The organism is Streptomyces sp. NPDC005262, assembly GCF_042872425.1.
Classification (GTDB): Bacteria; Actinomycetota; Actinomycetes; order Streptomycetales; family Streptomycetaceae; genus Streptomyces.
Window position 1 is genome coordinate 958,495 of record NZ_JBIAKK010000002.1, and the last position, 57,671, is coordinate 1,016,165.

A 57,671-nucleotide genomic window follows, 5' to 3' on the forward strand; every position below is an offset into this window, starting at 1 on the left:
TGGGGGTTCCCCCGCGGGGCCCCGGGGCCGCCCCCGGGCGGGGGGGTGTGGGGGCGGGGCCCCCCCCGCCCCCCGGGGGGGGCGGGGCCCCCCCCGGGGGGGGGGGGCGCCCCCCGCCCCCCCCGCCCCACTGCTCTGCCCGGCCCTCGCCCGGACACTGTCCGTCTGCCGGACAATGGATTGGACAAGGAAGCCGTGGACATACGCATCATGGAGCGGCAACCGTGCCAGTTCGTACGTTTGAAGGAGTCCCTGTGAAGGTCGGAATCGTCGGCGCCACCGGTCAGGTCGGCACAGTCATGCGCAGGATCCTGGCCGAGCGGAAATTCCCGACCGACCAGCTGCGGCTCTTCGCCTCCGCCCGCTCCGCAGGCTCCACCATCGAGTGGCAGGGCCAGGAGATCACCGTCGAGGACGCCTCCACCGCGGACTACACGGGTCTCGACATCGTGCTGTTCTCGGCCGGTGGCGCCACCTCGAAGGCGCTCGCCGAGAAGGTCGCCGCCCAGGGCGCCGTGGTGATCGACAACTCCTCCGCATGGCGCAAGGACCCCGAGGTCCCGCTCGTCGTCTCCGAGGTCAACGCGCACGCGATCCGGAACCGCCCCAAGGGCATCATCGCCAACCCGAACTGCACCACGATGGCCGCGATGCCCGTGCTGCGCCCGCTGCACGACGAGGCCGGTCTGGACGCGCTGGTCGTCACCAGCTACCAGGCGGTCTCCGGCTCCGGTCTGGCCGGCGTCTCCGAGCTGCACGGACAGGCGTCCAAGGTGGTCGCCGACGCCGACAAGCTCACCCACGACGGCGGCGCCGTCGAGTTCCCCGAGCCGGCCGTCTACAAGCGGCCCATCGCCTTCAACGTGCTGCCGCTGGCCGGCTCGATCGTGGACGACGGCTCCTTCGAGACCGACGAGGAGCAGAAGCTCCGCAACGAGTCCCGCAAGATCCTGGAGATCCCGGAGCTCAAGGTGTCCGGCACCTGTGTCCGGGTCCCGGTCTTCACCGGTCACTCGCTCCAGATCAACGCCCGCTTCGCCCGCCCGATCGCCGTGGAGCGCGCCTACGAGCTGCTCGAGGGGGCCGAGGGCGTCGAGCTCTCGGAGATCCCCACCCCGCTCCAGGCGGCCGGCCAGGACGTGTCGTACGTGGGCCGCATCCGGGCCGACGAGACCGTCGAGAACGGTCTGGCGCTCTTCGTCTCCGGTGACAACCTGCGCAAGGGCGCGGCGCTGAACGCCGTACAGATCGCGGAACTGGTCGCTGCCGAGCTGAACGGCTGACACCGGCAAAGCATGCGAAAGGGCGGCCACCGGTGCTCGGTGGCCGCCCTTTCGTATGCGCCGGGGAGCGTGTGCGGGCTCCCGCGTCCCCCTGCGTCAGAGGGCGAGGTGACGTCGCAGAGCGGCGTCGATCTCGGCCATGCGCGGGCGCGGGACAGTGCCGATCCGTTTCAGGACACGGTCCGGAGAGACTGCCCGGACCTGCTCGCACTGGACCTTCGAGTCCTTCAGCAGACGGCTCTCGTCAGCCCTGAGGAGGACCTGGAACGTGAGAACACGCGCGATGTTCGACGTCACCGGCACCACGGTGATCACACCTCGGCCGCTGAGCTCCGCCGACTGGTTGGCCGCGTTGTTGGACACGATCACGGCCGGCCTGACCTTGTTGGCCTCACTGCCCCTGGCCGGCTCCAGGTCGATCAGATGGATATCGCCTCTACGCATCGGCGATTCCGTCCCCCACCGTACGGTCCCAGAGCGCGGCGTCCTCGCTCGCGTCCCACTCCTCGAACGCCTCGGTGTACTCCGCCTCGAGTCCGGCGACACGCAGCAGCTCGATGGCGGCATGTATCACGGCGGACCGGGAGTCCGCGTCGGTTTTCATGGCGTACTCGTCGACGAAGGCGACATCCTCCTGCGGCAAGCTCACACTGATCTTCATACCACCAATGCTACCGCAGTAGGCAAACAGTGGCTACTCCGCTTCTCCCGGGGATCGACGTGGAAGGATGACCGGAAACGTCACCATCGAAGGAGATGACCGCGTGCCTGGCACGAATCTGACCCGCGAAGAGGCACAGGAGCGGGCGCGCCTGCTGACCGTGGACGCGTACGAGATCGATCTCGACCTCTCCGGAGCGCAGGAGGGCGGCACCTACCGGTCCGTGACCACTGTCCGCTTCGACTCCGCCGAAGCCGGTGCGGAGACCTTCATCGACCTGGTCGCCCCGGCCGTGCACGAGGTCGAACTCAACGGCAAAACCCTGGACGTCGCCGCCGTCTTCCGCGACTCGCGGATCGCGCTGCCGCACCTGCACGCGGGCTCCAACGTGCTGCGGGTGGTCGCTGACTGCGCCTACACCAACACCGGCGAGGGTCTGCACCGGTTCGTCGACCAGGTCGACCAGCAGGCGTACCTGTACACGCAGTTCGAGGTCCCGGACGCGCGCCGGGTCTTCGCGAGCTTCGAGCAGCCCGACCTGAAGGCGACCTTCCAGTTCACCGTGAAGGCGCCGGCGGGCTGGACGGTCATCTCGAACTCCCCCACGCCGGAGCCCAAGGACGACGTCTGGGTCTTCGAGCCGACGCCGCGCATCTCGACGTACATCACGGCCCTGATCGTCGGCCCGTACCACGCGGTGCACAGCAGCTACGAGAAGGACGGTCAGTCCGTTCCGCTCGGCATCTACTGCCGCCCGTCGCTCGCCGAGTTCCTCGACGCGGACGCGATCTTCGACGTCACACGGCAGGGCTTCGACTGGTTCCAGGAGAAGTTCGACTACGCGTACCCGTTCGCCAAGTACGACCAGCTGTTCGTCCCGGAGTTCAACGCGGGCGCGATGGAGAACGCGGGCGCGGTCACCATCCGCGACCAGTACGTGTTCCGCTCGAAGGTGACGGACGCGGCGTACGAGACGCGGGCCGAGACGATCCTGCACGAGCTGGCCCACATGTGGTTCGGCGACCTCGTCACCATGGAGTGGTGGAACGACCTGTGGCTGAACGAGTCGTTCGCCACGTACACGTCGATCGCCTGCCAGGCGTACGCGGAGGGCTCGAAGTGGCCGCACTCCTGGACGACGTTCGCCAACTCCATGAAGACGTGGGCGTACCGCCAGGACCAGCTGCCGTCGACTCACCCGATCATGGCGGACATCCGTGACCTGGACGATGTCCTGGTCAACTTCGACGGCATCACGTACGCCAAGGGCGCCTCGGTCCTCAAGCAGCTCGTGGCGTACGTCGGCATGGACGAGTTCTTCAAGGGCGTCCAGGCGTACTTCAAGGCGCACGCGTTCGGGAACACCCGCCTGTCCGACCTGCTGGGCGCGCTGGAGGAGACCTCCGGACGCGACCTGAAGACCTGGTCGAAGGCGTGGCTGGAGACGGCCGGCATCAACATCCTGCGCCCGGAGGTCACCACCGACGGGAACGGTCACGTCACCTCGTTCACCGTCCTCCAGGAGGCCCCCGCACTGCCCGCCGGCGCCAAGGGTGAGCCGACGCTGCGCCCGCACCGGATCGCGATCGGCTGCTACGACCTCGACGGCGACGGAAAGCTGGTCCGCACGAACCGGATCGAGCTGGATGTCGACGGCGAGCGCACCGAGGTCCCGTTCCCGGCGGGCACCGCCCGTCCGGCGGTCATCCTGCTCAACGACGACGACCTGTCGTACGCGAAGGTCCGGCTCGACGAGGAGTCGCTGCGGGTCGTCACCGAGCACCTCGGCGACTTCACCGAGTCGCTGCCGCGCGCCCTGTGCTGGGCCTCCGCCTGGGACATGACCCGCGACGGTGAACTCGCGACACGCGACTACCTCTCGCTCGTCCTGTCCGGCATCGGCAAGGAGTCGGACATCGGCGTCGTCCAGTCGCTGCACCGCCAGGTGAAGCTGGCCCTGGACCTGTACGCGGCGCCGGAGTTCCGCGAGGCGGGCCTGACCCAGTGGACGGAGGCGACGCTCGCGCACCTGCGCGCCGCGGAGCCGGCCGGTGACCACCAGCTGGCCTGGGCCCGCGCCTTCGCGGCGACGGCCCGCACCCCTGTCCAGCTGGACCTGCTCCGGGCGCTGCTGGACGGCGCGGAGACGGTCGAGGGCCTCGTCGTCGACACCGAGCTGCGCTGGGCGTTCGTGGAGCGGCTGGCCGCGGTCGGCCTGCTGGACGAGGACGAGATCGCCGCCGAGTACGAGCGCGACAAGACGGCCGCGGGCGAGCGTCACGCGGCGACGGCCCGCGCGGCACGCCCGTCGGCCGAGGCGAAGGCGGAGGCCTGGGCCTCCGTCGTCGAGTCCGACAAGCTCCCGAACTCCCTCCAGGAGGCGGTCATCGGCGGCTTCGTCCAGACCGACCAGCGCGAACTGCTGGCCCCGTACACCGAGAAGTTCTTCGGAGCGGTGAAGGACGTCTGGGACTCGCGGAGCCACGAGATGGCCCAGCAGATCGCCGTCGGCCTCTACCCGGCGCTCCAGGTCTCGCAGGAGACCCTGGACGCCACGGACGCCTGGCTGGACTCGGCGAAGCCGAGCGCGGCACTGCGCCGGCTGGTCTCCGAGTCGCGGGCAGGCGTGGAGCGCGCGCTGAAGGCCCAGGCGGCGGACGCGGCCGCGGCAACCGCGTAGCCGCTGCCCATGTGCAGAGGGGTGCCCCGGACCGTCCGCACGGTCCGGGGCACTCCTGTTCCACAGCCGTTCGCCGCTGGAGGCGACAGCGACTACACGCCCGACTCCGCATAGCGGGCCGCCAGTTCGGCGGCGCCCCGATCCGTGAGTGTGCCGTGCAGGCGCATACGGGCCACTCCGCCGTCGGGGAAGGCGTCGAGACGGACGTGGGTGACCACCGCCTGGGCGTGGAGCGGGAAGCGGTGGAGGGTGTCGGGCTGGAGCTTGGTGCGGGGAATGATCTCGAACCATTCGCCCGTCTCACCGTTGCGGCCCTGGAGGGCGATCCAGCCGGCCGCGTTGCCCTTGAGGCAGGCCGTGTCGATCTCGACCGCACGGACCGCCCCCTGGGCCACCAGGCGGAAGCGGACCCAGTCGTTCGTGTCTCGGACACGGCGGCGGCGGTTCTCCCAGCCGTCGTCCATCTTGCGGGAGGTGCCGGGCAGGATGATCTGGGTCGGTGAGGAGTAGAAGCGGTCCGAGGCGTCCTCGTAGGCGCCGCCGTTGAGGACCGCGATCAGGTCGATCGTGCCGAGGGCCGCCGGCCAGGCGGGGTCGGGGACCACCTCGCCGTGGACGCGGAGACGGGCGACGCCGCCGTCGGGGTGCTGGCAGAGGCGGACGTGGGTGTAGCGGCGGCCGCCGGTGATCTCGAAGCCGTTGGCGGCGTGGCCGCGTACGGCGGTCGGCGGGACGATCTCCTCCCACTTCACATCGTCGGCAAGGAGCTCCGAGGGGCTGGGTGAGCCCTCGACCGATGTCGCCTGCACCGAGACGCGCTGCGGATAGTTGCCACGGAAGTGAGCGGTGTCGACGACAATGCCGCGGATGATGCCGGGGGCACCGAGCCGGACGAGGGCCCAGTCGTGGTCCTCGGGGGCCGGGAAGGGGTGTGCGGCGTCGGCGCCGCGGCGGCGCCGGGTCTCCCAGCCGTCCATGATCTTGCCCTTGTGCCCGAACCGCTCGGGGTCGAACACCGCACGTTCGCGGTTCAGCAGGTTCTCGCGCTCGGCGAAGAACTCGTCGTTCGCGCCGACCACGCCCGCACCCAGGCGGCGGTCGGCGAGGTCCACCAGGCCGGTGAAGGGGAAGTCGCCGGCGCGGTAGTCGGCGTACGGGTCGCCGCCGCCGTACGGGGCCGCGTCATTGGCGTGGGGGTCGTTGTCCTTGGCGGGGTTCGCGTTCACGTCGGAGGTCATGTACGGAACTGTCGTACCGAATGACCCATCAGGTCCATCGAAAGTTTTCGTACGATTCTTTCAGTTCAGATGAATGGTTCGGCGCGGGCGGCACTGACCTGCTGAAGCGCGGCCAGGACCCGGGCCACCGCCGGCCCGCCCTCCGCACCCTGCCGTACGGCGGCGACCACATGGCGCCGGGGCAGGTCCGCCTCCAGAACACGCATCACCACACCCGTACGGCGTTCCGCCGACGCCATCCGCGGGATCAGCGCCACACCCATGCCCGCTTCGACCATGGCGAGGATCGCGGTCCACCCGGATGCGCTGTGCGCCTGCTCCGGCACGAACCCGGCGGCCTCGCACGCGGCCGTGGTGATCGCCGACCAGGGGCCCGAGCCGCCGAAGATCCACGGCTCGGCGGCGAGGTCGGCCAGCCGCAGCGCGGGGGCGCCCGCCAGCCGGTGTCCGGCGGGGAGGGCGACATCGAGCGGGTCGGCGAGCAGAGGGAGGAGGGTGAAGCGCGGGTCGTCGGCGGTCGGTGCGTGGGCGGCGAGGGAGAGCGCGAGATCGACGTCGCCGGCCGACAGGAGTTCGTACGCCTCGGCGGCCTCCGCCTCCCGCACCCGCACGGACGGTCCGGGCCGGTCGTCGGCGCGCAGGAGCCGGACCGCCGGTACGACGAGGGCGGGCACGGCCGTCGAGAACGCCCCGACCCGCACCTCCCCTGCCTCGCCCCGCAGATATCCTGTCAACTCCGCTTCGGCGCGTTCCAGTTGGGCGAAGACCGCCTCGGCGTGGCGAAGCACGAGGTGCGCAGCGTCGGTGAGCCGGACCCGTCGGCCCTGGGCCTCCAGCAGGGGTACGCCGAGCTGCTTGGCGAGGTTGGAAAGCTGCTGGGACACCGCCGAGGGGGTCATCAGCAGCGCCTCGGCCGTTGCCGTCACGGTCCCGCGCTCGCTCAGCACGCGCAGGATCCTGAGCTTCTTGATGTCCCACTCGGTCATGTCCGCACATTAGCCGCCGGGGCGGGACCGGCCCGTCCGGCGACGGAACGCGGAGCAGGGCGCCTCGAAGTGCTCACACACTTCGAGGCGCCCTGAAGAAAGCGCTGGTGGAACTACGCGGGCCCGGCGCCGCGCAGCGGGAGGGTCAGGCCTGCTTCTTGGACTTGTCCAGGAGCATGACCAGGCCCACGATGATCACGAACAGGGCGATCGGCGCCACGACGTAGAGGCCGATCGTGTCCATCGCGCTCAGGCCGGGGCCCGGGTCGTCACCGTCGTCACGGGTCAGCGCAAGCGCGGGGGACGACATGAGCAGCATCATCAGCGTCGTACCGGCCGCCACGGCGCCGGCGCGCATTGCGTTCTTCTTGTCCACGGTGCAAACGTAGCGAACGTCTAGGAGCGGCGCGCGCCCGGGGGTGCCGTACGGGGCTTCGACTGTTCTTTCGGGTGCCTGTCGACCGGCTTCAGTACCTCCATCAGATGGTGCAGACGCGGCGACGACGCCAGCTCCTCCAGAGTGACCGGGTGGCCTTCCGCATCCGCGACGGGCAGCCGCCAGTTGGGGTACTGGTCCCAGGTGCCGGGCAGATTCTGCGGACGGCGGTCGCCGACCGTGTCCGGGAGCCAGACGCCGACCATGCGGGCAGGGGTGCGCAGCAGGAAGCGGTGGACGGCGCGGACCGCCCCCTCCTCGTCACCTTCGCCCTCCGGCAGCATGCCGAGCCGGGCGAGCAGGGCGAGCCACGTGGCGGTGTCGGCGGCGTCCTCGGCCTTCTCCTGCTCCAGGGTGTGGGTGAGCAGTCCCAGGCGGTGGCGGAGTGTCACATGGTCGCCGGTCAGCCGGGCGGCGGTGGACGGCAGGTCGTGGGTGGTGGCGGTGGCGAGGCAGCCTTCCCGCCAGTGCTCCGGGGGCAGCGGGCGGCCGGTGCCCGCCCAGTCGCGCTCGAACCAGAGCACGGAGGTGCCGAGCACTCCGCGCCGGGCGAGCGACTCGCGCACGCCCGGTTCGACCGTGCCGAGGTCCTCCCCTATGACGACCGCACCGGCCCGGTGCGCCTCCAGGACGAGGACGGCGAGCATCGCCTCGGCGTCATGGCTGACATATGTGCCCTCGGTGGGCGGTCTTCCCGCGGGGACCCACCAGAGCCGGAACAGGCCCATGACGTGGTCGATGCGCAGGGCACCCGCGTGGGCGAGGAGGCCACGCAGCAGCCCACGGTACGGGGCGTAGCCGGACGCGGCGAGGACGTCGGGGCGCCACGGGGGCAGCCCCCAGTCCTGGCCGCGCGCGTTGAAGGCGTCCGGGGGCGCGCCGACAGACATGCCGTGCGCGAAGGCGTCCTGCTGGGCCCAGGCGTCGGCGCCGCCGGGGTGCACGCCGACGGCGAGGTCGTGGACGATGCCGACGGCCATCCCGGCGTCCCGCGCGACGCTCTGGGCGGCGGCGAGCTGGTTGTCGGTCAGCCAGGCGAGCCGGCAGTGGAAGTCCACCCGGTCGAGCAGCCCGGCACGCGCGCGGGCGACCTGCGGGGAGTGGGGGTCGCGCAGCGCGGACGGCCAGGCGTGCCAGTCGGAACCGTGCACCTCCGCGAGGGCGCACCACAGGGCATGGTCCTCCAGGGCCTGCCCCTGGGCGGCGAGGAAGTCGCAGTACGCGGCGCGCCGGCCGGGTGTCAGCGGCACCTCCCGTACGAGTTCGAGAGCTTGACGCTTGAGCTCCCAGACGGCGTCCCTGTCGATCAGCGCGCCCTTGTTCAGCACGGTGTCGCTCAGTGTTTCGGCGCTCTGGCGCAGATCGTCGAGGGCGGCCCGGTCCGGTACGTGCCCGTACTCGGGGATCGATTCGACGTGCAGATGGACGGGGTCGGGGAAGCGGCGAGAGGACGGGCGGTACGGCGACGGGTCGGTGGGCGCACCTGGCACCGCGGCGTGCAGCGGATTGACCTGTACGAACCCGGCGCCGAGTGTCCGCCCCGACCAGGCGGCGAGATCGGCGAGGTCACCGAGGTCGCCCATGCCCCAGGAGCGGCCGGAGAGCAGCGAGTAGAGCTGGACGAGGAAGCCGTGGGTGCGCCGCGGCGGCTGGGGCACCCGGGCCGGGGCGACGATCAGGGTGGTGGTCATGGTGCGGCCGTCCTGGGCACGGACGGTCAACCGGTGCACCCCGAGCGGGGGTTCGGTCCACCAGGCGGGGGTCGGGGTGGGAGCACCGGGAGCGGAGCCGGTACTGCCGGTTCCGACAGCCGTCCCGGCGGGAGCCGTCCCAGGAGACGCCGTCCCAGGGGCGGCCGCTTCGAAGGTCTGGGCGGAGCCCGTTCCGGAGACCGGGTCGGCGGCGGCACCGACGCCCGTGCCGACCGTCGCCGAAACGGCCGGATCCGGTCGTCCGCCCGGCACCCGCATCCGCGGCGTGGGAGGCGAACCGGCCGCGTCCTCGGGCTCGATCTCCAGCGTCGTGCCGGGCCGCAGGGCGGTCAGGGCGGCCGGCAGCGGCTCCCCGGTCCACACCACCAGCGTGGGCGGGAGCAGCCGGGAGTCGGCCACCGCCTCGGCGGCGGCAAGAGATTCCTGCACCGCTTCAGGGGTGGCGGCGTCCACGCCGAGCGCGGCGAGCACGGCGATGACCGTGCCGTCGGGGACGGACACCGTGACATCCGCGGACGGCGCGTAGGAGGTGGCGACGCCGTGCAGTGCGGCGAGCCGGGACAAGCCCATTCAGACTCCTGGGGACTCCGTGCCCCGTGCAGCGCCGGGGGCGGTCGGCTCGCTGGTCAGTGGGGCGATGACGGCGAGCGGCGGCTCGCTGGTCAGGGGTGTGGCATCGGCGAGCGGCGGCTCGCTGGTCAGGGGTATGGCGTCGGCGAACGCGGGCTCACCGGTCAACGGTCCGGGGCCCGGCACCTGTTTGGACAGGGCGGAGAGCAGAAGCTGCGCGGCAGCGGGCATAGCGGCCTCCTGGCCGTGGAGAACTGGACACAGCAGGCCTACCCAGCGGACGCAGCCGCAGACATAGGCGTTACGACAACGACTTGAACGTGCTCCGGGTCACATTCCGTTCCTCAGCGGCCAGTTACCCGCAAGTTGTCCGCCGTATTCGGCCATTCGACGCCATCTCTGCTGCGGCCCGTCGATCACCCCCGGCGCCCCACCCCATTTGCCACAACGGGCAAATACGGCACAACGGCCACACACGTTGACACCCTCGCGCGTGGGGTGGTGGGGTCGGAGCCCATCGGTGGGAGCGAGGGAGTACGGCATGCGGCTCAGGCACAGGAAGCACGCGACGGCCGTCGCTGTCGCCGTGCTCGGCGGACTGCTCTCCACCGGGACCCCGGCAGCCTTCGCCGCGCCGTCGGACCCCGCCTCCCCCGCCGTCACCACACCCGACCGTACGGACGAGGACGCACTGCCCACCGTGTGGCCTCGGCCACAGGCCATCAAGGCGTCCGGGACGTCCGTACCGCTCTCCACCGAGGTGACCCTCGTCGCCGGCGCGCACGCCGACCCGTACGCCGTGGACGCCGCCAGGCAGGTGCTGCGCGACGCGGGCGTACGGACCATGCACGAGGCGCTGCCGGGACGCGGGCCGGTCGTCCGGCTCGGCGGCGACGGTGCACAGGACGCCCTGCGTACGCTGCGCGCCCCCGAGCGCGCCGATCTGCCGTCCGGCGGCTACCGGATCGCGGTCGGCACGGTCGCGGGCCGCTCCACCGTCGCCCTGGACGGTGTCGGCGACGACGGCCTGTTCCACGCCGTGCAGACGCTGCGCCAGCTGGTCCGGAACGGGAGCGTCGCCGGAGTCACCGTGCGGGACTGGCCGGGCACCGCCGTACGCGGAATGACCGAGGGGTTCTACGGGCAGCCGTGGACCGGCGAGGAGCGGCTCGCGCAGATCGACTTCATGGGGCGCACGAAGCAGAACCGGTACCTCTACGCGGCGGGTGACGACCCGTACCGGCAGGCCCGCTGGCGCGATCCGTACCCCGCCGAGCGGCGCGCCGACTTCCGGGCGCTGGCCGAACGGGCCCGTGCCCGCCACGTGACCCTCGGCTGGGCTGTCGCCCCCGGCCAGGCCATGTGCATGTCCTCCGACGGCGATGTGAAGGCGCTGACCCGCAAGATCGACGCGATGTGGGCGCTGGGCGTGCGCGTCTTCCAGCTCCAGTTCCAGGACGTCAGCTACAGCGAATGGCACTGCGACGACGACGCCGCCACGTTCGGCCGCGGCCCGGAGGCGGCGGCGAGGGCGCAGGCGCGGGTCGCGAGCGAGGTCGCCCGGCATCTCGCGCAGCGGCATCCGGGCTCGGAGCCGCTGTCGGTGATGCCGACGGAGTTCTACCAGGACGGGGCCACGGACTACCGGACCGCGCTCGCCAAGGAACTGGACGACCGGGTGCAGATCGCCTGGACCGGGGTCGGCGTCGTACCGCGGACCATCACCGGACGGGAACTGGCCGGTGCGCGCGCCACGTTCCGGCATCCGCTCGTCACGATGGACAACTACCCGGTCAACGACTACGCGCAGGACCGCATCTTCCTCGGCCCGTACACCGGCCGGGACCCCGCGGTCGCGATCGGCTCGGCGGCGCTGCTCGCCAATGCGATGGAGCAGCCGTCCGCGTCCCGCATCCCGCTGTTCACCGCCGCCGACTTCGCCTGGAACCCGAAGGGTTACCTGCCGCAGGAGTCCTGGCAGGCGGCGATCGACGATCTGGCGGGCGCCGACGCCGGTGCCCGGGAGGCGTTGCGTGCGCTCGCCCGGAACAGTGCGACGTCCGTGCTGGGCGGCGACGAGTCGGCGTATCTGCGGCCGCTCTTCGCCGCGTTCTGGAAGTCCCGTACGACGACGAACGCGACGGCGCAGGCGGACGCGGCGCGCGAACTGCGGGCCGCCTTCACGGTGATGCGCCAGGCACCGCAGCGACTGAAGGGCCCGGCGGACGGGCGGCTCGACGACGAAGTACGGCCGTGGACCGAGCAGTTGGCACGGTACGGCCGGGCGGGCGAGCTCGCCGTCGATCTGCTGCAGGCCCAGGCGCGTGGCGACGGCGCGGCCGCATGGAAGGCGTCGCTGGCACTGGAGCCGCTGCAGGAGGCCACCGGGGCGAGCGGTGCGACGGTCGGCAAGGGCGTCCTCCAACCTTTCCTGGACCGGGTGCGCAAGGAGGCCGACGCGTGGACCGGCGCGGACCGGGACGCCGGAACGGTGACCGCGGCCCCGGGCAGCTATACCGTCCGGCTGAAACGGGCCCGCCCCATGGAGGCCGTGACCGCGATGACCGTTCCCGGGGTGGGGGCGGACGCGACACTGCAGGCCCATGTGCCGGGCGAGGGCTGGCGCAGTCTCGGCCCGGTGTCGCGGACCGGCTGGACCCAGACCGCGGCCGAGGGCCTCCGCACCGACGCGATCCGGCTGATCTGGCCCACGGGCGCCTTGGCGACGGCCCCGGGCGCGAGCGCGGGCACACTGCCGCCGATCGTCTCCGGAACCGTCACCGCACCCGTAGCCCCCCGGGTACGCGCCCTCGTGCCGTGGTTCGGCGACGAACCCGCCGCCTGGCTCGATCTCGTACGCGGCGAGACCGACGCGGAGATCGGCGGCAGCCCGCAGCGGGTCCGGGCACGGCTCGCCGCCCGCCGCCCCACCGCGGTGCACGGCGCGCTCACCGCGAAGGCCCCGAAGGGCATCAAGGTGTCCGTCCCCGGGCGGACGACGGTGCCGCGCGGGTCCCGTACCGACGTCCCGGTGGAGATCACGGTCCCGTCGGACACCCCGGCCGGCGAGTACGAGGTGCCCTTCAGATTCGGTGGCGAGGAGAGCACGCTCACCGTCCGGGCCTACCCGCGCACCGCAGGCCCCGACCTGGTCCGCACCGCCACCGCCTCCTCGTCCGGCGACGAGACCCCGGACTTCCCGGCCACGGCCGCCTCCGACGGCGATCCCACCACCCGCTGGTCATCCCCGGCCGAGGACGGCGCCTGGTGGCAGGCGGAGCTGGCGGAGCCCGCCAGGATCGGCCAGGTGGTGCTGCAGTGGCAGGACGCGTACGCCTCCCGCTACCGCGTTCAGGTCTCCGCGGACGGCCGAACCTGGCGTACGGCGGCGACCGTCCGGGACGGCGAGGGCGGCCGCGAGTCCGTCCGGATGGACGCGCAGGACACCCGTTTCCTCAGGATTCAGGGCGACGGCCGGGGCACCGAGTTCGGCTACTCGCTCTGGTCGGTGGAGGCATACGCCGTCGCGGAGCAGAGCGACTGAGCCGCCCGGGGCGACCGGCCCCGCCGGGGGCTGTCCCGGGCCCTCGTCGTCCCCGGGGCCGCCCCAGGGACGACAAAGGCCCGGGACTCAGGCTGAAATGCCATCGATCCGGGCCATTGCGTCGTCCGCGCCGAACGGTTGCAGGTACGGCAGCCATCGCGGGTCCCTGTGCCCCGTCCCGATGATGCGCCACGCGAGGCCGGTCGGCGGGGCGGGCTGTTGGTGCAGCCGCCAGCCGAGCTCCGGCAGATGACGGTCGGCCTTGACGTGGTTGCAGCGGCGGCAGGCCGCCACCACGTTGTCCCAGGCGTGCTGGCCGCCACGGCTGCGTGGAATGACATGGTCGACGCTGGTCGCGGCGGCGCCGCAGTACATGCAGCGGCCGCCGTCCCTGGCGAAGAGCGCCCGGCGGGTGAGTGGAACGGGCCCCCGGTAGGGGACCCGTACGAACCGCTTCAGGCGGACGACGCTGGGTGCTGGTACAGCACGGGTGGCACTGTGCATGAAGGCGCCGGACTCCTCGAGGCAGATGGCCTTGTTCTCGAGGACGAGGACGAGCGCGCGGCGGAGCGGTACGACGCCGAGCGGCTCGTACGACGCATTGAGAACCAGGACATGCGGCACGGTTGATGCCTCCTTGTACGCCGGCGGCGCGTGGCTCGCGCCGGGACGATCCGATCTCAGTCTCTCCTCCTGCCTGGTGGAAGCGCCACCACGTGCGAGTAACGGGCCGGAAGGATTTTCCCCGGCCCGCTGTCGCGCGCACCGCCCGAAGACCCCGGATCAGGCGCTTCGGGGCCGCGGCCGCGGCCGCCCCGGCCCGGTGTGCGATCGGCCACACCCGGCCCGGCGCCCTGATTCGGCTCCGGCCCCCACCCCTCTGTATCCCCGGCCCAAACAGGTCTCTCCCCTCCGTCACGGCAACGGAGCACTCCGGATGCCCCGTTAGTGTGGTTGGTCAGCCCTCGCCCATATGGAGGTTCCGCCGTGTCTCTGTCCGTGCTGTTGGCCGCCGCCCCGTCCCCCGGGCCGGGCGGCTCGCTGGACGAAGCCGCCAAGCAGGCCGGCGATGCCGCGGGCTGGGTGGAGGAGAACTGGTCCACCTGGCTGAACACCGGTCTTCGCATCGTTCTCATCGCGGCGATCGCGATCGTGTTGCGCATCGCGATCCGCCGTGCTCTCAGCAAGCTCATCGAGCGGATGAACCGCAGCGCCCAGGCCGTCGAGGGCACCGCGCTCGGCGGGCTGCTGGTCAATGCGGAACGCCGCCGTCAGCGCTCCGAGGCCATCGGGTCCGTACTCCGGTCGGTCGCCTCGTTCCTGATCCTCGGTACGGCCGCCCTGATGATCCTGGGTGCGTTCCAGATCGATCTGGCCCCGCTGCTCGCCTCCGCCGGTGTCGCCGGTGTGGCGCTCGGATTCGGCGCGCGCAACCTCGTCACCGACTTCCTCTCCGGCGTCTTCATGATCCTGGAGGACCAGTACGGCGTCGGCGACACCATCGACGCGGGTGTCGCCTCCGGCGAGGTCATCGAGGTCGGGCTGCGGGTCACCAAGCTGCGCGGTGACAATGGCGAGATCTGGTACGTCCGCAACGGCGAGGTGAAGCGGATCGGCAACCTCAGCCAGGGCTGGTCGACCGCCGGGATCGACGTGCAGGTGCGCCCCACGGAGGATCTCGACCGGGTACGCACGGTGATCACCGAGGCCGCCGCGAGGATGGCCAAGGAGGACCCGTGGAACGAGCGCCTGTGGGGTCCGGTGGAGATCCTCGGCCTGGACTCCGTGCTCCTCGACTCGATGACGGTCCGGGTGACTGCGAAGACGATGCCGGGCAAGTCACTGGGCGTGGAGCGCGAGCTGCGCTGGCGGATCAAGGGGGCCTTCGACGAGGCGGGCATCCGGATGGTCGGCGGCGTACCGGCCCAGCCGGACGAGCCGTCGGCGGCGGACCCGACGGCGGCAATGGCCGCCCCGTCGGCGTATGCGTCGGCGACGTCGCCGCAGTCGCTGGCCACGTCGCCGATCGCCCCGCCGTCGAACCTGGGCAAGTAGGGCCCCGCGTCCAAGGGCGTCCGGCCCGGCCCGTAAGGGGCCGCGCCGGGCGCCCTTCCGCGTGAAAGGGGCTCGGCCGGGCCGCGCAGCTTGGCGGGAATGCGGCTTGACCGGCCCTCCAGGTAACGCTTTGGTTGCCAGCGAAGCCCTGCCCATTGACGGGCCGGTGACGTGCGCCATACCGTCCTTTCATCGAATAGGAAAGTTTCCTAACAGAGGGCAGGTGCTCATGGCCGGAACGACACCGGGTACCCCCCGCGTCCTGCGGGCCATGAACGACCGGGCCGCCCTCGACCTGCTGCTGGAGCACGGCCCCCTCTCCCGGACCAGGATCGGCAAGCTGACGGGTCTCTCCAAGCCCACCGCCTCGCAGCTGCTGGCCCGACTGGAGGCGGCCGGCCTGGTCGTCGCCACCGGCACCGTCGCGGGACGCCCGGGGCCCAACGCTCAGCTCTACGCGGTGAACGCCCGTGCCGCCCATGTCGCCGGACTCGACGTGAACGCCCAGCGGATCGTCGCCGCTGTCGCCGATGTGACCGGTGAGACGGTCGGCGAGTTCGAGCTGCGCACCCCCGGCCGGCGCGCCGACAGCGTGGTGCGGCAGGTGACCGAGGCGCTGGACGGTGCGGTCAAGGACGCCGGACTCACCCGCGCCGAGGTGCACCGGGTGGTCATCGGCACACCCGGCGCTTTCGACCCCGGCACCGGCCGGCTCCGGTACGCCTCCCACCTGCCCGGCTGGCACTCCCCCACGCTGCTCGACGAGCTGGCCGCGTTCCTGCCGATGCCGGTCGAGTACGAGAACGATGTGAACCTCGTCGCCGTGGCCGAGCAGCGGCTCGGGGCGGCCCGTGGACACGACGACTTCGTCCTGCTGTGGAACGAGGAGGGGCTGGGCGCCGCCCTCGTCATCAACGGACGGCTGCACCGCGGTTTCACCGGCGGCGCCGGTGAGGTCGGCTTCCTGCCGGTGCCCGGCGCCCCGCTGGTCCGCCAGGTCACCAAGGCGAACTCGGGCGGCTTCCAGGAGCTGGCGGGCGCGCAGGTGCTGCCTCGGCTGGCCGGGCAGCTCGGCATAGACGACGAGCTGAGCCGCGCGGACGGCACCCACCATGAGGTCGCGGCCGGCCTGATCGCCCGGGCCGCCGAGGCCGCGGAGCGCGGCGAGGACGGCCCGTATCCCCGGCTCCTCGATCTGTTCGCCACCGGGCTCGCGACCGGTCTGGCCTCCATGATCGCCGTGCTCGACCCTGAACTCGTGGTGCTCTCGGGCGAGTTGATCACGGTGGGTGGCGAACCGTTGCGCGAGCGGGTGCAGGCGGAACTCGCCGAGCTGGCGGCCTCCCGGCCCCGGCTGATCACCGGCGCCGTGACCCACCGGCCCGTACTGCGCGGGGCGCTGGAGAGCGCCCTCGCCACGACCCGCGACGAAGTCTTCGACACCTCACGCTGATCCACTGCCGCGGCCGTCCCCACGCGGACCCGCACCTTCACAGAGCCGCACGTCCGCAGTCCCAGCCTCTTCCCCGTCCCAACCCATCGGGAGACACTGCCATGTCCGGAAACCGCCGGAAGACGGCCGCCGCGCTCGCCGCGACCGCCGCGATATCCCTCTTCGCCTCTGCCTGTACCGGTCAGAGCAGCAGCGGCGCCAGCGATGATCCCTCCAAGGAGACGACCATCAACTTCTGGCACGGCTGGAGTGCCCCGGGTGAGGTCGAGGCCATTCAGGCCACCGTCGACGCCTTCGAGAAGGCGCATCCGAACATCCACGTGAAGGTCGTCGGCAACATGACCGACGACAAGATCAACCAGGCTCTGCGGGCGGGCGGTTCCAAGGCCCCGGACGTGGTCTCCTCGTTCACCACGAACAATGTGGGCAAATTCTGCTCGTCCAAGGCCTTCGTCGATCTGAACTCGTTCCTGAAGAAGGACGGGATCGACCCCGACAAGACGTTCCCGAAGGCGATGAACGAATACACCCAGTACGACGGCGTGCGCTGCACGCTGCCGCTGCTCGGTGACGCGTACGGGCTGTACTACAACAAGGACGCGTTCAAGGCCGCCGGGATCACCACCCCGCCGAAGACCTGGTCTGAACTGGCCCAGGACGCCAAGAAGCTGACGAAGAGCAAGGGCGACTCGTACGAGCAGCTCGGCTTCATGCCGAACTACCACGGCTACGAGTCGACGACCGAGCACTACCTCGGCGGCTGGAACCCGACGTACTTCGACGCCGACGGCAAGTCGAACATCGCCAAGGACCCGGCCTTCGCGTCCATGCTCACCACGCAGAAGAAGCTGGTCGACGACCTGGGCGGCTACGCGAAGCTGGAGAAGTACCGCACCTCGTTCGGCGACGAGTGGGGCGCCAAGCACCCGTTCCACACCGGCCAGGTGGCCATGCAGCTGGACGGTGAGTGGCGGCTCGGCATGGCCGAGGACACCAAGCCGAAGTTCGAGATCGGGGTGGCCCCGATGCCCGTCGCCGACGACGAGGCCGACACATACGGCAAGGGGTACCTGACCGGCACCATCGCCGGTATCGCCTCCACCTCCACCAAGCAGAACGCGGCGTGGGAGCTGGTGAAGTTCATGACGACCGACACCGACGCGGTGGTCGCCTTCGCCAACGCGATTCACAATGTGCCTTCGACGATGGCGGCGCTGAAGTCGCCGAAGCTGAAGTACGACCCGCGGTTCAAGACCTTCCTGGACATCGCCGCGAACCCCGACAGCACCACCACCCCGCCCTCGGTGAACGGCGGCGCGTACCTGGTGTCCCTGCAGAACCTCGGATTCGACATCGAGAAGGGCAAGCAGACGGACATCGAGGCGGGCCTGGAGAAGACCGCCAAGGAAATCGACGCGGCCATCGCGCAGGCGAAGTAGTACCGCGATGACCACGTACACACTCCGTTCGAAGCGCCGCTCGGCGGCGCTTCGGACGGCGGCCTTCATGTCACCGTGGCTGATCGGGTTCTGCGTCTTCTTCGCCTACCCGCTGATCTCCACGCTCTATTTCTCCCTCACCCACTACGACGGTTTCGCGGCCCCGGAGTTCAACGGGCTGAAGAACTGGTCGTACGTCTTCAACGACTACCCGCTGTTCTGGCCCGCCCTGCGGAACACCTTGTGGCTGGTCGTGGTGATGGTCAGCTGCCGGGTCGTCTTCGGTCTCGGCGTCGGCCTGCTGATCACGAGGATCAAGACGGGCACAGGTGTCTTCCGTACCCTGTTCTACCTGCCGTATCTGGCTCCGCCGGTCGCGGCGACCCTGGGCTTCGTCTTCCTGCTCAACCCTGGTACGGGGCCGGTCAATTCGATCCTCGGCGACCTGGGGCTGCCCACGCCGGGCTGGTTCACCGACGCCGCCTGGTCCAAGCCGGCCCTGACCGCGCTCGCGGTGTGGGGGGTGGGCGACCTGATGGTGATCTTCATGGCCGCGCTGCTCGACGTACCGAAGGAGCAGTACGAGGCGGCGGAGCTGGACGGGGCGAGCTCGTTCCAGCGGTTCCGCTTCGTCACGCTGCCGAACATTTCGCCGATCGTGATGTTCGCCGTGGTCACCGGGATCATCCAGACGATGCAGTACTACACCCAGCCACTCGTGGCGGGGAAGGTCGCCTCGGGTGTGATGGGCGGCTCCGGGCAGCAGTTCGAACCGGGCTATCCCGACAAGTCGACACTGACGCTGCCGCAGCTCGTCTACAACCTCGGCTTCCAGCGTTTCGACTACGGGTCCGCCTGTGTGGTCGCGCTCGTTCTCTTCGTACTCGCCATGGCGTTCACCGCACTGCTGATGCGGCGCCGCAGCGGGCTGATCCAGGCAGGTGAGTGACGTGGCGCAGGCTCTCGACACCTTCAAGGCCGCCGACCCGTCCGCCGGACCGGTCACCCCGGCCGAGCGCGTCGCACGCCGCAAGGCGCTGCTGAACTGGATCGCCGTGCACACGCTCGGCGTCGCGGCCGCGCTCTTCTTCGTGCTGCCGTTCGTCTTCCTGTTCCTGACCTCGCTGATGAGCGACCAGCAGGCGCTGACCCGCGATCTGTGGCCGCACCCCTTCGAGTGGAGCAACTACCGCAGGGTGTTCGACACCCCGGGCTTCCTGACCTGGTGGAAGAACACCCTGCTGTACGCGGGGCTCGGCACCGTCCTCACGGTCGTGTCGTCACTGCCCGTGGCCTACGCGCTCGCCAAGTTCCGCTTCCGCGGCCGGCAGCTGTCGCTGATGCTCGTCATCTCGATGATGATGCTGCCGCCACAGGTCGTCGTCATCCCGATGTACCTGTTCTGGGCGAAGCAGCTGGACATGTCCGGGACACTCTGGCCGCTGATCATCCCGATGGCCTTCGGCGACGCGTTCTCCATCTTCCTGCTGAGGCAGTTCCTGCTGACCATCCCGAACGAGTACCTCGACGCGGCCAAGGTCGACGGCTGCGGCGAACTCCGCACCCTGCTCAAGGTCGTGGTGCCGATGGCCAGGCCAGGCATCGCCGCCGTCGCGCTGTTCCAGTTCTTCTACGCCTGGAACGACTACTTCGGGCCGCAGATCTACGCCTCCGAGAACCCGGCCGCCTGGACGCTCAGTTACGGACTGGAGTCCTTCAAGGGCGCACACCACACCGACTGGAACCTGACCATGGCCGCGACCGCACTGGTCATGGCCCCCGTGATCCTCGTCTTCTTCTTCGCCCAGAAGGCTTTCGTCGAGGGCGTCACACTGACCGGAGTAAAGGGCTGACCTATGAAGCTCGCAGTAGTTGGTGGCGGGTCCACCTACACACCTGAACTGATCGACGGCTTCGCCCGGCTGCGGGACACACTCCCCGTCGAGGAGCTCGTGCTCGTCGACCCGGCGGCCGACCGCCTCGAACTCGTCGGCGGCCTCGCCCGGCGGATCTTCGCCAAGCAGGGCCATCCGGGCCGCATCGTCACCACCTCGGACGTCGACGCGGGCGTCGCCGACGCCGACGCGGTCCTGCTCCAGCTGCGCGTCGGCGGCCAGGCCGCCCGCAACCAGGACGAGACCTGGCCGCTGGAGTGCGGCTGCATCGGCCAGGAGACGACCGGGGCCGGCGGTCTCGCCAAGGCGTTGCGCACCGTCCCGGTCGTCCTCGACATCGCCGAGCGGGTCCGCCGTGCCAACCCCGACGCCTGGATCATCGACTTCACCAACCCGGTCGGCATCGTGACCCGGGCGCTGCTCCAGGCCGGTCACAAGGCCGTCGGCCTGTGCAACGTGGCGATCGGCTTCCAGCGGAAGTTCGCCGCGCTGCTCGACGTCACCCCCGGCGAGGTGCACCTCGACCACGTCGGGCTCAACCACCTGACGTGGGAGCTCGGGGTCCGGCTCGGCGGCCCGGACGGCGAGAACGTGCTGCCGAAGCTGCTCGCCGAGCACGGCGACACGATCGCCGACGATCTGCACATGCCCCGGGCGATCGTCGACCGGCTCGGCGTCGTCCCCTCGTACTACCTGCGGTACTTCTACGCGCACGACGAGGTCGTACGGGAGCTGGGCAGCAAGCCGTCCCGGGCGGCCGAGGTCGCCGCGATGGAGAAGGAACTCCTCGCCATGTACGGCGACCCGGCACTCGACGAGAAGCCCGCGCTGCTCGCCAGACGTGGCGGCGCGTTCTACTCGGAGGCGGCCGTGGACCTGGCGTCCTCGCTGCTGGGCTCGGGCGGTTCCGCGGTGCAGGTGGTCAATACGTACAACAAGGGGACGCTGCCGTTCCTGCCGGACGACGCCGTTATCGAGGTGCAGGCCCGGGTCGACGGCACGGGCGCGACGCCGCTCACCGTTCCCGAGCTGGACCCGCTGTACGCCGGTCTGATCTCCCAGGTGACGGCGTACGAGGACCTGGCCCTGGAAGCGGCGCTGCGCGGGGGCCGGGACCGGGTCTTCAAGGCACTGCTCGCCCACCCGCTGATCGGCCAGTTCGAGTACGCCGAGGCGCTCACCGACAAGCTGATCGCGCACAACCGGGAGCACCTGGCGTGGGCGTGAACGCTGCGGTCCTCGCCATCGACGCGGGGAACAGCAAGACCGATGTGGCACTGATCGGACCGGACGGCACGGTGCTGAGCACGGCTCGCGGGGGCGGCTTCCAGCCGCAGGCCGTCTCCGTCGCGGCGGCGGTGGACGTCCTCGGTGCGACGCTCGACGAGGCGCTGGCGAAAGCGCGTGGGACCGCCGGCCCCGTCGACTCCGTCGGCCATGTGTCGGCCTGTCTCGCCAATGCCGATCTCCCGGTGGAGGAACGGGAGTTGGCCGAGGCACTGCGGGCCCGTGGCTGGGGCGGCACGGTCGAGGTCCGCAATGACACCTTCGCGATCCTGCGCGCGGGCGTCGACGAGCCCCGGGGCGTGGCCGTCGTCTGCGGCGCGGGGATCAACTGTGTCGGCATGGTGCCGGACGGGCGGACCGCCCGCTTCCCCGCGATCGGCCGGATCTCCGGTGACTGGGGCGGCGGTTCGGGGCTCGCCGAGGAGGCCATGTGGTTCGCCTCGCGGGCCGAGGACGGGCGCGGGGAGCCGACGGAGCTGGTCCGCACGCTCCCCGCCCACTTCGGGCTGGACTCGATGTACGCGCTGATCGAGGCGGTGCATCTGGGACACATCGAGTTCGAGCGCCGGCACGAGCTGACGCCGGTGCTGTTCGCGACCGGTGCGGCCGGGGACCCGGTGGCACGTGCTCTGGTGCACCGGCTCGCGGAGGAGGTCGTGGCGATGGCGTCGGTCGCGCTGACCCGCCTCGGGCTGCTGGACGAGGAGGCGCCGGTGGTGCTGGGCGGCAGCGTGCTGGCGGCCCGTCACCCGCAGCTGGACGACACGATCGCCGAACTCCTCGCGATACGCGCCCCGAAGGCGGTGATCCGGGTGGTGGCGGAGCCGCCGGTGCTGGGCGCCGGACTGCTGGGCCTGGACCGGACGGGGGCGGCGCCGGAGGTGCACAACAGGCTCCGTGCGCAGTACGTCTGAGCATCGGCAACATCGGGAACGCGGACGGGCGTCCTGTGGCCATTGTGCTGCAGGACGCCCCTTGCGTACGGGAACCGATCAGTTGTCCCGAACGTGTTCATGGATGGGGAGATCGGTCCGCTTCGGGGACTGCACCGTCGATCGTCTTGATCGACGGCGCCGTCCTTGATCGAATGCGTGTGCATCCGTGGCCCGGTGCGGGATCCAGGTGTTCCTGGTGTGGATGTCAGTCCCTGCGGCCATACTTCTGGCCGGGCATCAGTCCCCCGATCGGCCGGGGGACGGGCCACCGTCAGCGACCGAGGGGGAGGTCACGTGACATACCCGCCGAATGTGCGCACGGCGCCGGAACACGCGTCGGCCCAGCCGCCCGCGCCCGTACCCCCGCCGGTACCCGCGCCGCATCGCAGCGCCTGGTCCGGGTCGACGGCACGGCTGCGGGCCGCGGCGACGACCGAACCGGGCAGGCTCCAGATCATCGGGGCCGCGCTGGCGGTACTCGTCATCGCGTTCGGGGCCGTGACGGCGTTCGAGATCTCCGGCCGGGCGGCCGCCACCGACGACGTGGTGAGCCGCAGTCAGCCGCTGAGCGCCGAGGCGGCGAACATCTACCGTTCGCTGGCCGATGCGGACACGGCGGCGGCAAGCGGATTCCTCGCGGGGGCGCAGGAGCCGCGCGATGTCCACGACCGTTACGAGAAGGACATCGAGGACGCGTCCAGGCTGCTGGTGAAGGCGGCGTCCACCACGGACGCGTCGTCGCCGTCGGGCCAGGAGATCACCGAACTCAACGAGGAACTCCCCCGGTACACCGGTCTGATCGAGCGGGCCCGCGCCAACAACCGGCAGGGGCTGCCTCTGGGCGGTGCCTATCTCCGGTACGCGAACCAGAAGATGTCCACCGAGCTGCTGCCGGCCGCCGAGCGGCTGTACACGGCGGAGACCGGCCGGCTCGATCAGGACTACGACTCCGCGAGAGCGTGGCCGTTCCTCTCGCTGGGCCTCGGTGTCGTGGCGCTGGGTGCGCTGTTCTGGGCACAGCGGCGCAACTACCGCAGGACGAACCGGGTCTTCAACCACGGGCTGCTCGCCGCGACCGCCGCGTCGACGGTGCTGCTGCTGTGGCTGGGCGTGGGGCACACGGTCGCGCGGTCCGAACTGCAGGACGCCAATGTGCACGGCCAGCAGTCCCTCGATGTGCTCAATCACGCGCGGATCGACTCGCTGAAGGCGCGCGCCAATGAGAACCTCACCCTCGTCGCCCGCGGCGCCGTACTGACCGCGGACGGCAAGAACGACAAGTACCAGACCGACTACACCACGGGCATGAAGGCCCTCCGCGAAGAGCTGGGGACGGCCAGGAAGCTCGCCGACGACTCCCAGGGGAGCGGGCCGGTGGCGGATGCCATCAACGGTGTCTCCGAGTGGCAGGGCCGCCACCGGACCGCCCGCACGACCGACGACAACGGCGACTACGAGGGCGCCCTGAAGCAGATCATCGGGCCCAGGAACTCCACGGGGGAGTCCTTCAACCGGGTGGACGAGGCGCTGGAGAAGGCACTCGCCCATGAGCAGGGCGAGTTCACCCGGGCCGCCGAGGACGGGCGCGGGGCGCTGGGCGGGCTGCCGATCGGGGCGGCCGCTCTCGCCGTACTGGCCGCGGTCGCCGCGATCGTCGGGGTCAACCGCAGACTGTCGGAGTACCGGTGAGAGGGGGAACGATGACCAGGACCACTTCCACCCGGGACAGGCTGCGCGGCTGGGGCGGGGTGACGGGGATGGCCGTGGCCTGCGCGGTGACGGCGTCGCTCACCCTGCTGCCGCTCTCGCACGGCGGCTCCGGGCCGTTCGGCATCGGTGTCTCCGGGCCGGGTACGGCCACGGCGGTGCCCGCCAGTGCCGACGACTGCACGGACCCGGAGGCGAGCCTGCAGCCGTCGAGCGCCGACGGGCCGGACATCGAGAAGATCAAGGAGCGCGGGAAGCTGATCGCCGGCGTCGACCAGAACAGCTTCCGCTGGGGCTACCGCAACCCGGAGACCGGGAAGCTCGAGGGGTTCGACATCGATCTGGTGCGGGCCATCGCAAAGAACATCCTGGGCGACCCGGACAAGGTGATCTTCCGGGCCATCCCCACCAACCAGCGCATCGCCGCCCTGGAGAACGACAAGGTCGACGTCGTCGTCCGGACGATGACGATCAACTGCACCAGGCTGGACCAGGTCTCGTTCTCCACGGCCTACTTCCAGGCCGGTCAGCAGGTCCTCGCGCCGAAGGACTCGCCGATCACGGGGTACGACAGGTCCCTGGCCGGCAAGCGGGTCTGCACCGCCGAGGGTTCCACCGCGTACGAGGCACTGGAGAAGCAGTCCTTCGGCGCCGAGTTCAAGGACCGGCACGACGGCACCGAGGCGGACGAGGACCAGCTCACCGTCCCCAACCAGTTGGACTGCCTGGTCCGGCTGCAGTTGGGCGAGGTCGACGCGGTGGTCACCGACAACGCACTGGCGGCGGGCCAGGCCGCCCAGGACCCGGCCGTCGTCCTCAAGGGCGACAAGCCGTTCACCACCGAGTACTACGGCGTGGCCACGAAGCACGGCGCGAACGACCTGGTGGCCCGGGTCAATCAGGTGCTGGTCGACTACCGCAAGGGAGGCGAGGACAGCCCCTGGATGGTGTCGTACCGGAAGTGGCTGGCGAGCGGACTGCCCGGGATATCGGCGCCGCCTGCGCCCAAGTACCGGAGCAATTAGTCCTTGATCCTGCCGGGCCCGGCCCGGAGGAGAGCAGAGAGGTGATCGATGGGCGTCGCGGGCCCCTTCCCCGGCTATGCGGGGAAGTCCCCCGGACCGGTCCTGGACCGGGACGAGGCGGACCGTGCGCTGGCGCGGCTCGGTGCGGAGCACGAGGCGATCGAGACCTCGCTCCTCGCCCTGCAGGACCATGCCGGCCGCCGGCTCCTGGAGGGCGCCGATCTGACCGGTGTCACCAAGGAGCGCTGGGCCACCACCGAGCAGTCGATCACGCTGCTGTGGGGGTATTTCGACGCCTATGCCGCAGCGATCGAGGAGGCCCGTGAGATCCGGGCCAGGCGGCGCTCCCCCAACCACGACGACCTGGTGGCGCTGACCGAGCTGCTGCGCGGCCAGAGCGTGACGATGGCGTCCACCGCCACCCGGGCCGATCCGTCGATCACCGGCCCGGCCAAGCTCTCCGAGCGGTTCTCGCTGGAGGAGCTGGTCGCCCGGATGAACGATCTGTACGCACGCTCACTGGACATGGTCGTCGCCTCCGACTCCGTCTGGTCCGCGCTCCCCGCCCGGATAGATCTGCTCTCCGCCGAGCTGCGCCGTACGCGTTCGCTGGCGCACTCCGTCGGCGTGCGGCCCGGAGAGCATCCGGCGGGCGACGACCTGGAGTCGATCACCCATGAGCTGACCACGCTGCGGGTGCAGGTGATCTCCGATCCGCTGGCGTTCTGGCTGCCGGGCCCCGGCAGCGCGGCGCCCGGCGGCGGCCGACCGGACACGGCGCGCTACGACCGGGCGGCCCGCGCCCTGGACGACGTGCGTCGTGAGATCGAGGCGGTCCTCGCGGTCCGGCAGGACGCCGAGCAGCGCCTGGTCCAGCTGCGCGACGTGCTCTCCCGCGCGGACCGCACACTGGCCGAGGCCCGGTCGGCGCGCGGCGAGGTGCTGGCGAAGATCGCCGCCTCCGAGGTGCCCGCGGTCAGTGGCCCGCCGACGGCCCTCCAGGAGAGGCTGGCCGCCGCGTCGGAGTACCGCAGGCATGCCCAGTGGCACCGGCTCTCCCCGCTGCTGGAGTCCCTGGAGCGGGAGGCCGAGGACGAACTGCTGCGCGCCCGCGAGTCGCTGACGGCGGTCACCGCGCCGCTGGCGGTCCGGGCGGAGCTGCGCGGCCGGCTGGACGCGTACAAGGCGAAGGTCGCCCGGCACGGCCTGGCGGAGGACCCGGTGCTGATCGAGCGGTACGACGCGGCACGCCGCATGCTGTGGAGCGCGCCGTGCGATCTGCGGGTCGCCGGACAGGCGGTGCTGCGCTACCAGGAGGCGGTGGCGGAGCTGCTCAACCCGCGCCGGCCGTTCGCACCGGAGGACCGCCGATGAGCAGGCGTACGCGTACGGGCAGGGCGAACAGGCCGCTGCTGCGGCGGGGCGAACAGGGGGACAGACCATGAGTACGCAGTGCCAGCGCCCCTCGTGCGAGGGCAACTACGAGGACATGGGCGGCGGTGAGCTGTACTGCGACACCTGCGGTCTGGCTCCGGTCGTCTCGCCGACGGGGATGGTGAGCTCGCCGCCCACCGGCATCGCGGCCGGACGCGCGAGCGGCAAGGGCAGCAACAGCAGTTCGGCGCGGAGCGGTTCGCGGGCGTCGTCCCGATCCTCCTCGCGGTCCTCGGCCCGCTCGTCGACCTCGCGGCGTTCGGTGTCGGGGCGGCTGTCGCGCTCCCTGTCGGGCAGCGCCACGTCCCGCTCGGTGTCGGTGCGCTCGTCCGGTGCGTCGACGGGGGCGTCCGGGCGGAACCGGCTCGGAGCGGGTCTGGTGCAGGTGCCGGACGTGCCGCGCCCAGACCCACGCTCCGCGGTGATGGAGAACCCGGAGGTGCCGGAGCGGAAACGGTTCTGTTCGCGCTCCGACTGCGGGGCACCGGTGGGCCGTTCCCGGGGTGAACGGCCGGGCCGGACCGAGGGGTTCTGCACCAAGTGCGGCCACCCGTACTCCTTCGTGCCGAAGCTGCACGGTGGCGACATCGTGCACGGCCAGTACGAGGTGGCGGGCTGTCTGGCGCACGGCGGGCTCGGCTGGGTCTATCTCGCGGTGGACCGTGCGGTCTCGGACCGCTGGGTGGTCCTCAAGGGCCTGCTGGACACCGGTGACCAGGACGCCATGGCGGCCGCGATCTCGGAGCGCCGCTTCCTCGCCGAGATCGAGCACTCCAACATCGTCCGGATCTACAACTTCGTCGAGCATCTCGACCAGCGCACCGGCTCGCTCGACGGCTACATCGTGATGGAGTACGTCGGCGGCAAGGCGCTCAAGGAGATCGCGAACGAGCGCCGTACCCCCTCCGGGAAGCGGGATCCCCTGCCGGTCGAGCAGGCCTGCGCGTACGGCATCGAGGCGCTGGAGGCGCTCGGCCATCTGCACAGCCGCAATCTGCTGTACTGCGACTTCAAGGTCGACAACGCGATCCAGACCGAGGACCAGCTCAAGCTGATCGACATGGGCGCGGTGCGCCGGATGGACGACGAGGAGTCGGCCATCTACGGCACGGTGGGCTATCAGGCGCCGGAGGTCGCAGAGGTCGGCCCCTCGATCGCCTCCGATCTGTACACGGTCGCGCGGACGCTCGCGGTGCTCACCTTCGACTTCCAGGGGTACACGAACGTCTTCGTGGACTCGCTGCCGGACCCGGACAACATCGAGGTGTTCCGGACCTACGAGTCGTTCTACCGGCTGCTGGTGAGGGCCACGGATCCGGATCCGGCGAGACGGTTCGCCTCCGCGTCGGAGATGGCGGAGCAGCTGACGGGGGTGTTGCGGGAGGTCGTGGCGCTGCAGACGGGGCGGCCGCGACCGGCGCTCTCGACGCTGTTCGGCACGGAACTGCGGGTCACGGACACGCAGTTGTTCGCCGAGCTGACGGACGATGTGTCGCGGCTCGGGGTACGGACGGAGCCGGCCGGACGGCGCAGGGGGAAGGACCGGGGTCCGGTCTCGGCGTTCGGCGGGGTTCCGGTCGCCGCGCCGACGGCGGCCGGGCAGGTGGCGCCCGGTGCGCCGCCGTTCATTCCCGGGCAGTCGGCTCCGGGGGCCGCGCCGCTGTCGGCGTCCGCCACGCACGTACGGGGCGGCAACGGCGCCCCCACCCCGTACGCACAGACGCAGGCGGCCATTCCGGCACCCCGGGTCGCGCCCGTACCGGTCGGGCCCGGCCCCCTGCCGGGGACCTCCGCTCCAGGCGTGCCACGGCTGGCCGGGCTCGACGCGCGGGCCACCTCGCTCGCGCTGCCCGTACCGCGGGTGGACGCGAACGACCCCAACGCGGGTTTCCTCGCCGGGCTGATGGCGTCTGCACCCGCCGAACTGATTGCCGCATTGCAGGCCGTACCCGCCGCCTCGCTGGAGACCAGGCTCCGGGAGCTGCGCGCCCGCCTGGAGATGAACGAACTGGGCGCCGCCGGACAGACCTTGACCGGTCTGGAGGCACAGCACCCGGACGACTGGCGGGTCGTCTGGTACCGCGGGATCGCCTCACTGGTGACGGGTGACAACGAGAGCGCCGCGCTGTCCTTCGACGCGGTCTACGACGCGTTCCCCGGTGAGCCCGCTCCCAAGCTGGCGCTGGGGATCTGTGCGGAGGTCCTCGGCCAGCTGGACAACGCTGCCGAGTACTACCGCCTGGTGTGGACGACCGACCCGAGCTTCGTCAGCGCCGCGTTCGGCCTGGCCCGGGTGCAGACGGCGGCCGGGGACCGGGCCGGGGCCGTACGGACGCTGGAATCCGTGCCCGAGGCGTCGATCCACTACACGGCCGCCCGGGTCGCCGCCGTACGGGCCCGGCTGCGTGAACGCGCCCCGCACGAGCCGCTGATCGCCGATCTGACGGCCGCCGCCGACCAGGTGTCCGGGCTGCAGAGTTTCGGACTGGACGCGGTGCGCCGTGAGCAGCTGTCGACCGAGGTGCTGGGGACGGCGCTGGACTGGGTACTCTCCGGGAGCCCCACGGGCCGGCCGGACTCCCGGCAGTCCCGAGCTCCTGCCGGACCGAGGATGCTGCTCGGCAGCGAGGTGGACGAACGCGGGCTGCGTTTCGGTCTTGAGCGTTCGTACCGGATGCTCGCCCGGCTTGCGCAGCGTGGCGACGAGAGGATCGAACTGGTGGAGCGGGCCAACCGCTTCCGCCCCCGGACGTGGGTGTGAAGATGTCGCAGATGCACCAGGAGACCGCCTTGTCGAGGTGTCCGAACTGCGAGGAGCCGCTGGAATCGGGCGACCTGTTCTGCGGTGCGTGCGGGTACGACCTGTCGGTCGTACCGGCGCCGCCGGAGGACCACCCGACGATCGCGATGGCCGCGCCCGTGGAGGGCGGTGCGCCAAGGGGCACGGCGGCTTCCGGGCCGGGCGCGCCCACCGCGGCGGCTTCGGGTTCGGTCGAGTGGTCGGCCGCCCCCGTGGCCGGCCGGTCCGAGCCGCCCGCGCCGGGCGGTGCACCGGTACATGCTCCCGCAGGGGTCCGCTTCGACCGCCCGAACGCCTCGGGCCCGGGGCCGGGCTCCGAGTCCGGCTCCGAGTCCGGCTCCGGCTCCGGCTCCGGCTCCGGCTCCGGCTCCGGTGACTTCGAGCTGGCGGCGCCCGTCGCCCCCGACCCCCGTACCTCCGCAGGCGTCGCCTTCCCGGAGGCGGCCCTCACCCCGCCGGACGGAACCAAGCTGTGCGTCGCCTGCCGCGCCGGTCATGTCGACTCCGACGGCTACTGCGAGAACTGCGGTCACGCCCAGCCCCGCGAGCGCGACCACATGGAGCAGGAGCTCGGCTCGGTGGCCGCCGTCAGCGACCGGGGGCTGCGCCATCACCGCAACGAGGACTCCTTCGCCGTCTCGACCACCGCCCTGCCGGACGGCTCTCCGGCGGTCGTCGCGATCGTCTGCGACGGCGTCTCCTCCGCGAGCCGCCCCGACGAGGCCTCCGCCGCGGCCGCGACCGCCGCCAACGAGTCGCTGCTGGAGTCGCTGCCGCGCGGCGCTCACCCGCAGCAGGCGATGCACGACGCGATCGTCGCCGCCGCGGAGTCGGTCAACGCGCTGGCCCACGACGACGACCGGGCCCGGGAGCACGATCCGCACCACCACCAGAACGCCCCGGCCTGCACCCTGGTCGGCGCGGTCATGGCGGGTGGCCTGCTGGTCGTCGGCTGGGTCGGCGACAGCCGCGTCTACTGGGTGCCGGACGACCGCAGCACACCGCCCGCCCGGCTCACCGAGGACGACTCCTGGGCCGCGCAGATGGTGGCGACGGGCCTGATGAATGAGGCCGAGGCGTACGCGGACGAGCGCGCCCACGCCATCACGGGCTGGCTCGGCGCCGATGCCTACGAACTGGAGCCGCACACCGCTTCGTTCAAGCCGGACCGGCCGGGTCTGGTGGTGGTGTGCACGGACGGGCTGTGGAACTACGCGGAGTCGGCCGCCGAAATGGCCGCGGTCGTCCCCCCGGACGCGCACGAACGACCGTTGCACGGAGCCCAGGTGCTGGTGGGTCACGCGCTCGACGGTGGGGGCCACGACAACGTAACAGTGGCTCTGCTGCCGTTCGCCGTACCTCCGCAAGGGGCAGGATCGGCCTGGAGCACCGCTTGAGTCCTGTTTGAGTCCGGTTCCGTCCGTCCGCTCGCCCACTGCGACCTTTGCCAGCTCTGCCACCTTCGCCAGGAGCCGATCAGATGGCCAACTTCTCCAAGTCCCACGTGCCGCAGTTCTCCGTCGAGGTGTACCAGAACGAATACCTGCCGGAGGGCGGCCGTGAGGTCAACGCGATCGTCACGGTCACGTCGACCGGTGGCGGCACCACCGGTGGCGTCCCGCTGACCGGTGCGACCGCCTCGCCCGCCCATGTACCCGGGCAGGGACCGAACGCCGCCGTGGTGATCATGGTGGACTGTTCCGGATCGATGGACTATCCGCCGACGAAGATGCGCAACGCCCGCGACGCGACAGCAGCGGCCATCGACACCCTGCGCGACGGCACGTCGTTCGCCGTGGTCGGCGGCACGCACGTCGCCAAGGAGGTCTACCCGGGCAACGGCCGCCTCGCCACCGCCGACGCACAGACCAGGGCCCAGGCCAAGGAGGCGCTGCGTCGGCTCAGTGCGGGCGGCGGTACGGCGATCGGCACCTGGCTGCGGCTGGCCGACCGGCTGCTCGGCGCCGCCGACGTGGGCATCCGGCACGGGATCCTTCTCACCGACGGCCGCAACGAGCACGAGTCGCCCCAGGACCTGGCGGACGCGCTCGAGGCGTGCGCGGGCCGCTTCACCTGTGACGCCCGCGGCGTCGGCACCGACTGGGAGGTGAAAGAAGTCACAGCCATAGCCTCCGCGCTGCTCGGCACCGTGGACATCGTCGCCGATCCGGCAGGGCTGGCCGCGGACTTCACGCAGATGATGGAGAACGCGATGGGCAAGGAGATCGCGGACGTGGCGCTGCGGCTCTGGACGCCCGTCGGAGTGCAGATCAAGTTCGTGAAGCAGGTCGCACCGACGGTCGCCGAGCTGACCGACCGACGCACCGAGGCGGGCCCGCGCGCCGGCGACTACCCGACCGGGTCCTGGGGCGACGAGTCCCGCGACTACCACGTGTGTGTACAGGTGCCGGAGGCCGGGATCGGGCAGGAAATGCTCGCGGCCCGCGTCTCGTTGATCCTCCCCGACCCGTCGGGGACGGCGGCTCCGCAGACGCTTTCGCAGGGATTGGTGCGGGCGGTGTGGACCGACGACATGGTGGCGTCCACCTCGATCAATCCGCAGGTCGCGCACTACACGGGCCAGGCGGAACTGGCACAGGTCATCCAACAGGGGCTCGATGCGCGCAAGTCGGGAGATTTCGATGGCGCGACGGCGAAACTGGGCCGCGCGGTGCAGCTGGCATCGGCCTCGGGGAACGCTGACACTGCGAAACTGCTTTCGAAGGTGGTGGACGTCGTGGATGCGGCGACAGGTACTGTGCGACTGAAGGCGAAGGTGGCGGAGGCCGACGAGATGACCCTCGAAACGCGCTCCACCAAGACCGTCCGCGTGAAGAAATGACCTGATGGCCGACCGGCAGCCGGCCGGCTCGGCGACCTGGCGAAGCAGCAGAGACGACGGCCCCCAGGGGCCGGACGAGGAGAGGGGGAAGCGCCGACATGCCGACCTGCCCGAACGGACACCAGTCGGGTTCCGACGACTGGTGCGAGGTCTGCGGCCATCGCATGGCCGGCGCGGGTGCGCCTGCGGGTGCAGTCCCACCGCCGCCTCCCCCGCCGCCCGCACCCGGTTACGGCTACCCGCAGGGCCCCGGCCCCGACGCGACGCAGCAGGCGGAGCTCTGCCCGCAGTGCCGCACCCCGCGTGAGGCCATGGCGCCCTTCTGCGAGGAGTGCCGGTGGAACTTCCTCACGAACACGGCGACGTCGTACACCCCGCTGGCCCCGCAGCACGGGGGCCCCGGTGGGCCGGGTGCCGGCGGACCGGTGCCCGGTCTGAACCTGCCGCCCGGCTTCCAGGCGCAGCAGGGCCCGCCCCCGCCGCCCCCGCAGCAGCAACGCGATCCGTTCGAATATCAGAGCTCACGGCCCTCGCAGGTGAACCGTCCGGCCGAGCCGCTGTCCGGTCCCGGCAGCCACCCGGGTCCTCCGGGACCGGGTCCGCAGCAGCCCCCGAACCCGTTCCAGCGGCAGGGCCCGCCGCCTCCGCCGTCCTTCCAGCAGCAGACCGCGCCGCCGCAGCCACAGGTCCAGCAGCCGAGCGGTGACGACTGGATGCTGCCGCCGCCCTCGCAGCCCCAGGCACCGCAGGCACCGCAGCCCCCGATGCAGCAGCAGCAGCCGCCCTTCCAGAGCCAGGTACCGAGCCAGGCGCCCGCGAACTGGACGGCGGTCATCGCCCCGGACCGCGAGTACTTCCTGGCGATGATGCAGCGCAGCGGCCCCGAGGCGACCGGGCTCAACCTGCCCGCGTACTCCCCGGAGCAGCGCCTTCAACTCACCGGCAACCAGATCACCATCGGCCGTCGTCGGCACAGCACCGGCGAGTCCCCCGATGTCGATCTGTCCGTGCCGCCGGAGGACCCGGGGGTCTCGCACCAGCACGCGGTGCTGGTGCAGCAGCCCGACGGCAGCTGGGCCGTGGTCGACCAGAACTCCACGAACGGCACCACGCTGAACGGCGCCGAGGACCCGATCCAGCCCTACGTCCCCGTTCCGCTCCAGGACGGTGACCAGGTGCACGTCGGTGCGTGGACGACGATCACCATCCGGCGCGGCTGACCGGAACGCTCAGTCCGTGAGGTCGGCGGGCAGTGGCCAGGCGTACGGCCCCTCCGGGTCGTCCAGCCAGGCCCACTGCCGCCCGTCCCGGACCGTGACGCCGAACCTCGCCCGCTCGGGGCGCCCCTCCCGCTGCCAGAGCGAGAGGGCCTCGCGCGGGTCGAGAGTGGATCCGGTCAACGTCAGCATGAACAGGAACAACTCGTCCTCGGCCACCCGCCTCGGCACTCCTGCGGTGCGCGGGTGGCGCACCGACGGCGGCACCGCCCCGCGCAGCGGCACGAAGTACGCGGGCGTGTACAGGAACCGCCCCTCGGCACACCTCCCGTGCGGCGTCTCCCGTACCCGCAGCATGATCAGACCCGTGGCGAACGGCGCCAGGATCCGCGCCCCCGGCCTGCACTGCGCCAGCCATGCCTGAGGTACGGACGGCAGGGTGCAGGTCGCGATGATCCGGTCGTACGGGCCCCGCTCGGGGCAGCCCCGCGCCCCGTCCCCGGTGATCACCGCCGGGTGGTGACCGGCCGCCGCGAGATGTCTGCGGGCCGACTCCGTGATCTCCGGGTCGAGGTCGATGGTGGTCACCGCGTCGTCGCCGAGACGGTGGGCGAGCAGCGCGGCGTTGTAGCCGGTACCCGCACCGATCTCCAGGACGGTCATGCCGTCCGTCATCTCCAGCTCCTCCAGCATCCGGGCCATCAGCGACGGCTGGCTGCTCGACGAGATGAGCTCACCGTCCCGGATCCGGGTGGCCAGCGCCTCGTCCGCGTACGCCCCGTGCAGCCACCGGGCCCGCCGGACCGGGTCGGGGTCCTCGCACCAGAGCCGCTGGGGCCCGCCGGTCCCGGCCACGAAGTAGTACGGCACGAACAGATGGCGCGGCACCTGCTCGAACGCGGCACGCCAGGCGGGGTCCTTCAGCGCACCGCGCGCGACCATTTCCCGCACCATCGCCCACCGGGCCTCGGTGCCGGCCTCCGAGAACTGATCCAGGTATGGGCCCATACCTCCACTCTCCCGCTCGGGCCCCCCGGAAGCGACGAGGCGCACAGCACGGTGGCCTTCCGGGCCCGGGTCCTAGGACCCAGGTCCTCGGCCGGTCCGTCTGCGACCATGGACGGGTGACAGAGAATCCGCGCGACACGCTTCAGGAGCAGACCTTCTACGAGCAGGTCGGCGGCGAGGAGACCTTCCGGCGCCTGGTCCACCGTTTCTACCAGGGGGTTGCCGAGGACCCGCTGCTGCGGCCGATGTATCCGGAGGAGGACCTGGGGCCGGCCGAGGAGCGGTTCACGCTGTTCCTGATCCAGTACTGGGGTGGTCCCCGGACGTACAGCGAGCAGCGCGGTCACCCCCGGCTGCGGATGCGGCACGTCCCGTTCCGGGTGGACCGGGCCGCGCACGATGCCTGGCTGGCCCGGATGCGGGTGGCTCTCGACGAGCTCGGACTGTCCCCGGAGCATGAGCGGCAGCTGTGGGACTACCTCACCTACGCCGCTGCCTCCATGGTGAACACCGAGGGCTGACGGTTCAGCCCCGTTCTCCCTTTATCTCCCCCTCTCGCACCCTTCTTCCCCCCCTCCCGCGCCCGTGCACTGTGCGGAATGCGGTGCTCCGCCGCCGCATAACGGTCACGATCCCATCAAGGTGCACCTGCAAGCGGTTTCCAGAGGTGGGTGCGCTCTGAAAACATCCTGGGAGCGTCGGGGGGCGTGCGGGGTGACAGTGTCGAGGGGGCCAGGTGACGGGGTTCGTCTTTCTGCGGGTGAGGGCGCATCGGCTCCTTCTCGCCGCAGCCGTCCTGGCCGTCCTGCTCACCACATCCGTGCTGGCGGCACTCACCGCCTTCTCCGGCTCCATCGGCGACGCGGCCCTGCGCCACACCCTCACCCACCGCTCCGCCGCGTCCGCCTCGCTCGTCATCTCCGCGCAGGTGGAGCGCGAGCAGCGGGAAGCGGCCGACGCGACCGCGCGCAAGGCCGCCCGTGAGACGTTCGACGGCCTGGCGGTGACCGTACGCACGCTGAAGGCCTCGGGGCCGTACGCCCTGCCGCGCAGCCTGCAGGCTCCGGCGGCCCGGCGCGGCGATCCGGATCTCACCCGGTTCGCCTCGCTCGACCGCAGCCGCGTCCGTCTCACCGCCGGCCGCATGCCCGGCGCCGGGAGCGGGAAGAGCGGCGCCCCCGTCGAGGTGGCACTGCCCTCCCTCGCCGCCGATGTCCTGAAGCTGAAGCCCGGCGCGCGGCTCACGCTCACCGACCGGCTCGCCGACGGCACCAGGCTGCCGGTCCTGGTCACCGGCCTCTACGAAGCGGCCGACCAGGCCGACCCGTACTGGCAGTTGGACGAGCTCGGCGGGCGCGGCATCCGCAAGGTCGTCTTCACCACATACGGTCCGCTGCTCACCGATCCCGCCGTGCTCGACTCCGGGCGGATCAGCTCGGGCGAGATGTCGTGGCTGGCCGTCGCCGACTTCCGTACCGTCACCACGCACCGCATCCACGCGCTGCATACCGCATCGACCAGGGGCCCGAAGGCGCTCCTCGCCTCCCCGGAGTTCAAGGACGGGGCCCTCGCGCAGACCTCGCTGCCCACCGTCCTCGACCAGATCGACCGGGCGCTGCTGGTGTCCCGCTCGACCCTGATGATCGTCGCCGTGCAGCTGGTGCTGCTCGCCGGCTACGCGCTGCTGCTCGTGGCGCGGTTGCTGAGCAGCGAGCGCGGCGGGGAGACGGAACTGCTGCGGGCCCGCGGCGGTTCGCGCGGCCGGATCACCTCGCTCGCCGCGATCGAGGCGCTGCTGCTGGCGCTGCCCGCCGCCGTCATCGCCCCGCTGCTGGCCGGGCCGCTGACCCGGCTGCTGGCGGACCGCAGTGAGCTGACCCGGCTCGGGCTGCGGCTCGACGCGGGCGCGACCGGCACCGTGTGGCTGGTGGCCGCCGCCGTCGCGCTGGCCTGTGCACTGGCCGTCGTCGCGCCCGCGCTGGCCGCCAGTGCGGGGGTGCGCAGCCGCACCCGGGCCGCCGCGCTGCCCGGACCGGTGCGCGCGGGCGCCGACATCGGACTGCTGCTGATCGCTGCGGTGGCGTACTGGCAGCTCGACCGGCAGACCGGCAGCTCCGGCAGCGGTGCGCTCAGCGGCGACCGGGAGGGCGATCTCGGTGTCGATCCGCTGCTCGTCGCCGCGCCCGCGCTGCTGCTCCTCGCGGGCACCGTGCTGACGCTGCGGCTGCTGCCGCCCGCGGCCAGGCTGGCGGAACGTCGTGCGGCGGGCGGTCGGGGGCTGTCCACCGCACTGGCCGGCTGGCAGTTCAGCCGCCGCCCGCTGCGCGGTGCCGGACCGGTGCTGCTGCTGGTCCTGGCTGCCGCGATGGGGATGCTGGCGATCGGGCAGAGCGCGTCCTGGGATCGTTCGCAGGGCGACCAGGCCGACTTCAGGACCGGCACGGCGGTGCGCATGGTCGGCGGAATCAACGGCGATCCGGCGAAGGCCGGGGCGTACGCACAGCTGCCGGGGGTACGGGAGGCGGCGCCCGCGTTCCGTACGAAGGTGGATCTGTCCGGCGACCGCACGGCGGACGTGGTCGCTCTGGACACCGCGCACGCCGACGAGCGGATGCTGATGCGCGACGATCTCGCCGGCGAACCGGTGGACCGGCTGCTCAGCACGCTCGAACCGCCGAAGACCGCGCGGACCGGGCTGCTGCTGCCGAAGGGCAGCAGGGAGATCCGGTTCGACCTGCGGATCACCGTGCCCTCCGCACCGCACCGGGCGTCACCGTCCGGCATGGCCCCGTTGGTCACCGTGGAGCTGGAGGACCGTTACGGCCTCCCGTACCAGGTGCTCCTCGGACCGGTACCGGCCGACGGCCGGGTACACCCCCTGTCGCTCGCGGTGGCGGCCGCCGGTGAGCTGGCCGTGACCGGGTTCGAACTGGACAGCAGGCAGCCCGTCGAGCATGCCGAGACGCACCTGGCCACCGTGAGCCGACTGCGGACGGTGACCGCGGACGGCACCGAGCAGCCGGTCCCCGTCCCGGCCGGGTTCGACTGGCAGGGCGCCCTGACCACCAGTCTGCTCAACGAGACGCAGCCGGGCGCTCCCGTCCACGCGACCTCCTCCGACCGGGACCCGCTGACGCTCCGATACGACACCGGGTCCGTTCCTGTCGAGGACACGGGCTACGGGGTACCGACCCTCAACCTGCGGGCCGCTGCGCCCCACGCCGAGGCCCAGCCGCTCCGCGGGGTGGCCACCGACGCCTACCTGAAGGCGACCGGAGCGAAGCCGGGGCAGGACGTCGATGTCACGCTGGCCGGCGAAACGGTCCGGGTGAAGATCGTGCGGACGGCCCGTCAGCTGCCCACCACCGGGCCGGGCGTCGCCACCGCAGCTGCCGCCGAGTCGTCCCGGCTCCGGGACGGCGGCGCGCTGCTGCTCGACCTCAGGGCTCTCGGCCAGGCCTTCGCGGACCGCCCGAACGCGGTCCTCACCGCCACCGAATGGTGGCTGAGCACCGACGCCGGCCAGACCGGGAAGGTCGCCGCCGCACTCCGTGCGCAGCCCGACACCGACCCGGCGCAGGTCCTGGTCCGCGACGAGGTGGCCCGGGATCTGCTCGGCGACCCGCTGGGCGCCGGGCCGCAGTCCGCGCTGCTCGCGGTGGCGGTCGTCGCCGCCGCGCTGGCAGCGGTCGGCTTCGCGGTGAGCGCTGTCGGATCGCAGCGCGAACGGTCCGCCGAATTCGCCGTGCTGCGGGCGCTCGGGGCGCCGCGCCGCGCGCCGGCCCGGATGATCGCCGCCGAGCAGGGCGTGCTGATCGCCATCGCGTTGCTGGTCGGGTTCGCGCTCGGGGCCGTACTGACCAGGGCCGTCGTGCCACTCATCGTGCTGACCGGGCAGGCCGCCCAGCCGGTGCCGCCCGTACTGGTGCAACTGCCGGCCGGGCAGGTCGCCGCACTGCTGGCGGGCGTCGCCGCGCTGCCGCTGCTGATCGTTGCGGCGATCGCCCTGCGCCGCGCCGACCCGGTGACTTCGCTGCGCCACCAGGGGGACAACTGACATGAGCCCACGTTCCGACAGCGGTCGTTCCGCAGGCGTCTCCCGGGCCGCGGCCTGTGCCCCGTGGGTCCGTACCCGGCTGCGTACCGCCCCCGCGGCCGCCTGCGCGCTCGGATTGCTGGTGCTGGTCACAGCATTCCTCGCCGCCGCCTTCCCACGGGCCGTCGACACGTACGAGAGCAAAGGGCTGCGCCACGACCTGGTTGTCGAGGACCCCAGGCGCAGCGTCCTGGAGCTGACCGCTCCGCCGCCCGCCCTGGGTGTCGAGGCGGAGCGCGCGGCCGCGGTGCGCGAGGCGGCGCTGGGCGCGGTCCACCGCAAGGTGCTTGCCGGGCTGCCCGAACCGGTGCGGGCCGACGCCTTCCAGTCCTCGTACGGCATCCGCACCACGGAGCCGATCGCCGCCGGGGAGAAATGGCTGCCCCGGCCCTACGGCCTCGATCCCGAGCTGACGTACGCCACCCCCTCGGCCCTGCCGGCCCACGCCACGCTGCGCGACGGCGCCTGGCCCACCGTCCACGGCGAGGTCACCACCACCGCCACGGAGGTCGAGGCCGCGGTCACCGAAGAGACCGCGAAGGCCCTGGGGCTCAAGGTGGGTTCGACGATCGCGGTGCCGACCCGCGGCGAGGAGCCACTGACCGTACGGATCACCGGCATAGTCGCTCCGAAGCTTCCGGGTGCCGCCTACTGGTCGTTCGAGCGCCTGCTGCGTACCCCGGCGCTGGTCCCGACAAGCAGCAAGGGTCCTCCCCTCTACTACTGGATCGCGGCCCTGTTGCTGCCGCCGGACGCGGCGCCCGCGCTGCTCTCCACGACCGGTGCGCCCGAGCCGTACTGGCGGATCGCGCCGGACGCCTCCGAGCTCACCGCACTCGAGGTGGACCGGCTCCGTTCCCGGGTGGCTTCTCTGGAGAGCGGCCCGGAGCTGCTGAAGCTCCGTGCGCTGGCCGGTCCGGCGGCAACGCTGACGACGGATCTGGACGTGGTCCTCACCCGGTACGACGCGTTGCGTTCGGCGATCAGCCCGGTCGTCACGGTCGCCGCCGTCGGGATCGGTGCCGTCGCCGCCGTCGTGCTGCTGATGACGGGCGGCCTGCTCGCCGGCCGCCGCCACAGCGAACTGGCCCTGATGCGCTCACGCGGCGGATCGTTGCGCGGCATCGGCGGGCGGCTGCTCGCGGAGACCGCGGTGACCGTGGTGCCCGCGGCGGCGCTCGGGCTGCTGCTCGCCGTTGCCGCGGTCGGCCCGGCCCGGCTGTGGCCCGCGGTCGTCGGGGCCGCAGCCATAGCCGTCCTGGTCTGTGTCGCGCTGCCGCTGGGTACGACGCTCCTTCACCGCCGACCGCGGCTGCACGGCGCCCGCGACGACATGGTGACCGCCCGCCCGTCGCGGCGGCGCACGGTTGCCGAACTCACCGTGCTGGTGCTGGCCATCGGCGCGGTCGCCGCGCTGCGCCGCCGCGGTACGGCCGCGGGCGGCGGTACGGACTTCCTGGTCAGCGCAGCTCCGGTGCTGGTCGGGCTGATCGCGGCGCTGGTCCTCGCCCGCCTGTACCCACTGCCGCTGCGGCTCGCCTCCCGCACCGTCGCGCGGCTGCGCGGCGCGGTCGGCTTCCTCGCCCTGGCCCGTGCCGGGCGTGCGTCGGTGAGCGGCGCACCGGCTCTGTTGGCGCTGCTGGTCGCACTGACGACGGCGGCCTTCGGCGGCTCGGTGCTGGCGGGTGTCGCGGACGCCCGGGACGACGCGGCGGTGCGGGCCACCGGTGCGGACGCCCGGATCAGCGGCGAGGGCGATGCGATGCCGATGCCGGACCGGCTGGTCCGGGACGTACGGAAGGCGGGCGGTGTACGGGATGTGGCGCCGGTCCAGATCGAGTACGGCGTGCCGCTGCCGTCCGACGAGCCCGGCGTCGAGGACGCGAAGGGCACCACGCTGATCGGTGTCGATCCGGGGACGTACGCGAAGCTGGCGCGCGCGACCGGTTCCGGACCGTTCCCCGCGGACCGGCTGAAGGCCACCGGAGCGGCGCCCAGGAAGGGCACGCTGCCCTCGAAGGAGCGGGTGCTGCCCGTCCTCGCCTCACCGGCCGTGGCCGAGCGGCTCGGCGATCGGCCGCGCGACATCCGCTCGCAGGCCGGGGACTTCAAGGTGCGCGTCGTCGGAACGGTGACGCGCACGCCGGCCGTCGACAACGCCGGCTTCCTGATCGTCGACGCCGCGTCCCTCACCCATCGGCAGACCACCACCCTGCTGGTCACCGGCAGCTCCCCGGACGCGAAGGCACTGCGCGCGGCCGCGCACCGGGCAGGCTCGACGTTCGCCGTACAACTGCGGTCCGAGGAGCGCGCGGCGTTCGTCGACACCCCCATGCAGTCGGGCGCCGAGCGGATCTACGCGGCGGCGATCGCGGCCGGCGCGGGCTACGCACTGCTCGCCGTACTGCTGTCACTGCTGCAGACCGCACCGGAGCGCACCGCGCTGCTGGCCCGGCTGCGGACCATGGGCCTCACCCTCCGGCAGGGCCGACGGCTCCTCGGCCTCGAGGCGATGCCGCAGGCACTGCTGGCCGCCGTCGGCGGACTGCTCGTCGGCTGGTCGACGATCGCCCTGCTGGCCCCCGGCGTCGACCTGGTGCAGCTGGCGCTGTCCAACGGGCCCGGCTCCGACGCACTCGACACCGCTCCACTGCGGGCCGACCCGTGGTCGCTGGCGCTGCCGGCGCTCGGCGTGGTGACCCTCGCCGCCGCCGTGGCAGCCGTACAGGCCTGGTGGGCCGGGCGCCGTGGATCGATCACCGAACTCAGGGCAGGAGACACCCGATGACGTCCTCGACGACCGAGACCACTCTGGCGGAGCTGGAACAGCGGGCCGCCGCCCGCCGCGACCGGCCCTCGTACGGGCACGACGCGCTGATCGCCTGTGATCGGCTGGTCCGCATCTTCAGCGCGGACGGGGTGGAGGTGCAGGCCCTCCAGGGCCTCGATCTGCTGGTCACCGAGGGCGAGTTGATGGCGCTCGTCGGGGCGTCCGGCAGCGGCAAGTCGACCCTGATGAACATCCTGGCGGGCCTCGACGTGCCGACGGCCGGGTCGGCGAAGGTCGCGGGCTGCGATCTGCTGTCGATGGGCCCGAAGGAACGGCTCCGTTACCGCCGGGACGTCGTCGGGTTCGTCTGGCAGCAGACCGCCCGCAACCTGCTCCCCTACCTCACCGCCGTCCAGAACGTCACGCTGCCCATGCAGTTGCGCGGCCGCGGCCGGAGCCGTGAACGCGCCGCACGCGCCGAGTCGCTGCTGCAGATGCTGGATGTCGCGGACTGCCGCGACCGGCGGCCCCCGCAGATGTCCGGCGGCCAGCAGCAGCGGGTCGCGATCGCGGTCGCGCTCGCCAACAATCCCTCGGTGCTGCTCGCCGACGAACCGACCGGCGAACTGGACTCGGCGACGGGCGAGCAGGTTTTCGCCGCGTTCCGCCGGGCCAACGAGGAACTGGGCACGACGATCGTGATCGTCACCCACGACCAGGCGGTGGCGGGCGAGGTCCGCCGTACGGTCGCCATCCGCGACGGCCGTACGTCGTCCGAGGTGCTGCGCCGTACGGAGGTGGACGCGGCGACGGGCCAGGAGTCTCAGGTGGCCCGCGAGTACGCGATGCTCGACCGCGCGGGGCGGCTGCAACTGCCCGCCGAGTACACGGAGACGCTCGGGATGGAGCACCGCGTGATGCTGGAACTGGAACAGGACCACATCGGGGTGTGGCCGGACGACCAGCAGCGCGGTTAGCGGGCGCCTCCCCGCGGGTCCGCTCCGGACGCGACGTCAGCGAACGCCGACCGACACCCCGAGATCGCCGAGGCCGCCGGCCGCACCGCGCAGCGCGATCGAGCCGAATGGGGTGCGCAGCCGCAGCCAGGGGCCTGAGGCAAGCAGGGCGACCGGGAAGTCCGGGGCCGGGCGGAGGAAGCCGAGGGACTGGGCGGCGTGGACGGCGCGCAGCGGGAGTTCCGTGTTCCCGACGGTGCGCGACCAGATCTCGCGGCCGATCAGATCCCGTTCCGCCCTGGTGCGGCGGTCCGCGGGCAGCGCCTCGTCCCGGGAGCGGAACTCCGCCACCGCGGCGCTCAGCTCGACGCGCAGGGAGACGGGGTCGGGCAGTCCCGGCTGCTCGTGCCAGCCGCCGCGCGGCGGGAGCACCCCGGTCCACGGCGGCCCGGTGACGGGCGCGGGCAGAGAGCCCGCACCGGGTGCCTCGCGGGTGCCGCCATCGATGTCGAGCGATTCGAGGAGTTCACCGGCCGACACGGTGATGTCGAACTCGTGCGTACCGCGCAGCCGCGCCGTCCGGATGGCGAGGACCTCGAACGACGGCGGCCTGCCGAACACGGCCAGCGCGCCGCCGCCCGCCTGCAGCCGGACGGCGGCTGCCCGGTCGTAGTGGAGCAGCCGGCCGAGGAAGGCGGCAAGATCCGCCGCCTCCCTCGCGTCCACGAACTCCAACACCTGCACGGGAACCGTCATGCGGCGGCGGGCTCCTCGGCCAGGAACTCCTGGAGGAAGTGCTTCTCCTCCGCGGAGATCCGCCGCGGCCGCTCCTCGGCCAGGTTGTACGGCACGACGACGGTCGAGGCCCGCACGTACACCTGGTCCGGGTCCTTGATCTCGTAGCAGATCGTCAGTGACGCGGCACCTATCTTCGTGACCCACGACTCGACGGTCACCGGCGCGTGCCGGTGGACCAGCGGGCGCACGTAGTCGATCTCGTGCCGGGCCACGACGGACCCGCCCGCGAAGGACGGCGAGCCGTCCCCGGGCGCCAGCCGGAACATGAAGTCGATGCGCGCCTCCTCCAGGTAGCGGAGGAAGACCACGTTGTTGACGTGACCGAAGGCATCCATGTCCGACCAGCGCAGCGGGCAGCTGTAGATGTGACGAGCCAAGACGATCAGCCTCGCGTGAGCTTCTTGTACGTGGCGCGGTGCGGGCGGGCCGCGTCCGCGCCGAGACGCTCGACCTTGTTCTTCTCGTACGACTCGAAGTTGCCCTCGAACCAGTACCACTTGGACTCGCCCTCGTACGCCAGGATGTGCGTGGCGACGCGGTCCAGGAACCAGCGGTCGTGGGAGATGACCACTGCGGCGCCCGGGAACTCCAGGAGTGCGTTCTCCAGCGAGGACAGGGTCTCGACGTCGAGGTCGTTGGTGGGCTCGTCGAGGAGCAGCAGGTTGCCGCCCTCCTTGAGCGTCAGCGCCAGGTTGAGACGGTTGCGCTCACCGCCGGAGAGGACACCGGCCGGCTTCTGCTGGTCCGGGCCCTTGAAGCCGAATGCGGAGACGTACGCCCGCGACGGCATCTCGACCTGGCCGACGTTGATGTAGTCGAGCTCGTCCGACACGACCGCCCAGAGGGTCTTCTTGGGGTCGATGTTGGCGCGGCTCTGGTCGACGTAGGAGATCTTGACGGTCTCGCCGACCTTGATGGCGCCGGAGTCCGGCGTCTCCAGGCCCTGGATCATCTTGAACAGCGTGGTCTTGCCCGCACCGTTCGGACCGATGACGCCGACGATGCCGTTACGCGGCAGCGTGAACGACAGGTCGTCGATGAGGACCTTGTCGCCGAAGGCCTTCGAGAGGTTGTTGACCTCGACGACGATGGAACCGAGCCGCGGGCCCGGCGGAATCTGGATCTCCTCGAAGTCCAGCTTCCGCATCTTGTCCGCCTCGGCCGCCATCTCCTCGTACCGGGCGAGACGTGCCTTGGACTTGGTCTGCCGGCCCTTGGCGTTGGAGCGGACCCACTCCAGCTCTTCCTTGAGCCGCTTGGCGCGCTTCTCGTCCTTGCGGCCCTCGACCTTGAGGCGGGCGGCCTTCTTGTCGAGGTACGTGGAGTAGTTGCCCTCGTACGGGAGCGCGCGGCCGCGGTCCAGCTCGAGGATCCACTCGGCGACGTTGTTCAGGAAGTACCGGTCGTGCGTGACGGCGACGACGGCGCCCGCGTACTTCGAGAGGTGCTGCTCCAGCCAGTTCACCGACTCGGCGTCGAGGTGGTTGGTGGGCTCGTCGAGGAGGAGCAGGTCCGGGGCCTCGATCAGCAGCTTGCAGAGCGCGACACGGCGCTTCTCGCCACCGGAGAGGTTGACGACCGGCCAGTCGCCGGGCGGGCAGCCCAGGGCGTCCATGGCCTGCTCCAGCTGGGCGTCCAGGTCCCACGCGTTGGCGTGGTCCAGGTCCTCCTGGAGCTTGCCCATCTCCTCCATCAGCGCGTCCGAGTAGTCCGTCGCCATGAGCTCGGCGACTTCGTTGAAGCGCGTGAGCTTGCCCATGATCTCGGCGGCGCCGGCCTGGACGTTCTCCAGCACGGTCTTCGACTCGTCGAGCAGCGGCTCCTGCATGAGGATGCCGACGCTGAAGCCGGGCGACAGGAACGCGTCACCGTTGGACGGCTGCTCCAGGCCCGCCATGATCTTCAGCACCGTGGACTTACCGGCGCCGTTGGGGCCAACGACACCGATCTTCGCGCCGGGCAGGAAGTTCAGGGTGACGTCATCGAGGATCACCTTGTCGCCGTGCGCCTTGCGCGTCTTGCGCATGGTGTAGATGAACTCAGCCAAGAGAAACCGTCCGGCAGCAATAGAGGTGTGGGCAGATACACCCCATCTTGCCTGACGTCCACCCCCGGATGGAAACCCGTCTCATCAGGGCCCTGTGACCTGCCCTTTCAACATTCGCGCTCGTGGCTGACCTGTCACTGGTTGTCGCCGTCGATCGCTGCCGAGCACCCTCGCACGGCCCAGGGGCGGCCCAGGAACGATCACTGGATGGACGCCGTCGACTCGTGGTCTGGCCTGCACCTGGGTGGTCGTGCCCGGCGCGCCGCACCGAGCGGAGGAGCCTCAAGACCGTCCTTGACAGACAACTTCTCGGCCCGCCGGGAAGGTCGGTACCCAACCTGGCATCCTGCGTCCGTGAGAATGACATGGGTCGACTTCTGGGCGCTCATAGGCACCCTGAACGGTGAGGCCAGCGAGGCGAACTGCCAGCGGCTCGCCGAAGAGCTGGGCTCTCGCTCGGTCGCGGACATCGTGGGCTTCGCCGAACGCCATGCCGAGGCTCTCTACCGTCTGGACCAGGAAAAGTTCGGTGCCCTGCCGGTCGCCGACCTCACGGATCGCGACGGGAGACCGTTCCCTCAGTCGGCCGACCATTTCCTGTACACGCGTTGCGCCGTGGTCGCCGCAGGCCGAGCCGTCTGGGAAAGCGTCTTCTTCGACGTCGACAAGTTCGCCCCGTACACCTCCACCGAGTACGACGCCGAGTGGCTGCTCTACGTGCCGGACAAGGCATACGAGCTGGCCACGGGCCAGGAGTGGGACCGCTCAACCCGGTACTGCTTCGAGACCTTCTCCAACAAGGACGGCTGGCCGCACCTACAGAACTGAGGCCTGCACCGCCTCAGCTACCCCGCTATCGCCCGGTGGGAATCTCGTAAACGATCTCGCACAGGGCGGCGGGCACGACAATGTCCGCGGTCTCCACGGGTCGGCCCTGGTCGCTGTAGTACGTCCGCCTGATGTGGGTGACAAGAGCGGCCTTCTGAATGCCGAGAAGCGAGGCCTCGTCGGTAGTCGCCTGCCGCGGCTCCGGTTGCTCGACAGCGTGGCTGACCGTGATGCCGATCGCAGCCATACGGTTCACGACACCCGCCCCCGCGTGCGGCCCTCCCTCGGGGAGAACGACGAGCGTGCCGGCGGTGAGGTCGTACGGCTCCCAGCTCGTCGACAACTGCACTGGCATCCCGTCGGCCAGGAACTCGTACACGGTCCGGACGCACAGATCACCTTCGGCGAGACCGAGCCGCGCCGCGATCTCCGCCGGTGCCGAAATCTTGGCCTCGGTTCGGCTCTCCCAGTCTCCGTGCCTGCCCACAGCCTGCATGTCCGCACGGAACGGGGAATCGTCACGCTGCTCGCGTGCCGAGGAACGCACCACCCGGACACGCCGGCGAGGTTCGGCGACATAGGTACCGGAACCCGCACGGCCTTCCAGGACTCCCTGCGAGATCAGCAGCTCCTGCGCCCGACGGACCACGTTCTCGCCGACGCCACACTCCTGGCCGATCTGAGCACGTGAGGGCAGCCGGTCCCCCGGCGTCCACTCATGCTCCGCGACCCGTCGTCGGAGAACGTCCGCGATGCGGAGATAAGGCGGCTGCTCAGGCATATGGAAAATCTAGTCCACTAGCTCTAATCTAGTTAACTAGCTTCACGTACCGTGATCACTCGGCGACGGAGATACCTGTGCCCGCTTCCGAACTGAGCGTCGAAGACATCGCCGCCCGGTTGTCCGCCGCCGGACTCACCACACGTGTTGAACAGCACCGACACCACACATCGATCGAAGCGGAGGTGCCGGACGACTTCACCGCCGACTCATGGCGGGAGGTCCTGGATGCAGTGGCGAGGGCCGACCGATTCGGCCTCTCCGCCAGCAACGTGGACGGCCGCGTCTTATGGGCCGCCGTACGCAAAGCGGTCCCCGCGACGGGCGATGTCCGGGGACCTGGCCATCAGCGATAGGAGCTGATCAGCGTGTTCAACCGTATCCGCGGTGCCGTCTCACGCACTAGTGAGCGGTACTTCCCAAGGGGCCGGCACCGCCGCGCCTTAACTGTTCTCTGCCCGCGGGCCGTTCCGCTCGACCTCGCCGACGCCCCCACCCTGCACATGGGGCAGCTTCGGCACGGAGTGGACATCTTCGCCGACGAGGAGAACCAGCTCGTCCGCCCGTACGTGCTAGCCAGCCGCGAAGGCGCGATGCAGCGACAAACGCCCGCAGCTCACACACCCCTGTCGCAAGCCTGGCTCGCACCGAGGGAGGCGAACTGATGCCTCCTCATAAGCGACCATGCGTGACGAAGGCAAAAGCCACTCCCTACAGGTCGAGCTCGTGCCTAATTGGCACGCACCGCCAGTGCGCGCATTCCTCCCCCGCCGTGGCACCGGTCGGCATCCCCGTGGTCTACGAAGCATGCGACTGCCCCTGCCACCCTTCCGCTTCAGGGGAGGTGTCCCGGTGAGCAGATGGACGCCCAGTGGCGCACTTGCCGCAACCGTCGAGATCACCGCAACCAGCGTGCAGCGAGGCGATGTGATCCAGATCGGAGGTCAGCCGTGTCGCGTGGCCGACCTCCTCCAGCTTGCAGGTGCGGCAAAACGGCTTCGTTTCGAGTCGGGAGAGCTGCTGACCATGCACTCCCGGACTCGATTCGTCGCCCTTCGGATGCTGAGAAGGAGGTGATTCAATCCGTGGCTTCACGCCGCCATGTCATCGCCGACGACCTGCGCACGCAGATCTCAACCGGCCGTATCAAGGCCGGCGAACGCCTCCCTTCTGAGGCGCATCTCGCCGCCCGCTATGCAGTCAGCACGCCGACACTTCGGAGCGCCCTCGCCGTGCTCCAAGGCGAAGGACTCGTCGAAAAGGTTCAAGGCAAAGGGAACTTCGTCCGTCACCCCGTCCAAAGAATCACGTACGTCGGCGGTGGTCGCACGCCCGACGCTCAGACCGTGACGGATGCGGCTCTACGCATGACGGTCCGCACCACGCATCTCCCGGCGCGAGGGGTTCTGACAGCTCTTTTGAGAGTGTCAGCGAGCAGCCCACTGACCGAATTCCTTTGCCTCAGCCACGAGGGGAAGTCACCGCACAGCCTGGCTCGGATCTACGTCCCCCGCGACTTGACGCCGGCCGACGGTCCAAGCGAGTCGACTCTCTGCGAGGGGGTGTTGGTGAGGCTGAGGGAACTGCACCCCCCGCTGGCCGAGGTACAGGAACGGGTCAGTGCCCGCTTCCCAACCCCTAGAGAAGCGGCAACCCTTCGCATCAGCTCAGCCATGCCCGTACTCGCAGTCACCCGCGTGGCAACCGACACCACTGGACGCGTCGTCGAGGCAGCGCGCCTGGTGCTTCCCGGCGACCGCGCCGACGCGCTCTTCACGCACTACACGATGAGCGGAGACAAGAGGACAGAGGGATGACACCCCACAACGAATTGCGACTCCTCCCGTGGCCGGGCGCCGAGGGCAAGCCCTGCTTCCTGAGCACCGACGACAACAGCGGCCACCTATCCCGCCTGGCCGACAGCGCCGAGGCGGTACAACTCGGCCTGGCAGCCGAGCTCCTGGAGCACGCCTCCGAAGTGCTCGGAGACGAGGAGGCCGAACAGGAAGAGCTACGACACCTGGCGACGGACCTGACTGAAGCCCTCCACAACGTGCTCCGCGTGGCAACAAGCCGCGGCCGCCGCCTACCGACACCGGTTCCCTCCCGTAAAGGAGACGATGGCCCACGGCTCCCGGCGGCAGCCTTCGGCTAGCGGTAACGCGCATCCAACAACAGAGAAGCCCCAGACCGGTTCTGGGGCTTCTCTGTTGGGTCCGCCTCCTCCGCTCACCGCTCGTCGACATCGCGTGCACGCCCTCCGACTGTCCGCATGAGCCATTCACGACCGGTCACGGCCGTTCGGACGACGCTCGCGCTGACTGACACGGACAGCCCGAACCATCGACATCTGCTTTGTAAGCCTGGCGCCGACCGCAGGACAGTCTTGGCTGGCCAACAGCCGTACAGCGCGGCCAAGCCTGTCGGCGCGTGCCCGCGCCGCCTCACACCCCAATTGACCGTGACTGACCGCTCGTTCTGGCACGGATTTGGCACGCGAGCCGCCGCCGGCCACTCTTCAACTACCGTCGGCCGGGTCATGCCAATGCCATGGCAACGCTGGCGGAAGCCAAGGCGCCTCGTCACTCCGCTCAAGGACTGGCGCCTCACAATCATCCGGCAAGGGGGTGGCGTCGATCACAGCCTCAAGCGTGAACTGGACGTAGCGCAGGTACCCGCGCACGTCGCGAATCTGCCGCTCACGGTTGTCTTGGCCGATGCCACGCCACCCGACGTCGAAGCACAGCCTCACCAGAGTCCTGTATCGGGCGCGAACGTGATCGTCTCCCACGGAGAGAAGGTCAGTTTGCATGCCTTGACGGACGGAACCGAGGGCTGCCGCACAACGCTCTCGAGCCTGAAGGCTCAATTGAGGCTCCTCCAGCAACAAGTCTGGCAGCGATGGTAGCCACGCGTAAAGCTCTGCGAGCTGTTCCAAGAGCCGTTGCGCAGCCTCGGCGGAACGCTGCAGCATCCACTGTCGTCGGACCAATGCACTGTTGGCCGCTTCCTGAGATGCAGCGAGCTCGGCTTGGGCCTCGATGGTTCTTGCCGTTTGCCAGCGGGCGACACGCACTGTGATGGCGCCGCCGGCCAACGTCCCTATGAGCGCACTGGCTGTTTGGGCCGCCAGTTCCCCCCAGCTACTCATGCTTGCAATCCTGGGCAGCGCTCGTGCGTCTGAAACCTGGCCACCTAGCCCTTGCGGGCTCGACGCAGGGATTGCTGCGGAACGAGTGTTCTGATCTTCGGAATCACGAGAAGTCCGCACGGTCTTTCAGCCCGCAGATACCTACTCACCTGTAGGTACTCGCACTTCAGTAGGAGCGCTCTCCCGGCTGTCATGGAGCCCGTAGCGAGTCAGGGGTTGGGTCTCAACTGGTCGCAAAGTTGCCAGCGTCGTCAACGATGAGCCCGTTAAACCTGAACTCCTCCTTGAGGTGTTCAAAGTCGGTTACGTATTTGACGAACAGGTCCGCAGTGCTCTGGTCTGGCCGGGCAAGCTTTATAGCAAGCATGCGCACAATTAGCGCAGAGGTGTTACTCACGAGATAGGTTTCTGTCGGGTCAGGAAATTGCCCACGATCGAAGTGCTTGATCGTGTTGTAATTGTTCGCAATTGCTCTCGCTAGACCTGCAGTCGACTTGCAGATCCCCGACCAGTCCCATCCGGACCGAACGAGGCATCGGTACATGTACGTAGCCGTCGTAGGTTTCCCATTTGCCCTACATGTCGCAGCCTCCCCACTCACCTGCCCAAGCAAGCTACCCGCCGCCTCCATGCTCATCGCTGCATTTACTACCAGGTTCTCAAGAATCGCTCCGGGGCGACTTAGCGCACTGACTGCAGGGTGAATGAAACGATCCCACTTGTCGTACTCTCTGGACCACTCCTCCAGTCCTTTTGAGTCCACATTTGAAAATTCGGCCAGTGGCCGGTTCAGTCTCCCCTTTGAGGGTGCCGGATTTCCGTGTTCTTTAACCGTGTTTCTGCTGATGAGTTGATAGAACGGATTCTCGACAACCCTGCCGCTGAGGGTCTTTCCGCTGAATTGCGGGTCCCTGACGTCATGTCGCCGGAAATTGATGGCGCACCCAAAGATGAAAGACAAAAATGCGGAAACCTTGCGGTGTTCCTCTAGGTGGACCTCAATCAATTGAGGCTCTTCGAAAGAGCTGGTCAGTGAAACGACTTCGCTGACTGTGACACTGTTGCGGTCAGGGTCAAGGTTCCAGTCGCCGCCCAATCTCATAGTTGCAGCGCCCTGGCGCCATGAAGTCTCGTCGAGGCTTGCCACCTCAATGATGACCTTTTTGACGAGACTCTTGTCATCGGTGTCGAAGGTTCGCTTAATCGCGCCAAAGCGCGTCCACTCAATCAGGCCATCGATGCGTGATCTTACTTCTTTGACCTTAAGAGGTTCGTGGAAGTCTCCATCCCTCCTGTGGAGCACCAGGTTGGACGGCCTCACCTTACCGAGTCCAATTCCTCTGGGATAATTAACGGTATGTCCAGAGTAGTCGCATTCAAATAGTGAAATATCTCCGTCAAGGGAAGTCAAAAGCAAGTTATTGGGTGGCTTTTCGGCGTTAAACCATTGTGCGGTACCGTCGAACTGTGATGTGCCAGGGATGTCGATGTAAGGCACTTCTATCTGCACGCCGGTCGCTTCCTCAAGGTGCAAGGTGGCTGCGACGTAGGGCGTGTCATCGATTCCGTCTACCAGCATCCCGGTGATGGAATCGCCAAATACGATGGAGCGGCGTGCAGCCATTGAGTTTCCCCACCCCTCAGTCTCTGCCTAAGCAAGCCATGCTAAGGCAGTGCGGGCAATCGCGTTGAGCATTTTCGTGCCCGCCCCATCGGCGCTGTACGTGAGGTCGGTGGAGTCTCAATGGGCGACGTCAAGCGCCTCTGGGTGCGATCAGTAGCCGAAAGTGACACGCCGGGTTCCCGGCCTGCGGTCATGTCACCGAACAACGCTGTGACCTGCTGCTGAGCTGCCGGCAGTTGTCAGCGTTGGTCATCGTTGAGCGCCCTTCCACGGCCCCGAGACGGCCCTGGGAGGGCACTCCGTGGTGCGGTGACACCCGCCTTAGGAATTCGATCTCGCCCCAGTGCGTGTGCGATCTACCGTGATCACTTGCGCCACACTCGGTTGTCGGTTGTCATCGCTGTCCCTCGTCGTTGATGTCAGCGTTGGATGTCAGCGGAGCAGGTCCGGCACCAGGCAACCATCCAATGGCTCTTCCGGCCGGTCGCGCCAAAAAACGGGCGGGTTGGCGGCTGAGGATTCTCTACTGCGACGGCGTCCGAGGCGTGGTCATTGGAGAGTTGGCGATCGTCGGAGGCTGGAGCGGGTTCTGTTGTCCTTGGCCGAACCAGTAACCGATGATTGCCCCAGCGATGCCTGTGACCGGGGTGATATAGAGGCTGAAATCCTTCGCGGCAACGCCAGCGATCATGGCAACCCAAGGAGAGGCGACGATCGCGAACACCACGGCGACCAGGGCCCAACCGCGAACACTCTCAGCGCGTCGGATGAGCCCGGTTTGATCGTAGGCAAGATCTGCTCGATGCTTCCTGTCGGCGAGTTCAACCTCCCAGTGCCGCTCGGTTTCACGGAGGCGAACCTCGGCATCGATTTCCGAGGGTGTCTCTGGGCGCTTACCAAGATGAAACTGTGGTTGCTTTTGCTCATTCGCAAGTTGCAGCTTCTCCTCCGTTAGTGCCGCAACTTGTTGGCTTAGCGCCTGCATTTCATCCCGCCTGGCGGACCACAGACGCAATGAGGACCTATCGCTTTGGAGCAAAAGTCGATATTCGGTTATCCAGTCCTGCTCGGTCTCAGGCATCCTCCCAATCTTCCATTCATGCTCGACCCCTTCGAGCGTGAACCCGTCTGGACCTGCATCAGACATGCGTCTCCCCTCCTCTAGCATTTACCGCCGGCACCGTACAGGTACGAGCGCGCTTCCTCCGCGCAACGATAAATTCGCGCACGGGGCTAAACCTACCGACCCATACGGTCCAGCCCTACGCTTTAGCCTTAGGCAAACCCTTATAAACGCGAGTAAGAGATTTCACTGCTTCCTCGTGATATGGAGGGTCGTCAACTTCGCCCGTGGCGCACAAAAGAAGCCAGTAATAGAAAAGCCCAACACCTACCGGAAGGGCGGTGAAATCTGAATCCATGCCATAACTCTTCTCAGAGGCCTCTGCGTTTATGATATCGGTCCCCTTAACCCAGAGCTGCCCAGTAGTCTCATCCGAAATCCAGGCAATGGCAAATGCCTCGATCTCTCCGCGACGCTCCAATACCGCGGACCTCACATCAGATACGGTACTAAAGCCTAGGGCTCTGAGCTCTGCGAGCCTAGACGCCGCGTAGGATCTCTCTGGCCTCGTCATCGATCTACCTACACCACGTGCGATATGTCGGTCCACCGAGCGCAAGCGCGCGTCTCTGCTCATGAGGCTATATACGGAAGCTTCATCCAGAGCGATACCTTCCCAATTTTTTCCAGCTGCGCGGTCGATCCCCCGTTGATGTGCAGCCAAATCGTCGCGGATCGCTTGAAATTCATTGTCGGCGACTTCCAACATGCCCGCAACGCGCGAAAAGCGCCGCTTGATCTCTGGAGGTAGCGCGGAAGAGCTCTTATATCCTAGATCATGTTCGATCTCTGCCCACGCATGTTGCAGGATTGAGCGAACCTGAACCTCAAAAATGAACTCCTTGAAACGGGTATATTCTGCCAGCTCAATTCTCGGACTCTTCAATTGTGCAATAAAGTGCAAGGAAAGATAGCCAAAACGATCGGGATCGAGCAAGGCTCGCTTATCGATGGAATTCTCGTCGTCGATTTCAAATTCTCGCCTGATCACTTCTGCGACCCGGTCCACGTCATCTGGGAAGTAAGTTACAATCCGGACTCCTAGCATATCGGTTAGGTCTGAAATTCCTGTGTAATTCTTGGCGGGATCTTCGAGCTTTCGTATCGTACTGGCCTTGGCCTTCACTCGGGAGCGCACATAGTGAATCTGAATTCCCTGCGAAAGCAGTAGCTCCCGCATCAAACTTTCCAGAGCTGGCGCATAATTGCGCAGCGGCTCAGCGAAATCCTCGTAATCGTTGGCTTTATCTTGCATTCCCCACCCCATGACGCTGAACATTGTCGATTCAGCATACGGTCAGCCTGGGGGGCATCCGGAGCGATTGGTGAAAGTGATCGACCTGCCCAAGCTGGTGGTTAGATCGCCGTTGCCAGCGCCAACGGCAGATTGATACCCACCCCCTGCTCCCATCCCGTCCGCCTTCGACCCACACGTTGTGGAGCGGTCGTGGTTCAGGGCGTCAAGGTGGAGCGCGCCACTGAACGACCTTGACGCCATGGGCCGCGACTGCTCGGCTCTGCCTGGGGCGAAGGTGGACGGGATGGGAGCCCACAACGCTCACGGCATGCACGCCTTGCGACACTTCTACGCCTCGGTCCTGCTGGACGCCGGCGAGAACATCAAGGCGCTGAGCCTCTACCTCGGGCACAGCGACCCCGGGTTCACGCTCCGCGTGTACACGCACCTGATGCCAAGCAGCGAGACCCGCACCCGGAAAGCCATCAGCGCGATGTACCGGGCCGCCGGTCACGCCCATGACGGCCCAGAGACGGCCCAAGCTGCCTGACACGGCCCCTCATCGGCGGGAAACCTGCTGGTGAGGGGCTGTCTCGCGCCCTCCCCCGGAGAGAAACACCCCATCTTGCCTGACGTCCACCCCAGGAAGGAAACGGGAACCTCGGAGCCCCTTGATCAGGGCGGCACGGGCGATCAGTCCCGTGACAGCGAACCTTGAGCCCGCGCCATCGAGGACATCGTGCCAGGCCAGCGGGATGCAGATCGCTGCGGCTCCGCCTGACAGGATCGTCCGCGGGCGCGACCCGGCCGCCGGACAGGATCCGGCCCCCGCCCCTGTGACGCGGGCCACGGGAACCCGGTGCGGGTCGCGGAGAGGTACAGGCCCAGGGCGGCCCGGGGACGGCCGGGCCGCACGCGACGGTCCGACCCACGGGGCTACACCGCAGTTGAGGGGCTGTTTTCCGTGTTCGGGAGGCCGGTGACACCCCCATCGTTCCTGACGTCCGTCCCCCGACGAGAACCGGTCCGGTCGTCGGTATGCGGCTCGGGTGTCTTCCGTTACGCGACAGCCCCGGTACGCGCGGGCGCACCGGGGCTGTCAGCAGCACATCGTGACGATGCGCTACTCAAGCGTCACGTTCCACTCATCCCTCGGTCGACTGCCCCGCGGACGGCGTCTTCCGCCTGCGGAGGAAAAAGACCGCGCCGCCACCGATGACGACGAGTGCGATGGCGATGCCCGCGATGATCGGCGTGGCGCTGGAGCTGCCGGTCTCGGCGAGGTCGCCCCCGGTCCCCGTCGAGCTTCCGCCGGCCGTGGCCGGGGCGGGCTGGTCGGCGGTCTGGGTGTCGAGGCCGCCGGTACCGCTGCCGGTGGTCTTGCAGTCCAGGACGCCCTTGAACGTCTTGGTGAACCCGCCGGGACCGGTGATCGTGAAGTCGTACGCCTGGTCCTCGGCGACCGGGACGGTAACCGTCTCGGACTGTCCGGCCTCGACGGTGTGCTCGGCACCGGCCAGCTCGAAGGTGAACGCCTCGTCGCCCTCGTTGCTCGCGGTGACGTCCACGCCGCCCTTGGCGCAGTTCTTCTTCGCGGTGATCGCGGGGATTGCGCCCTTCTTGGCCCACGTCGCGGTCGCGGTCGCGGAGACCGTGGACTCGCTGGAGCCGGCCAGGATCTGGGTCTGGCTCTTGGTCACCCCGGCGAAGGCCCGGCCGACCGGCACCGAGGTGGTGGCCTGCACGGTCAGCGAGGCGGTGCCGTCGGCGGCACCCGCCGGGACGTCGAAGTAGAGCTCGGCGCCATTGACGGCGGCGGTGACGGGCTTGCCGCTCTTGTCGGTGACCTTGACGCCACTGGCGGAGTCGGCGGGCGGGGTCACCGAGACCTGGCCGGCGTCGGTGTGGACGGTCACCGGCCCGAGCCGCTCACCGGACAGACCGGAGACCGCTGCCGGGTCCAGGGCGAGGGACGCCTTGGGCTCGGCGACGTCCTCGGCGTGCTCCCCCAGCCAGTCGGCGAGCTTCTCGGCCTGCTGGTCGGAGGCGTCGACATCGGCATTGTCCGAGTAGCGCCAGATGGCGACCTGGGTGCCCGCGGCCGCGGTCTGCTCGGTCAGCGGCCCGGTACCGGCCTGCTCGGCGAGCGCCGCGAGGTCGTCGATCTGCGGGTAGGAGTGCTCCAGGATCCAGCGGATCTTGCCCGCGTTCTTGTTGGCGCCGAGCGACGTCTGGTCCCAGGGGGTCTCCAGGTACTTCGCCTGGTCCTGAGTGGGGTTGTGAATGTCGATGCAGTACGTCTTGAGCTTGCCGCCACCGTCGACGGTCATCTCGAAGAGGCCGGCGGCCAGCTCCTGCTTCTTGCCGTCCGTGTGGAGCACGGCCCGGTCGTAGGTCTTCAGCCCGTCCAGGACGGCAGTCGCGCCGCCCTGGTGCTGGGGCGCCTCGTCGGCGGCCGCGCTGCCTGCGCCGACGAGGGCGGCGGCTATGACGAGCCCGGATGCCAGCGCTGATGCCGCCAGCCGGGATATGCCCGGTCTCCGTGGGGGATTCGTCCCCGCACTGGATGCTGAAGCGGTCGCTGAAGAAGCAGAAAACACGGATGTCCCCTCCGGGCGGGATCCTCGCGCTTGGTGCGCGTGTGGGGTTTGTCCCGCCAGCCGACTCAAGTGCCCTGTGAGTACTGGGAGATCCTAAGGAAGCGGCGATGCGTATTCCCCCGTCATACCGTCGTACAACCATTCCGACTCAAAATCGTTATCGTCGATAACTCCGGTACGCACAGGCACGGTCACGGCGCCGACGCCAGCTCCGGGATCTGTTCCTGACGTACCGTCGGTCCACGCCCCCCACGCCGCGCGCCTCGCTCGCTCTGCACCCTCCGCGCCCCCTGGGTCCCCTGCGCCCGCTTCGCGGACCGCACGACGGGCTCCCCTCGCTCGACCGGCCCCCCGAACCCGTCGGTCTTCTCCTCTCCCCCTTCCTCCACCGGACCGCCCCGCCTGTCCGACCCGGCCGTCAGCGTCGGATCACCCCGCACCACCCGCCGGAACGCCGCCGTCCCCCGTGTCAGATCGTGTCCGACCGCCAGCGCCTCGATGTCCACGAACGTCCGGCGCTGCCCGTCCCGTTCCTCCTCACGCACCTTCAACCGACCGTGCACGACCAGTGGTTCTCCCACAGCGACCGAGCCCGCGAGATTCGAGGCCAGCGTGCGCCACGCCCACACGGTGTAGAAGCTGGTGTGCCCGTCCGTCCAGAACTGCTTCTCCCGGTCCCAACGGCGGGCCGTCACAGCGAAGCGGAATCGCGCCATGCCGCCAGTCGCGGTCTCCCGGAACTCCACCCCGGTCGCCGCGTTGCCCACCAGTGTCACCACGGTCTCGTTCATGCCTCCGCCTCCCCTTCGTCACCAGCGACCGCTGCCACGCGGTCACTGATCTCATGCTGAAGGGGAGGCGGGGATCCTGCTGAGGGCTGTGGACTAACGGCCGCTTGTGGAAAACTCCGTCACCGCCACGAACCGCTCCCGCACCTCGCGGTACCGCACCAGTTCGGCCGCCACCGGATCGAGTACCCGCGCCCGACCGCAGGCCGCCGCCGCCTCGCGCAGCCGCCGCTCGGCCTCCAGCCCGTACCGCCGTGCGGGCCCACGCGCGGCGGCCGCACACGACCACTCGACCAGCGGCCCGCCGACGACGCCGGCCATCATCACCGATGCGGCGGTGAGCAGCCCTGGTTCGACAACGCCGACGATCTGGCCGATCATCCAGAGGCCACCGAAGATCTGCAGCAGCGTCATGGAGACCTGTGCCAATACGGCGGCGGGCCACCACGCGGGCCGCGGCGGCCTGCCGGCCACCCGCCGTGTGTGTGCCCCACCGGATCCGCCGGCCATCCCGGCAGCGACCGCAGCCCCGCCGTCGGCGTCGACGGGCGTCGCGTCGGGCCACGCGTCCTCGCCCGCACGCTCGTCCTCCCCCACGGCCCTGCCCTGGCCCTCCGCCACCGTGCCGCTCTTCTGCGCCAGCTCGTCCAGTGCCTCCGGCAGCC

General features: G+C 69.9%; 44 protein-coding genes and 2 pseudogenes (1 of these 46 running past the window's edge). 26 read left to right on the top strand and 20 right to left on the bottom strand.

The window, feature by feature from the left end:
* Nucleotides 1-254 precede the first annotated feature (254 nt).
* A complete protein-coding gene (locus ACFYP5_RS09500) occupies nucleotides 255-1,283 on the top strand; it encodes an aspartate-semialdehyde dehydrogenase (protein WP_389032660.1) in 1,029 nt (342 codons plus the stop codon).
* 96 nt (nucleotides 1,284-1,379) lie between these two features.
* Here the strand turns inward: ACFYP5_RS09500 and ACFYP5_RS09505 are convergent, their stop codons facing one another.
* Both ACFYP5_RS09505 and ACFYP5_RS09510 read right to left on the bottom strand, forming a co-directional pair.
* Nucleotides 1,380-1,727 (bottom strand): type II toxin-antitoxin system PemK/MazF family toxin, encoded by a 348-nt coding sequence (locus tag ACFYP5_RS09505; protein ID WP_352299633.1) that lies wholly within the window; start codon nucleotides 1,725-1,727, stop codon nucleotides 1,380-1,382.
* Entirely contained in the window at nucleotides 1,720-1,944 is a 225-nt protein-coding gene (locus ACFYP5_RS09510) for a ribbon-helix-helix domain-containing protein (RefSeq protein ID WP_030921349.1), read from the bottom strand. Before ACFYP5_RS09510 ends, ACFYP5_RS09505 begins: the two co-directional genes overlap by 8 nt.
* 103 nt (nucleotides 1,945-2,047) lie before the next feature.
* On the opposite strand from ACFYP5_RS09510, the gene pepN reads away from it, so the two are divergent.
* On the top strand, nucleotides 2,048-4,624 hold the full coding sequence (gene pepN, locus ACFYP5_RS09515) for an aminopeptidase N (protein WP_389032664.1): 2,577 nt from the start codon (nucleotides 2,048-2,050) through the stop codon (nucleotides 4,622-4,624).
* A gap of 92 nt (nucleotides 4,625-4,716) precedes the next feature.
* Here pepN and alc read toward each other — a convergent pair whose 3' ends face one another.
* The 5 genes from alc to ACFYP5_RS09540 all read right to left on the bottom strand — a co-directional run bounded on the left by alc (nucleotide 4,717) and on the right by ACFYP5_RS09540 (nucleotide 9,797).
* Nucleotides 4,717-5,862, bottom strand: a complete 1,146-nt coding sequence (gene alc / locus ACFYP5_RS09520; RefSeq protein ID WP_389032667.1) for an allantoicase — start codon at nucleotides 5,860-5,862, stop codon at nucleotides 4,717-4,719.
* Between the two features lie 65 nt (nucleotides 5,863-5,927).
* Nucleotides 5,928-6,848, bottom strand: coding sequence for a LysR substrate-binding domain-containing protein (locus tag ACFYP5_RS09525; protein WP_389032670.1), 921 nt, complete (start codon nucleotides 6,846-6,848; stop codon nucleotides 5,928-5,930).
* Nucleotides 6,849-6,993: 145 nt separating this feature from the next.
* The gene (locus ACFYP5_RS09530; RefSeq protein ID WP_327124941.1) at nucleotides 6,994-7,224 is read right to left on the bottom strand and encodes a hypothetical protein; all 231 of its coding nucleotides are present in this window, start codon (nucleotides 7,222-7,224) and stop codon (nucleotides 6,994-6,996) included.
* Nucleotides 7,225-7,244: 20 nt separating this feature from the next.
* Nucleotides 7,245-9,566, bottom strand: coding sequence for a 4-alpha-glucanotransferase (gene malQ / locus ACFYP5_RS09535; protein WP_389032674.1), 2,322 nt, complete (start codon nucleotides 9,564-9,566; stop codon nucleotides 7,245-7,247).
* Nucleotides 9,567-9,797, bottom strand: a complete 231-nt coding sequence (locus tag ACFYP5_RS09540) for a hypothetical protein (RefSeq protein WP_389032676.1) — start codon at nucleotides 9,795-9,797, stop codon at nucleotides 9,567-9,569.
* A gap of 310 nt (nucleotides 9,798-10,107) precedes the next feature.
* On the opposite strand from ACFYP5_RS09540, the gene ACFYP5_RS09545 reads away from it, so the two are divergent.
* Complete coding sequence (locus ACFYP5_RS09545; protein ID WP_389032679.1) at nucleotides 10,108-13,110, top strand: beta-N-acetylglucosaminidase domain-containing protein; 3,003 nt, start codon at nucleotides 10,108-10,110, stop codon at nucleotides 13,108-13,110.
* 87 nt (nucleotides 13,111-13,197) lie between these two features.
* Here ACFYP5_RS09545 and ACFYP5_RS09550 read toward each other — a convergent pair whose 3' ends face one another.
* Nucleotides 13,198-13,734 carry an HNH endonuclease gene (locus ACFYP5_RS09550; protein ID WP_018552807.1) on the bottom strand — a complete coding sequence of 179 codons (537 nt, stop codon included), beginning with the start codon at nucleotides 13,732-13,734 and terminating at the stop codon, nucleotides 13,198-13,200.
* Nucleotides 13,735-14,097: 363 nt separating this feature from the next.
* Between ACFYP5_RS09550 and ACFYP5_RS09555 the strand changes: the two genes are divergently transcribed.
* The 14 genes from ACFYP5_RS09555 to ACFYP5_RS09620 all read left to right on the top strand — a co-directional run bounded on the left by ACFYP5_RS09555 (nucleotide 14,098) and on the right by ACFYP5_RS09620 (nucleotide 33,202).
* Complete coding sequence (locus tag ACFYP5_RS09555) at nucleotides 14,098-15,165, top strand: mechanosensitive ion channel family protein (RefSeq protein ID WP_389032682.1); 1,068 nt, start codon at nucleotides 14,098-14,100, stop codon at nucleotides 15,163-15,165.
* A gap of 229 nt (nucleotides 15,166-15,394) precedes the next feature.
* Nucleotides 15,395-16,618, top strand: a complete 1,224-nt coding sequence (locus ACFYP5_RS09560; protein WP_389032685.1) for an ROK family protein — start codon at nucleotides 15,395-15,397, stop codon at nucleotides 16,616-16,618.
* A 101-nt stretch (nucleotides 16,619-16,719) separates the two neighbouring features.
* A complete protein-coding gene (locus ACFYP5_RS09565; protein ID WP_389032688.1) occupies nucleotides 16,720-18,057 on the top strand; it encodes an ABC transporter substrate-binding protein in 1,338 nt (445 codons plus the stop codon).
* Between the two features lie 7 nt (nucleotides 18,058-18,064).
* Complete coding sequence (locus ACFYP5_RS09570; RefSeq protein WP_389032691.1) at nucleotides 18,065-19,006, top strand: carbohydrate ABC transporter permease; 942 nt, start codon at nucleotides 18,065-18,067, stop codon at nucleotides 19,004-19,006.
* A gap of 1 nt (nucleotide 19,007) precedes the next feature.
* The gene (locus tag ACFYP5_RS09575) at nucleotides 19,008-19,910 is read left to right on the top strand and encodes a carbohydrate ABC transporter permease (RefSeq protein WP_030921393.1); all 903 of its coding nucleotides are present in this window, start codon (nucleotides 19,008-19,010) and stop codon (nucleotides 19,908-19,910) included.
* A 3-nt stretch (nucleotides 19,911-19,913) separates the two neighbouring features.
* Nucleotides 19,914-21,179, top strand: a complete 1,266-nt coding sequence (locus tag ACFYP5_RS09580; protein WP_389032694.1) for a 6-phospho-beta-glucosidase — start codon at nucleotides 19,914-19,916, stop codon at nucleotides 21,177-21,179.
* Nucleotides 21,170-22,153: an N-acetylglucosamine kinase gene (locus ACFYP5_RS09585; RefSeq protein ID WP_389032696.1), complete on the top strand. Its 984-nt coding sequence runs from the start codon at nucleotides 21,170-21,172 to the stop codon at nucleotides 22,151-22,153. The genes ACFYP5_RS09580 and ACFYP5_RS09585 overlap by 10 nt, the downstream gene beginning before the upstream one ends.
* Nucleotides 22,154-22,468: 315 nt before the next feature.
* A complete protein-coding gene (locus tag ACFYP5_RS09590; protein ID WP_389032699.1) occupies nucleotides 22,469-23,863 on the top strand; it encodes a hypothetical protein in 1,395 nt (464 codons plus the stop codon).
* A gap of 11 nt (nucleotides 23,864-23,874) precedes the next feature.
* Nucleotides 23,875-24,906: a glutamate ABC transporter substrate-binding protein gene (locus ACFYP5_RS09595; protein WP_389032702.1), complete on the top strand. Its 1,032-nt coding sequence runs from the start codon at nucleotides 23,875-23,877 to the stop codon at nucleotides 24,904-24,906.
* A 48-nt stretch (nucleotides 24,907-24,954) separates the two neighbouring features.
* Complete coding sequence (locus ACFYP5_RS09600) at nucleotides 24,955-26,280, top strand: hypothetical protein (protein WP_389032705.1); 1,326 nt, start codon at nucleotides 24,955-24,957, stop codon at nucleotides 26,278-26,280.
* A 67-nt stretch (nucleotides 26,281-26,347) separates the two neighbouring features.
* Nucleotides 26,348-29,101 carry a tetratricopeptide repeat protein gene (locus ACFYP5_RS09605; protein ID WP_389032708.1) on the top strand — a complete coding sequence of 918 codons (2,754 nt, stop codon included), beginning with the start codon at nucleotides 26,348-26,350 and terminating at the stop codon, nucleotides 29,099-29,101.
* A 2-nt stretch (nucleotides 29,102-29,103) separates the two neighbouring features.
* On the top strand, nucleotides 29,104-30,537 hold the full coding sequence (locus tag ACFYP5_RS09610; RefSeq protein ID WP_389032710.1) for a protein phosphatase 2C domain-containing protein: 1,434 nt from the start codon (nucleotides 29,104-29,106) through the stop codon (nucleotides 30,535-30,537).
* 83 nt (nucleotides 30,538-30,620) lie between these two features.
* The gene (locus tag ACFYP5_RS09615) at nucleotides 30,621-31,982 is read left to right on the top strand and encodes a VWA domain-containing protein (protein WP_389032713.1); all 1,362 of its coding nucleotides are present in this window, start codon (nucleotides 30,621-30,623) and stop codon (nucleotides 31,980-31,982) included.
* A gap of 98 nt (nucleotides 31,983-32,080) precedes the next feature.
* Entirely contained in the window at nucleotides 32,081-33,202 is a 1,122-nt protein-coding gene (locus ACFYP5_RS09620) for an FHA domain-containing protein (protein ID WP_389032715.1), read from the top strand.
* 9 nt (nucleotides 33,203-33,211) lie between these two features.
* On the opposite strand, the gene ACFYP5_RS09625 is transcribed toward ACFYP5_RS09620, so the two are convergent.
* Complete coding sequence (locus ACFYP5_RS09625; protein WP_389032718.1) at nucleotides 33,212-34,207, bottom strand: methyltransferase domain-containing protein; 996 nt, start codon at nucleotides 34,205-34,207, stop codon at nucleotides 33,212-33,214.
* A gap of 116 nt (nucleotides 34,208-34,323) precedes the next feature.
* Here ACFYP5_RS09625 and ACFYP5_RS09630 point away from each other — a divergent pair, with 116 nt between their 5' ends.
* The 4 genes from ACFYP5_RS09630 to ACFYP5_RS09645 all read left to right on the top strand — a co-directional run bounded on the left by ACFYP5_RS09630 (nucleotide 34,324) and on the right by ACFYP5_RS09645 (nucleotide 42,050).
* Entirely contained in the window at nucleotides 34,324-34,728 is a 405-nt protein-coding gene (locus tag ACFYP5_RS09630) for a globin (RefSeq protein ID WP_389032720.1), read from the top strand.
* Between the two features lie 215 nt (nucleotides 34,729-34,943).
* Nucleotides 34,944-38,264 carry an FtsX-like permease family protein gene (locus ACFYP5_RS09635; RefSeq protein ID WP_389032723.1) on the top strand — a complete coding sequence of 1,107 codons (3,321 nt, stop codon included), beginning with the start codon at nucleotides 34,944-34,946 and terminating at the stop codon, nucleotides 38,262-38,264.
* Nucleotide 38,265: 1 nt separating this feature from the next.
* Nucleotides 38,266-41,091 (top strand): FtsX-like permease family protein, encoded by a 2,826-nt coding sequence (locus tag ACFYP5_RS09640; RefSeq protein WP_389032726.1) that lies wholly within the window; start codon nucleotides 38,266-38,268, stop codon nucleotides 41,089-41,091.
* Complete coding sequence (locus ACFYP5_RS09645; RefSeq protein WP_389032729.1) at nucleotides 41,088-42,050, top strand: ABC transporter ATP-binding protein; 963 nt, start codon at nucleotides 41,088-41,090, stop codon at nucleotides 42,048-42,050. Before ACFYP5_RS09640 ends, ACFYP5_RS09645 begins: the two co-directional genes overlap by 4 nt.
* A gap of 36 nt (nucleotides 42,051-42,086) precedes the next feature.
* Here ACFYP5_RS09645 and ACFYP5_RS09650 read toward each other — a convergent pair whose 3' ends face one another.
* The 3 genes from ACFYP5_RS09650 to ettA are packed head-to-tail and all read right to left on the bottom strand — an operon-like array spanning nucleotide 42,087 to nucleotide 44,874.
* The gene (locus tag ACFYP5_RS09650; protein ID WP_389032732.1) at nucleotides 42,087-42,785 is read right to left on the bottom strand and encodes a hypothetical protein; all 699 of its coding nucleotides are present in this window, start codon (nucleotides 42,783-42,785) and stop codon (nucleotides 42,087-42,089) included.
* Nucleotides 42,782-43,204, bottom strand: a complete 423-nt coding sequence (locus ACFYP5_RS09655) for a thioesterase family protein (protein ID WP_030921448.1) — start codon at nucleotides 43,202-43,204, stop codon at nucleotides 42,782-42,784. Before ACFYP5_RS09655 ends, ACFYP5_RS09650 begins: the two co-directional genes overlap by 4 nt.
* A 5-nt stretch (nucleotides 43,205-43,209) precedes the next feature.
* Complete coding sequence (ettA, locus tag ACFYP5_RS09660) at nucleotides 43,210-44,874, bottom strand: energy-dependent translational throttle protein EttA (protein WP_078852947.1); 1,665 nt, start codon at nucleotides 44,872-44,874, stop codon at nucleotides 43,210-43,212.
* 360 nt (nucleotides 44,875-45,234) lie between these two features.
* On the opposite strand from ettA, the gene ACFYP5_RS09665 reads away from it, so the two are divergent.
* Nucleotides 45,235-45,702, top strand: coding sequence for a DUF4240 domain-containing protein (locus tag ACFYP5_RS09665; RefSeq protein WP_389033010.1), 468 nt, complete (start codon nucleotides 45,235-45,237; stop codon nucleotides 45,700-45,702).
* A 25-nt stretch (nucleotides 45,703-45,727) separates the two neighbouring features.
* Here the strand turns inward: ACFYP5_RS09665 and ACFYP5_RS09670 are convergent, their stop codons facing one another.
* Nucleotides 45,728-46,483, bottom strand: coding sequence for a GntR family transcriptional regulator (locus ACFYP5_RS09670; RefSeq protein WP_389032735.1), 756 nt, complete (start codon nucleotides 46,481-46,483; stop codon nucleotides 45,728-45,730).
* A 77-nt stretch (nucleotides 46,484-46,560) separates the two neighbouring features.
* On the opposite strand from ACFYP5_RS09670, the gene ACFYP5_RS09675 reads away from it, so the two are divergent.
* From ACFYP5_RS09675 to ACFYP5_RS09685, 3 genes are all read left to right on the top strand, one after another.
* A complete protein-coding gene (locus ACFYP5_RS09675) occupies nucleotides 46,561-46,839 on the top strand; it encodes a hypothetical protein (protein WP_389032738.1) in 279 nt (92 codons plus the stop codon).
* 729 nt (nucleotides 46,840-47,568) lie between these two features.
* The gene (locus ACFYP5_RS09680; RefSeq protein WP_389032741.1) at nucleotides 47,569-48,300 is read left to right on the top strand and encodes a GntR family transcriptional regulator; all 732 of its coding nucleotides are present in this window, start codon (nucleotides 47,569-47,571) and stop codon (nucleotides 48,298-48,300) included.
* The gene (locus ACFYP5_RS09685) at nucleotides 48,297-48,638 is read left to right on the top strand and encodes a hypothetical protein (protein ID WP_389032743.1); all 342 of its coding nucleotides are present in this window, start codon (nucleotides 48,297-48,299) and stop codon (nucleotides 48,636-48,638) included. The genes ACFYP5_RS09680 and ACFYP5_RS09685 overlap by 4 nt, the downstream gene beginning before the upstream one ends.
* 363 nt (nucleotides 48,639-49,001) lie before the next feature.
* Here the strand turns inward: ACFYP5_RS09685 and ACFYP5_RS09690 are convergent, their stop codons facing one another.
* The 4 genes from ACFYP5_RS09690 to ACFYP5_RS09705 all read right to left on the bottom strand — a co-directional run bounded on the left by ACFYP5_RS09690 (nucleotide 49,002) and on the right by ACFYP5_RS09705 (nucleotide 53,660).
* Complete coding sequence (locus ACFYP5_RS09690) at nucleotides 49,002-49,634, bottom strand: hypothetical protein (RefSeq protein ID WP_389032746.1); 633 nt, start codon at nucleotides 49,632-49,634, stop codon at nucleotides 49,002-49,004.
* A gap of 223 nt (nucleotides 49,635-49,857) precedes the next feature.
* A complete protein-coding gene (locus ACFYP5_RS09695) occupies nucleotides 49,858-51,258 on the bottom strand; it encodes a hypothetical protein (protein WP_389032747.1) in 1,401 nt (466 codons plus the stop codon).
* 523 nt (nucleotides 51,259-51,781) lie between these two features.
* A complete protein-coding gene (locus ACFYP5_RS09700; protein ID WP_389032750.1) occupies nucleotides 51,782-52,405 on the bottom strand; it encodes a hypothetical protein in 624 nt (207 codons plus the stop codon).
* A gap of 115 nt (nucleotides 52,406-52,520) precedes the next feature.
* On the bottom strand, nucleotides 52,521-53,660 hold the full coding sequence (locus ACFYP5_RS09705; RefSeq protein ID WP_389032753.1) for a GTP pyrophosphokinase family protein: 1,140 nt from the start codon (nucleotides 53,658-53,660) through the stop codon (nucleotides 52,521-52,523).
* Nucleotides 53,661-53,940: 280 nt separating this feature from the next.
* Here ACFYP5_RS09705 and ACFYP5_RS09710 point away from each other — a divergent pair.
* Nucleotides 53,941-54,168: pseudogene (locus ACFYP5_RS09710) on the top strand (tyrosine-type recombinase/integrase); the annotation flags it as partial.
* A 595-nt stretch (nucleotides 54,169-54,763) separates the two neighbouring features.
* Here ACFYP5_RS09710 and ACFYP5_RS09715 read toward each other — a convergent pair.
* From ACFYP5_RS09715 to ACFYP5_RS09725, 3 genes and pseudogenes are all read right to left on the bottom strand, one after another.
* Nucleotides 54,764-56,218, bottom strand: coding sequence for an LAETG motif-containing sortase-dependent surface protein (locus ACFYP5_RS09715; protein ID WP_389032756.1), 1,455 nt, complete (start codon nucleotides 56,216-56,218; stop codon nucleotides 54,764-54,766).
* A 416-nt stretch (nucleotides 56,219-56,634) separates the two neighbouring features.
* Nucleotides 56,635-57,009: pseudogene (locus ACFYP5_RS09720) on the bottom strand (single-stranded DNA-binding protein); the annotation flags it as partial.
* A 93-nt stretch (nucleotides 57,010-57,102) separates the two neighbouring features.
* Nucleotides 57,103-57,671, bottom strand: partial view of a GTPase gene (locus tag ACFYP5_RS09725; RefSeq protein ID WP_389032759.1) — the 3' end only. Its footprint extends 1,459 nt past the window's final position; the window shows 569 of its 2,028 coding nt (coding positions 1,460-2,028); its start codon lies beyond the right edge, outside the window; the stop codon is at nucleotides 57,103-57,105.

What these genes read in the sequence shown, in the direction of transcription:
- ACFYP5_RS09505 (WP_352299633.1), bottom strand. Translation starts at nt 1,727, where the DNA reads ATGCGTAGAGGCGATATCCATCTGATCGACCTGGAGCCGGCCAGGGGC.
- ACFYP5_RS09510 (WP_030921349.1), bottom strand. Translation starts at nt 1,944, where the DNA reads ATGAAGATCAGTGTGAGCTTGCCGCAGGAGGATGTCGCCTTCGTCGAC.
- alc (WP_389032667.1), bottom strand. Translation starts at nt 5,862, where the DNA reads ATGACCTCCGACGTGAACGCGAACCCCGCCAAGGACAACGACCCCCAC.
- ACFYP5_RS09525 (WP_389032670.1), bottom strand. Translation starts at nt 6,848, where the DNA reads ATGACCGAGTGGGACATCAAGAAGCTCAGGATCCTGCGCGTGCTGAGC.
- malQ (WP_389032674.1), bottom strand. Translation starts at nt 9,566, where the DNA reads ATGGGCTTGTCCCGGCTCGCCGCACTGCACGGCGTCGCCACCTCCTAC.
- ACFYP5_RS09540 (WP_389032676.1), bottom strand. Translation starts at nt 9,797, where the DNA reads ATGCCCGCTGCCGCGCAGCTTCTGCTCTCCGCCCTGTCCAAACAGGTG.
- ACFYP5_RS09545 (WP_389032679.1), top strand. Translation starts at nt 10,108, where the DNA reads ATGCGGCTCAGGCACAGGAAGCACGCGACGGCCGTCGCTGTCGCCGTG.
- ACFYP5_RS09560 (WP_389032685.1), top strand. Translation starts at nt 15,395, where the DNA reads ATGGCCGGAACGACACCGGGTACCCCCCGCGTCCTGCGGGCCATGAAC.
- ACFYP5_RS09565 (WP_389032688.1), top strand. Translation starts at nt 16,720, where the DNA reads ATGTCCGGAAACCGCCGGAAGACGGCCGCCGCGCTCGCCGCGACCGCC.
- ACFYP5_RS09570 (WP_389032691.1), top strand. Translation starts at nt 18,065, where the DNA reads ATGACCACGTACACACTCCGTTCGAAGCGCCGCTCGGCGGCGCTTCGG.
- ACFYP5_RS09580 (WP_389032694.1), top strand. Translation starts at nt 19,914, where the DNA reads ATGAAGCTCGCAGTAGTTGGTGGCGGGTCCACCTACACACCTGAACTG.
- ACFYP5_RS09595 (WP_389032702.1), top strand. Translation starts at nt 23,875, where the DNA reads ATGACCAGGACCACTTCCACCCGGGACAGGCTGCGCGGCTGGGGCGGG.
- ACFYP5_RS09600 (WP_389032705.1), top strand. Translation starts at nt 24,955, where the DNA reads ATGGGCGTCGCGGGCCCCTTCCCCGGCTATGCGGGGAAGTCCCCCGGA.
- ACFYP5_RS09605 (WP_389032708.1), top strand. Translation starts at nt 26,348, where the DNA reads ATGAGTACGCAGTGCCAGCGCCCCTCGTGCGAGGGCAACTACGAGGAC.
- ACFYP5_RS09610 (WP_389032710.1), top strand. Translation starts at nt 29,104, where the DNA reads ATGTCGCAGATGCACCAGGAGACCGCCTTGTCGAGGTGTCCGAACTGC.
- ACFYP5_RS09615 (WP_389032713.1), top strand. Translation starts at nt 30,621, where the DNA reads ATGGCCAACTTCTCCAAGTCCCACGTGCCGCAGTTCTCCGTCGAGGTG.
- ACFYP5_RS09620 (WP_389032715.1), top strand. Translation starts at nt 32,081, where the DNA reads ATGCCGACCTGCCCGAACGGACACCAGTCGGGTTCCGACGACTGGTGC.
- ACFYP5_RS09625 (WP_389032718.1), bottom strand. Translation starts at nt 34,207, where the DNA reads ATGGGCCCATACCTGGATCAGTTCTCGGAGGCCGGCACCGAGGCCCGG.
- ACFYP5_RS09640 (WP_389032726.1), top strand. Translation starts at nt 38,266, where the DNA reads ATGAGCCCACGTTCCGACAGCGGTCGTTCCGCAGGCGTCTCCCGGGCC.
- ACFYP5_RS09645 (WP_389032729.1), top strand. Translation starts at nt 41,088, where the DNA reads ATGACGTCCTCGACGACCGAGACCACTCTGGCGGAGCTGGAACAGCGG.
- ACFYP5_RS09650 (WP_389032732.1), bottom strand. Translation starts at nt 42,785, where the DNA reads ATGACGGTTCCCGTGCAGGTGTTGGAGTTCGTGGACGCGAGGGAGGCG.
- ACFYP5_RS09665 (WP_389033010.1), top strand. Translation starts at nt 45,235, where the DNA reads ATGACATGGGTCGACTTCTGGGCGCTCATAGGCACCCTGAACGGTGAG.
- ACFYP5_RS09670 (WP_389032735.1), bottom strand. Translation starts at nt 46,483, where the DNA reads ATGCCTGAGCAGCCGCCTTATCTCCGCATCGCGGACGTTCTCCGACGA.
- ACFYP5_RS09685 (WP_389032743.1), top strand. Translation starts at nt 48,297, where the DNA reads ATGACACCCCACAACGAATTGCGACTCCTCCCGTGGCCGGGCGCCGAG.
- ACFYP5_RS09690 (WP_389032746.1), bottom strand. Translation starts at nt 49,634, where the DNA reads ATGAGTAGCTGGGGGGAACTGGCGGCCCAAACAGCCAGTGCGCTCATA.
- ACFYP5_RS09695 (WP_389032747.1), bottom strand. Translation starts at nt 51,258, where the DNA reads ATGGCTGCACGCCGCTCCATCGTATTTGGCGATTCCATCACCGGGATG.
- ACFYP5_RS09700 (WP_389032750.1), bottom strand. Translation starts at nt 52,405, where the DNA reads ATGTCTGATGCAGGTCCAGACGGGTTCACGCTCGAAGGGGTCGAGCAT.
- ACFYP5_RS09705 (WP_389032753.1), bottom strand. Translation starts at nt 53,660, where the DNA reads ATGTTCAGCGTCATGGGGTGGGGAATGCAAGATAAAGCCAACGATTAC.